Source organism: Staphylococcus sp. FSL W8-0305 (assembly GCF_037966415.1).
In the GTDB taxonomy this organism is placed as follows: domain Bacteria; phylum Bacillota; class Bacilli; order Staphylococcales; family Staphylococcaceae; genus Staphylococcus; species Staphylococcus aureus.
Window position 1 is genome coordinate 461,371 of the sequence record NZ_CP150198.1, and the last position, 57,671, is coordinate 519,041.

At 32.0% G+C, this 57,671-nt stretch carries 57 protein-coding genes, 4 pseudogenes and 1 riboswitch (1 of these 62 running past the window's edge); of the genes and pseudogenes, 50 read left to right on the forward strand and 11 right to left on the reverse strand.

The window, feature by feature from the left end; translation table 11 throughout:
* Window positions 1–1,120: the 3' portion of an aminomethyl-transferring glycine dehydrogenase subunit GcvPA gene (gene gcvPA / locus NST10_RS02465; protein WP_303661271.1), read on the forward strand. The gene continues 227 nt to the left of window position 1, outside the view; the window shows 1,120 of its 1,347 coding nt (coding positions 228–1,347); the start codon falls outside the window, past its left edge; its stop codon occupies window positions 1,118–1,120.
* A complete protein-coding gene (gcvPB, locus tag NST10_RS02470) occupies window positions 1,113–2,585 on the forward strand; it encodes an aminomethyl-transferring glycine dehydrogenase subunit GcvPB (protein ID WP_000202178.1) in 1,473 nt (490 codons plus the stop codon). The genes gcvPA and gcvPB overlap by 8 nt, the downstream gene beginning before the upstream one ends.
* Window positions 2,586–2,969: 384 nt before the next feature.
* Here the strand turns inward: gcvPB and NST10_RS02475 are convergent, their stop codons facing one another.
* On the reverse strand, window positions 2,970–3,356 hold the full coding sequence (locus NST10_RS02475) for a rhodanese-like domain-containing protein (protein WP_001276571.1): 387 nt from the start codon (window positions 3,354–3,356) through the stop codon (window positions 2,970–2,972).
* Between the two features lie 157 nt (window positions 3,357–3,513).
* Here NST10_RS02475 and NST10_RS02480 point away from each other — a divergent pair, with 157 nt between their 5' ends.
* The gene (locus tag NST10_RS02480; RefSeq protein WP_000141110.1) at window positions 3,514–4,344 is read left to right on the forward strand and encodes a biotin/lipoate A/B protein ligase family protein; all 831 of its coding nucleotides are present in this window, start codon (window positions 3,514–3,516) and stop codon (window positions 4,342–4,344) included.
* Between the two features lie 63 nt (window positions 4,345–4,407).
* On the opposite strand, the gene NST10_RS02485 is transcribed toward NST10_RS02480, so the two are convergent.
* Window positions 4,408–4,626 carry an SA1362 family protein gene (locus NST10_RS02485; RefSeq protein ID WP_001244301.1) on the reverse strand — a complete coding sequence of 73 codons (219 nt, stop codon included), beginning with the start codon at window positions 4,624–4,626 and terminating at the stop codon, window positions 4,408–4,410.
* Between the two features lie 13 nt (window positions 4,627–4,639).
* Entirely contained in the window at window positions 4,640–5,221 is a 582-nt protein-coding gene (locus tag NST10_RS02490; RefSeq protein WP_000737686.1) for a hypothetical protein, read from the reverse strand.
* 104 nt (window positions 5,222–5,325) lie between these two features.
* Here NST10_RS02490 and NST10_RS02495 point away from each other — a divergent pair, with 104 nt between their 5' ends.
* The 17 genes from NST10_RS02495 to NST10_RS02575 all read left to right on the forward strand — a co-directional run bounded on the left by NST10_RS02495 (window position 5,326) and on the right by NST10_RS02575 (window position 21,734).
* Window positions 5,326–6,387: an aminopeptidase P family protein gene (locus tag NST10_RS02495; protein ID WP_000087104.1), complete on the forward strand. Its 1,062-nt coding sequence runs from the start codon at window positions 5,326–5,328 to the stop codon at window positions 6,385–6,387.
* Between the two features lie 25 nt (window positions 6,388–6,412).
* On the forward strand, window positions 6,413–6,970 hold the full coding sequence (efp, locus tag NST10_RS02500) for an elongation factor P (RefSeq protein ID WP_000626504.1): 558 nt from the start codon (window positions 6,413–6,415) through the stop codon (window positions 6,968–6,970).
* 473 nt (window positions 6,971–7,443) lie between these two features.
* Window positions 7,444–7,908: an acetyl-CoA carboxylase biotin carboxyl carrier protein gene (gene accB, locus NST10_RS02505; protein ID WP_001009513.1), complete on the forward strand. Its 465-nt coding sequence runs from the start codon at window positions 7,444–7,446 to the stop codon at window positions 7,906–7,908.
* Window positions 7,908–9,263, forward strand: coding sequence for an acetyl-CoA carboxylase biotin carboxylase subunit (gene accC / locus NST10_RS02510; RefSeq protein WP_031807135.1), 1,356 nt, complete (start codon window positions 7,908–7,910; stop codon window positions 9,261–9,263). Before accB ends, accC begins: the two co-directional genes overlap by 1 nt.
* A gap of 14 nt (window positions 9,264–9,277) precedes the next feature.
* Window positions 9,278–9,640: an Asp23/Gls24 family envelope stress response protein gene (locus NST10_RS02515; protein ID WP_000241588.1), complete on the forward strand. Its 363-nt coding sequence runs from the start codon at window positions 9,278–9,280 to the stop codon at window positions 9,638–9,640.
* 59 nt (window positions 9,641–9,699) lie between these two features.
* A complete protein-coding gene (nusB, locus tag NST10_RS02520; protein ID WP_000087384.1) occupies window positions 9,700–10,089 on the forward strand; it encodes a transcription antitermination factor NusB in 390 nt (129 codons plus the stop codon).
* Between the two features lie 16 nt (window positions 10,090–10,105).
* Complete coding sequence (xseA, locus tag NST10_RS02525) at window positions 10,106–11,443, forward strand: exodeoxyribonuclease VII large subunit (RefSeq protein WP_001286928.1); 1,338 nt, start codon at window positions 10,106–10,108, stop codon at window positions 11,441–11,443.
* Complete coding sequence (locus tag NST10_RS02530) at window positions 11,436–11,666, forward strand: exodeoxyribonuclease VII small subunit (RefSeq protein WP_000159866.1); 231 nt, start codon at window positions 11,436–11,438, stop codon at window positions 11,664–11,666. Before xseA ends, NST10_RS02530 begins: the two co-directional genes overlap by 8 nt.
* Window positions 11,644–12,525: a polyprenyl synthetase family protein gene (locus NST10_RS02535; protein WP_000183386.1), complete on the forward strand. Its 882-nt coding sequence runs from the start codon at window positions 11,644–11,646 to the stop codon at window positions 12,523–12,525. The genes NST10_RS02530 and NST10_RS02535 overlap by 23 nt, the downstream gene beginning before the upstream one ends.
* Window positions 12,526–12,955: 430 nt before the next feature.
* Entirely contained in the window at window positions 12,956–13,408 is a 453-nt protein-coding gene (gene argR, locus NST10_RS02540; protein ID WP_001124985.1) for a transcriptional regulator ArgR, read from the forward strand.
* Window positions 13,409–13,423: 15 nt separating this feature from the next.
* Complete coding sequence (gene recN / locus NST10_RS02545; protein WP_000942216.1) at window positions 13,424–15,103, forward strand: DNA repair protein RecN; 1,680 nt, start codon at window positions 13,424–13,426, stop codon at window positions 15,101–15,103.
* 150 nt (window positions 15,104–15,253) lie between these two features.
* Window positions 15,254–16,675 carry a dihydrolipoyl dehydrogenase gene (gene lpdA, locus NST10_RS02550; RefSeq protein ID WP_001291540.1) on the forward strand — a complete coding sequence of 474 codons (1,422 nt, stop codon included), beginning with the start codon at window positions 15,254–15,256 and terminating at the stop codon, window positions 16,673–16,675.
* Between the two features lie 15 nt (window positions 16,676–16,690).
* On the forward strand, window positions 16,691–17,683 hold the full coding sequence (locus NST10_RS02555; protein ID WP_000568358.1) for a thiamine pyrophosphate-dependent dehydrogenase E1 component subunit alpha: 993 nt from the start codon (window positions 16,691–16,693) through the stop codon (window positions 17,681–17,683).
* Window positions 17,683–18,666 carry an alpha-ketoacid dehydrogenase subunit beta gene (locus tag NST10_RS02560; RefSeq protein ID WP_001096631.1) on the forward strand — a complete coding sequence of 328 codons (984 nt, stop codon included), beginning with the start codon at window positions 17,683–17,685 and terminating at the stop codon, window positions 18,664–18,666. The genes NST10_RS02555 and NST10_RS02560 overlap by 1 nt, the downstream gene beginning before the upstream one ends.
* Before the next feature lie 12 nt (window positions 18,667–18,678).
* The gene (locus tag NST10_RS02565; RefSeq protein ID WP_000406855.1) at window positions 18,679–19,953 is read left to right on the forward strand and encodes a dihydrolipoamide acetyltransferase family protein; all 1,275 of its coding nucleotides are present in this window, start codon (window positions 18,679–18,681) and stop codon (window positions 19,951–19,953) included.
* Window positions 19,954–20,302: 349 nt separating this feature from the next.
* Complete coding sequence (gene brxB, locus NST10_RS02570; RefSeq protein ID WP_000367420.1) at window positions 20,303–20,740, forward strand: bacilliredoxin BrxB; 438 nt, start codon at window positions 20,303–20,305, stop codon at window positions 20,738–20,740.
* Window positions 20,741–20,753: 13 nt separating this feature from the next.
* A complete protein-coding gene (locus NST10_RS02575) occupies window positions 20,754–21,734 on the forward strand; it encodes an aromatic acid exporter family protein (RefSeq protein WP_000916193.1) in 981 nt (326 codons plus the stop codon).
* Between the two features lie 126 nt (window positions 21,735–21,860).
* Here NST10_RS02575 and prli42 read toward each other — a convergent pair whose 3' ends face one another.
* Window positions 21,861–22,040: a stressosome-associated protein Prli42 gene (prli42, locus tag NST10_RS02580; protein WP_001794325.1), complete on the reverse strand. Its 180-nt coding sequence runs from the start codon at window positions 22,038–22,040 to the stop codon at window positions 21,861–21,863.
* A gap of 262 nt (window positions 22,041–22,302) precedes the next feature.
* Here prli42 and NST10_RS02585 point away from each other — a divergent pair, with 262 nt between their 5' ends.
* From NST10_RS02585 to NST10_RS02605, 5 genes and pseudogenes are all read left to right on the forward strand, one after another.
* Window positions 22,303–23,436 carry a tripeptidase T gene (locus tag NST10_RS02585; RefSeq protein WP_339211055.1) on the forward strand — a complete coding sequence of 378 codons (1,134 nt, stop codon included), beginning with the start codon at window positions 22,303–22,305 and terminating at the stop codon, window positions 23,434–23,436.
* Window positions 23,437–23,503: 67 nt separating this feature from the next.
* A complete protein-coding gene (gene gndA, locus NST10_RS02590) occupies window positions 23,504–24,910 on the forward strand; it encodes an NADP-dependent phosphogluconate dehydrogenase (protein WP_000193707.1) in 1,407 nt (468 codons plus the stop codon).
* 315 nt (window positions 24,911–25,225) lie between these two features.
* Window positions 25,226–26,436, forward strand: a pseudogene (locus NST10_RS02595) (MFS transporter).
* Between the two features lie 14 nt (window positions 26,437–26,450).
* Window positions 26,451–27,107 (forward strand): carbohydrate kinase family protein, encoded by a 657-nt coding sequence (locus tag NST10_RS02600; protein WP_001662873.1) that lies wholly within the window; start codon window positions 26,451–26,453, stop codon window positions 27,105–27,107.
* Window positions 27,108–27,139: 32 nt separating this feature from the next.
* Window positions 27,140–27,349, forward strand: a complete 210-nt coding sequence (locus tag NST10_RS02605; RefSeq protein WP_251360710.1) for a hypothetical protein — start codon at window positions 27,140–27,142, stop codon at window positions 27,347–27,349.
* A 71-nt stretch (window positions 27,350–27,420) separates the two neighbouring features.
* Here the strand turns inward: NST10_RS02605 and NST10_RS02610 are convergent.
* Window positions 27,421–27,582: pseudogene (locus NST10_RS02610) on the reverse strand (ISL3 family transposase); the annotation flags it as partial.
* Between the two features lie 243 nt (window positions 27,583–27,825).
* On the opposite strand from NST10_RS02610, the gene NST10_RS02615 reads away from it, so the two are divergent.
* From NST10_RS02615 to NST10_RS02630, 4 genes are read left to right on the forward strand one after another with little or no spacing between them, the layout of a single operon-like run.
* Window positions 27,826–28,197, forward strand: coding sequence for a VOC family protein (locus tag NST10_RS02615; protein WP_000413432.1), 372 nt, complete (start codon window positions 27,826–27,828; stop codon window positions 28,195–28,197).
* Complete coding sequence (locus NST10_RS02620) at window positions 28,136–28,390, forward strand: hypothetical protein (protein WP_001791204.1); 255 nt, start codon at window positions 28,136–28,138, stop codon at window positions 28,388–28,390. The genes NST10_RS02615 and NST10_RS02620 overlap by 62 nt, the downstream gene beginning before the upstream one ends.
* A complete protein-coding gene (locus tag NST10_RS02625) occupies window positions 28,391–29,410 on the forward strand; it encodes a LacI family DNA-binding transcriptional regulator (protein ID WP_000256335.1) in 1,020 nt (339 codons plus the stop codon). It begins immediately after the preceding gene.
* Window positions 29,411–29,425: 15 nt separating this feature from the next.
* On the forward strand, window positions 29,426–31,075 hold the full coding sequence (locus tag NST10_RS02630) for an alpha-glucosidase (protein WP_001041925.1): 1,650 nt from the start codon (window positions 29,426–29,428) through the stop codon (window positions 31,073–31,075).
* Window positions 31,076–31,157: 82 nt separating this feature from the next.
* Here NST10_RS02630 and NST10_RS02635 read toward each other — a convergent pair whose 3' ends face one another.
* Together NST10_RS02635 and zwf are read right to left on the reverse strand one after the other, a co-directional pair.
* A complete protein-coding gene (locus NST10_RS02635) occupies window positions 31,158–32,024 on the reverse strand; it encodes an AraC family transcriptional regulator (RefSeq protein ID WP_000382585.1) in 867 nt (288 codons plus the stop codon).
* A 229-nt stretch (window positions 32,025–32,253) separates the two neighbouring features.
* On the reverse strand, window positions 32,254–33,738 hold the full coding sequence (gene zwf / locus NST10_RS02640) for a glucose-6-phosphate dehydrogenase (protein ID WP_000105070.1): 1,485 nt from the start codon (window positions 33,736–33,738) through the stop codon (window positions 32,254–32,256).
* A gap of 312 nt (window positions 33,739–34,050) precedes the next feature.
* Between zwf and rnz the strand changes: the two genes are divergently transcribed.
* On the forward strand, window positions 34,051–34,971 hold the full coding sequence (rnz, locus tag NST10_RS02645; protein ID WP_000454059.1) for a ribonuclease Z: 921 nt from the start codon (window positions 34,051–34,053) through the stop codon (window positions 34,969–34,971).
* A gap of 104 nt (window positions 34,972–35,075) precedes the next feature.
* Here rnz and proC read toward each other — a convergent pair whose 3' ends face one another.
* Window positions 35,076–35,891, reverse strand: a complete 816-nt coding sequence (gene proC, locus NST10_RS02650; protein ID WP_000779748.1) for a pyrroline-5-carboxylate reductase — start codon at window positions 35,889–35,891, stop codon at window positions 35,076–35,078.
* A gap of 141 nt (window positions 35,892–36,032) precedes the next feature.
* On the opposite strand from proC, the gene NST10_RS02655 reads away from it, so the two are divergent.
* Both NST10_RS02655 and NST10_RS02660 read left to right on the forward strand, forming a co-directional pair.
* Complete coding sequence (locus NST10_RS02655; protein WP_000678227.1) at window positions 36,033–36,788, forward strand: SDR family oxidoreductase; 756 nt, start codon at window positions 36,033–36,035, stop codon at window positions 36,786–36,788.
* A gap of 15 nt (window positions 36,789–36,803) precedes the next feature.
* Window positions 36,804–37,052 carry a hypothetical protein gene (locus NST10_RS02660; protein ID WP_000995806.1) on the forward strand — a complete coding sequence of 83 codons (249 nt, stop codon included), beginning with the start codon at window positions 36,804–36,806 and terminating at the stop codon, window positions 37,050–37,052.
* Between the two features lie 215 nt (window positions 37,053–37,267).
* Here the strand turns inward: NST10_RS02660 and NST10_RS02665 are convergent, their stop codons facing one another.
* The gene (locus NST10_RS02665) at window positions 37,268–38,176 is read right to left on the reverse strand and encodes an aldo/keto reductase (protein WP_001171333.1); all 909 of its coding nucleotides are present in this window, start codon (window positions 38,174–38,176) and stop codon (window positions 37,268–37,270) included.
* 81 nt (window positions 38,177–38,257) lie between these two features.
* Between NST10_RS02665 and NST10_RS02670 the strand changes: the two genes are divergently transcribed.
* From NST10_RS02670 to xerD, 3 genes are all read left to right on the forward strand, one after another.
* On the forward strand, window positions 38,258–38,800 hold the full coding sequence (locus tag NST10_RS02670) for an NUDIX hydrolase (protein WP_000365236.1): 543 nt from the start codon (window positions 38,258–38,260) through the stop codon (window positions 38,798–38,800).
* 104 nt (window positions 38,801–38,904) lie between these two features.
* On the forward strand, window positions 38,905–39,354 hold the full coding sequence (locus NST10_RS02675) for a Fur family transcriptional regulator (protein ID WP_000392691.1): 450 nt from the start codon (window positions 38,905–38,907) through the stop codon (window positions 39,352–39,354).
* Window positions 39,355–39,402: 48 nt separating this feature from the next.
* Window positions 39,403–40,290: a site-specific tyrosine recombinase XerD gene (gene xerD / locus NST10_RS02680; protein WP_000447733.1), complete on the forward strand. Its 888-nt coding sequence runs from the start codon at window positions 39,403–39,405 to the stop codon at window positions 40,288–40,290.
* Between the two features lie 77 nt (window positions 40,291–40,367).
* Here the strand turns inward: xerD and NST10_RS02685 are convergent, their stop codons facing one another.
* A complete protein-coding gene (locus NST10_RS02685) occupies window positions 40,368–40,874 on the reverse strand; it encodes a DUF309 domain-containing protein (protein ID WP_001183424.1) in 507 nt (168 codons plus the stop codon).
* A 91-nt stretch (window positions 40,875–40,965) separates the two neighbouring features.
* Between NST10_RS02685 and NST10_RS02690 the strand changes: the two genes are divergently transcribed.
* The 12 genes and pseudogenes from NST10_RS02690 (at window position 40,966) to NST10_RS02745 (ending at window position 53,158) form a co-directional block, all read left to right on the forward strand.
* Entirely contained in the window at window positions 40,966–41,697 is a 732-nt protein-coding gene (locus tag NST10_RS02690; protein WP_000273366.1) for a segregation/condensation protein A, read from the forward strand.
* Window positions 41,690–42,232, forward strand: a complete 543-nt coding sequence (scpB, locus tag NST10_RS02695; RefSeq protein WP_000368652.1) for an SMC-Scp complex subunit ScpB — start codon at window positions 41,690–41,692, stop codon at window positions 42,230–42,232. Before NST10_RS02690 ends, scpB begins: the two co-directional genes overlap by 8 nt.
* Entirely contained in the window at window positions 42,225–42,962 is a 738-nt protein-coding gene (locus tag NST10_RS02700; RefSeq protein WP_000159577.1) for a pseudouridine synthase, read from the forward strand. The genes scpB and NST10_RS02700 overlap by 8 nt, the downstream gene beginning before the upstream one ends.
* Window positions 42,963–43,094: 132 nt before the next feature.
* The gene (gene srrA, locus NST10_RS02705; protein ID WP_000064078.1) at window positions 43,095–43,820 is read left to right on the forward strand and encodes a two-component system response regulator SrrA; all 726 of its coding nucleotides are present in this window, start codon (window positions 43,095–43,097) and stop codon (window positions 43,818–43,820) included.
* Window positions 43,801–45,552: a two-component system sensor histidine kinase SrrB gene (srrB, locus tag NST10_RS02710; RefSeq protein ID WP_303661318.1), complete on the forward strand. Its 1,752-nt coding sequence runs from the start codon at window positions 43,801–43,803 to the stop codon at window positions 45,550–45,552. The genes srrA and srrB overlap by 20 nt, the downstream gene beginning before the upstream one ends.
* Before the next feature lie 251 nt (window positions 45,553–45,803).
* A complete protein-coding gene (locus tag NST10_RS02715) occupies window positions 45,804–46,736 on the forward strand; it encodes a DUF1672 domain-containing protein (RefSeq protein ID WP_001574168.1) in 933 nt (310 codons plus the stop codon).
* Complete coding sequence (locus NST10_RS02720; RefSeq protein WP_000723488.1) at window positions 46,723–48,900, forward strand: hypothetical protein; 2,178 nt, start codon at window positions 46,723–46,725, stop codon at window positions 48,898–48,900. The genes NST10_RS02715 and NST10_RS02720 overlap by 14 nt, the downstream gene beginning before the upstream one ends.
* A gap of 89 nt (window positions 48,901–48,989) precedes the next feature.
* Window positions 48,990–49,895, forward strand: coding sequence for a DUF1672 domain-containing protein (locus NST10_RS02725; protein ID WP_339211087.1), 906 nt, complete (start codon window positions 48,990–48,992; stop codon window positions 49,893–49,895).
* A gap of 57 nt (window positions 49,896–49,952) precedes the next feature.
* Window positions 49,953–50,867, forward strand: a complete 915-nt coding sequence (locus NST10_RS02730) for a DUF1672 domain-containing protein (protein WP_000476887.1) — start codon at window positions 49,953–49,955, stop codon at window positions 50,865–50,867.
* Window positions 50,860–50,985: pseudogene (locus NST10_RS02735) on the forward strand (hypothetical protein); the annotation flags it as partial. The gene NST10_RS02730 and the pseudogene NST10_RS02735, both read left to right, overlap by 8 nt.
* A gap of 95 nt (window positions 50,986–51,080) precedes the next feature.
* Window positions 51,081–52,000: pseudogene (locus NST10_RS02740) on the forward strand (DUF1672 domain-containing protein).
* Between the two features lie 416 nt (window positions 52,001–52,416).
* A riboswitch (FMN riboswitch) is annotated at window positions 52,417–52,551 on the forward strand.
* Window positions 52,552–52,612: 61 nt separating this feature from the next.
* Window positions 52,613–53,158 carry an ECF transporter S component gene (locus NST10_RS02745; protein WP_001186908.1) on the forward strand — a complete coding sequence of 182 codons (546 nt, stop codon included), beginning with the start codon at window positions 52,613–52,615 and terminating at the stop codon, window positions 53,156–53,158.
* Window positions 53,159–53,263: 105 nt separating this feature from the next.
* On the opposite strand, the gene NST10_RS02750 is transcribed toward NST10_RS02745, so the two are convergent.
* Entirely contained in the window at window positions 53,264–53,512 is a 249-nt protein-coding gene (locus NST10_RS02750; protein WP_001151997.1) for a ferredoxin, read from the reverse strand.
* A 107-nt stretch (window positions 53,513–53,619) separates the two neighbouring features.
* On the opposite strand from NST10_RS02750, the gene NST10_RS02755 reads away from it, so the two are divergent.
* The 3 genes from NST10_RS02755 (at window position 53,620) to ebpS (ending at window position 57,555) form a co-directional block, all read left to right on the forward strand.
* On the forward strand, window positions 53,620–54,573 hold the full coding sequence (locus NST10_RS02755) for a helix-turn-helix domain-containing protein (protein ID WP_001163814.1): 954 nt from the start codon (window positions 53,620–53,622) through the stop codon (window positions 54,571–54,573).
* Window positions 54,563–55,942, forward strand: coding sequence for an ATP-dependent DNA helicase RecQ (locus NST10_RS02760; RefSeq protein WP_000902107.1), 1,380 nt, complete (start codon window positions 54,563–54,565; stop codon window positions 55,940–55,942). The genes NST10_RS02755 and NST10_RS02760 overlap by 11 nt, the downstream gene beginning before the upstream one ends.
* Before the next feature lie 152 nt (window positions 55,943–56,094).
* The gene (gene ebpS, locus NST10_RS02765) at window positions 56,095–57,555 is read left to right on the forward strand and encodes an elastin-binding protein EbpS (RefSeq protein WP_000069298.1); all 1,461 of its coding nucleotides are present in this window, start codon (window positions 56,095–56,097) and stop codon (window positions 57,553–57,555) included.
* The last annotated feature ends 116 nt before the right edge of the window (window positions 57,556–57,671 follow it).

Genomic DNA, 57,671 nt, shown 5'->3' on the forward strand with positions numbered 1-57,671 from the left:
TGGTGTTTATGATCATTACGCGCCATCAGTTGTGGATGCTATGATTTCAAGATCAGAATTTTACACAGCATATACGCCATATCAACCGGAAATTTCTCAAGGTGAATTACAAGCCATTTTTGAGTTCCAAACTTTAATTTGTGAATTAACAGATATGGATGTAGCAAATTCTTCTATGTATGATGGGATGACTAGCTTTGCTGAAGCATGTATTTTAGCATTTAGTCAAACAAAGAAAAATAAAATTGTAGTCTCAAAAGGTTTGCATTATCAAGCATTACAAGTACTTCATACTTATGCTAAGACGCGTAAGGAATTCGAAGTAGTGGAAATCGATTTAGATGGCACTGTTACAGATTTGAAAAAATTAGAAGCAGCAGTGGATGATGATACAGCAGCTGTTGCAGTTCAATATCCAAACTTCTATGGTTCAATTGAAGATCTTGAAAAGATTCATAGCTTTATTGAAGATAAAAAAGCATTATTTATCGTATATGCAAATCCATTAGCATTGGGATTACTTACACCTCCAGGTTCATTTGGTGCAGATATTGTTGTAGGTGATACTCAGCCATTTGGAATTCCTGCTCAATTCGGTGGGCCACATTGTGGATATTTTGCAACGACGAAAAAGTTAATGCGTAAAGTACCAGGTAGATTAGTCGGTCAAACACAAGATGATGAAGGTAATCGTGGCTTTGTATTAACATTACAAGCACGTGAACAACATATTCGACGCGATAAAGCGACATCTAATATTTGTTCTAACCAAGCATTAAATGCCCTAGCGTCATCAATTGCAATGTCAGCACTTGGTAAACAAGGTATCTATGATATTGCAGTTCAAAATATAGAACATGCTAACTATGCTAAACAACAATTTATTAAAAAAGGTTTTGAAGTATTAGATGGTACATCTTTCAATGAGTTTGTAGTCAAATTTGACAAACCAATTCAACAAGTTAACGAGGAATTAGTGAAGTACAATATTATCGGTGGTTTTGATTTAGGTGTTGTTTCAGACGACTTTAAAAATCACATGTTAATAGCTGTAACTGAATTAAGAACAAAAGATGAAATCGATACATTTGTAGAAAAGGCTGGTGAGTTAAATGACTAGTAAATCAAGTCCATTAATTTTTGAAAGATCTCGTGAAGGCAGATATGCATATTCATTACCAATAAGTGATATTAAAACAAATTCTGTTGAGTCATTGTTAGATGATAAATTTATTCGTAAAAACAAAGCGGAGTTTCCTGAAGTTGCTGAACTAGACTTAGTACGTCATTATACTGAACTTTCAAATAAAAATTTCGGTGTAGATAACGGATTTTATCCATTAGGTTCATGTACGATGAAGTATAACCCTAAAATTAATGAAAAGGTTGCTAGAATACCAGGATTCAGTGAATCACATCCATTACAAGATGAAGACCAAGTTCAAGGTTCATTAGAAATTATTTATAGTTTACAAGAAGAATTAAAAGAAATTACTGGTATGGATGAGGTAACATTACAACCAGCTGCTGGTGCACATGGTGAATGGACTGCATTGATGATATTTAAAGCTTATCATGAGAATAATGGTGAAGGTCATCGTGATGAAGTCATTGTGCCAGATTCTGCGCATGGTACGAATCCAGCCTCAGCTTCATTTGCAGGATTTAAATCAGTTACTGTAAAATCAAACGAACGTGGCGAAGTTGATATTGATGACTTGAAACGTGTTGTAAATGAAAATACAGCAGCTATTATGTTAACTAATCCAAACACTTTAGGTATTTTCGAAAAAAATATTATGGAAATCCGTGAAATCGTCCATAATGCTGGTGGTCTATTATATTATGATGGTGCGAATTTAAACGCTATTATGGACAAAGTTCGCCCAGGAGATATGGGATTTGATGCTGTTCATTTAAACTTGCATAAAACATTTACTGGTCCACATGGTGGCGGCGGTCCTGGTTCAGGTCCAGTCGGTGTAGTAAAAGAACTAGCAAGTTACTTACCAAAGCCAATGGTTATTAAAGATGGCGACAAATTTAAATATGATAATGACATTAAAAATTCTATCGGACGTGTAAAACCATTTTATGGTAACTTTGGTATTTACTTAAGAGCTTATACGTATATTCGAACTATGGGAGCAACTGGCCTTAAAGAGGTTTCCGAAGCAGCGGTTCTTAATGCGAATTATATTAAAGCACGTTTATCTGAACACTTTGAAATACCTTATAAACAATATTGTAAACACGAGTTTGTGTTAAGTGGTGTTCGTCAAAAAGAATTTGGTGTACGTACTTTAGACATGGCTAAGCGATTATTAGATTTCGGTGTACATCCACCAACAATCTACTTCCCATTAAATGTTGAAGAAGGTATGATGATTGAACCGACTGAGACAGAGTCTAAAGAAACACTTGATTATTTTATCGATACATTAATTAGTATTGCTGAAGAAGCTAAAAATGATCCTGATAAAGTGTTAGAAGCACCATATACAACTGTGATTGATCGATTAGACGAAGCTACAGCTGCTCGTAAACCAATATTAAAGTTTGAAAATCTTAAACAGGAAAAATAAGGTGTTAAACACATATTCCGAGAATTATTATTCTAACTTTGTATGAAGATTTAAGGATAATGGTTTTAAAATCAATTAAAAAAGACAATTTCTATTTGAAAAAGAAAACTAAACCGAAGTAATAACTCTTAGGGTTTGGTATTATTCTTTCATAGAAATTGTCTTTTCACTTTTTAGATTGAGGTAATTGAATCGTATTGAAAATGAGTTGAACTCTCTTTATTATGCAGAAACTAAATTTAATGATCTGTGAAGCTAGAGAAATATAGTAACAGTCTTTGTTAAAAAATTAAAATCCTTTGTTAAAAAATTAAAATCTGAGTATTGTTATTGATGATCAATTAACACTCAGATTTTATTAAATCGTATATTAAATTTACAAAACTATTTTTTAGACTTTATTTTTCCAGTCCATTTTTTATAGCCGCCTTTTAACATATAGATATCTGTATATCCATTCTTTTTCAAAATACGAGCGGCTCTATAGCTAGCAATCCCATTGGCATCACATAAGTATACCGGTTGGTCTTTTCTTAATCCTTGGAATCGTTGCCTGAACATTGTCATAGGAATATTGCGAGACCCATTAATGTGACCGTAGTCATAGTCAACTTTCTCTCTAACATCGATGACTTGAGCTTTTCTAATCCCATTATGGAATTCATTTTGATCTAATTCTTTAACAGCTCGCTTGTTAAGAATTTGTTGAACAATCATATAAGCAATAATTGCTATAACTAAAATTATTGCGATGTACAAACTAGCACTCATCTTGCATCCTCCCTAATTAAACGATAATATAATTATAAGACTGTTAGGTCAAATTATCAAAATATTTCACTAAAGAATTGCAATTATTATTCATTTAGTTAAATTGATTAATTAGCGAATCAAATATTATACATTTTGCTGATAGGAGTTCTTGAATATGACTGAAACTTGGAATTTTATTAATACAGGAAGTAAAGACCCATATTATAATATGGCAATGGATGAAGCGTTATTAAATTTTGTCTCTAGAGGTGAAATTGATCCGGTTATACGTTTTTACACATGGAATCCTGCAACATTATCAATAGGTTATTTCCAAAGGCTACAAAAAGAAATTGATATTGATAAGGTTAAAGAGAAAGGTTTTGGTCTCGTAAGGCGTCAAACTGGTGGCCGTGGGGTGCTTCATGATAAAGAGCTAACTTACAGTGTGATAGTGCCTGAATCGCATCCCAATATGCCTTCTACTGTTACAGAAGCGTACAGAGTGATTTCACAAGGATTATTAGAAGGATTTAAAAACTTAGGATTTGATACTTATTTTGCGGTACCTAAAACGCCTGAAGAGCGTCAAAAATTAAAACAACCTCGAAGTTCAGTGTGTTTTGATGCACCAAGTTGGTATGAGCTAGTTGTTGAAGGCCGTAAGATTGCTGGGAGTGCTCAAACGAGACAAAAGGGCGTAATCCTCCAACACGGTTCGATTTTACAAGATATTGATATTGACGAATTGTTTGATATGTTTATTTATAAAAATGAAAGATTAAAATTAAAAATGAAAGAGGCATTCGTTGAAAAAGCAGTTGCCATCAATGATATTTCAGATGAACACATTACTATTAGTCAAATGGAAGAAGCTTTCGAGAAAGGTTTTAAGAAAGGTTTAAATATAGAATTAAAGCCACTTGAATTAACAGAAGTTCAATTGGCAGAAGTGGAAGAATTAACTGAAAAATATCGTTCAGATGAATGGATGTTTAGAAAGTAGTTTTTAGAATAAAAAATGGAAGCACGTAGACTATTTTAACTACAAGTGCTTCCATTTTTTTATCTATTTTCTTCTTTGATTTCTTTTATACTTACGCATTGCTTTGCGATATTTGCGTTGGTCTTCAGTTAAGATGAAGAAATAATAAATCAGATAAATAATACCAGCTATTACAGCAAAGCTTACTAACATTCTGACGATTGAAAAAATAAAGGCATCTAGATTCATTACTAATCCAATCGCAGCAATTATAAGTACAAGGTAAAATATTATATTACGCATTAAAAGACTCCTATCATGATTTTGCATTTAAGTTTAATTTTGACAACGCTTGTTGTCCTTTTGTAAGTTGTTTTTTATCTTTATTTTGATAGCCATTTTTAATATCATCAAATGCATGATTCAAATCAGAGTTTAATTTATCGATATTTTTAGACGTTTTTTTATCATCATCACTAAGTGATAAACCATCGATAGCATCTTTGTATGAAGTGTGAGCACTTTGAATATCATTAGAAATTTGATTTAATTTCGATTGAACATTCTTATCGCCTTTGTTTTTACTTACATCCTTTTCAATATCGTTATAGGATTTCAAAGCTTTAGCAACTTTGTCGTAGTATGTTGATGTAACATTCATCAATTTAATTTTCGTATTATTAGATGCAGTTTTTTTACTATTTTCTTTATCCTTTTCAAGCCCTTTAATTTTAGATTTAGAATCACTAATTTGTTGATTAAGTTCTTGAATATCTAGTTTGAGTTGATGATTATCTTCTCTTAAATCTGTTGTTTTTTCTTCTAATGGTGCTAAATTTTGTGATCCACATCCAGCTAACAATAATGTTGCGCCAACAATTGAAACCAATTTTTTCATTACTATCTCCCTAAAATCAATATCTATTATTTTTTATCCTTATTATGATATTATTTTAATGTATAAAGTTGAAATGCACAAACGTTTCACTAGGAGGTAATAAGATGAGCAGAATAACACAAGTGCATCGTATTTTAGAACAAAAACATTTAGATGCGATTATCATTCTTTCGGATTACAATAGAAGATATTTATCAGGTTTTACTGGTACCAGTGGAGCACTTATCATATCTAAAGATAAACAATATTTGATAACAGACTTTAGATATATTGATCAAGCAACTAAGCAGGCGCCAAATTATGAAATTATTAATCGTAAATCTACTATCATTGGTGAGATTAAAGAATTGCTACACCAAGAGAATTTTGAAAATGTAGGCTTTGAGGGGCACCATGTGAGTTATGATACATACCTTGAATTAAATAAAAGCCGTATATCATTAATAAGCATTTCTAATACTGTAGATAAAATTAGAGACGTAAAAGATGCTGACGAAATTGCATTGATTCAAAAAGCAGCAGATATCGTTGATGAAACATATGAATACATACTAACGGTTGCAAAAGCTGGTATGACTGAAAAAGAATTAAAGGCAATATTAGAAAGTAAAATGCTAGAATTAGGAGCAGATGGACCATCATTCGATACGATTGTAGCATCTGGTCATAGAGGTGCATTACCACATGGTGTTGCAAGTGACAAAATTATTGAAAAAGGCGACATGATAACATTGGATTTTGGTGCTTATTTCAATGGATATTGTTCAGATATTACTAGAACATTTGCTATTGGAGAACCAGATCCTAAACTGAAAGAAATATATCAAATAGTACTTGAATCTCAAATGAAAGCAATTAATGAGATTAGACCTGGCATGACTGGTGCAGAAGCTGATGCCATTTCAAGAAACTATTTAGAGTCAAAAGGGTATGGAAAAGAATTTGGACATTCACTAGGACATGGTATTGGTTTAGAAATCCATGAAGGGCCAATGCTGGCTCGTACGATACAAGATAAACTTCAAGTTAACAACTGTGTTACAGTAGAACCTGGTGTTTATATAGAAGGTTTGGGCGGTATAAGAATAGAAGATGATATTTTAATTACAGAAAATGGTTGTCAAGTCTTTACTAAATGCACAAAAGACCTTATAGTTTTAACATAAGCGTGTAAAATGAGGAGGAAACTGAATGATTTCGGTTAATGATTTTAAAACAGGTTTAACAATTTCTGTTGATAACGCTATTTGGAAAGTTATAGACTTCCAACATGTAAAGCCTGGTAAAGGTTCAGCATTCGTTCGTTCAAAATTACGTAATTTAAGAACTGGTGCAATTCAAGAGAAAACGTTTAGAGCTGGTGAAAAAGTTGAACCAGCAATGATTGAAAATCGTCGCATGCAATATTTATATGCTGACGGAGATAATCATGTATTTATGGATAATGAAAGCTTTGAACAAACAGAACTTTCAAGTGATTACTTAAAAGAAGAATTGAATTACTTAAAAGAAGGTATGGAAGTACAAATTCAAACATACGAAGGTGAAACTATCGGTGTTGAATTACCTAAAACTGTTGAATTAACAGTAACTGAAACAGAACCTGGTATTAAAGGTGATACTGCAACCGGTGCTACTAAATCGGCAACTGTTGAAACAGGTTATACATTAAATGTACCTTTATTTGTAAACGAAGGTGACGTTTTAATTATCAACACTGGTGATGGAAGCTACATTTCAAGAGGATAATCTCTAATTTGTTAACAAATAGCTTGTATTCACTATACTGATTTAACGTAAGATATTCCAAATAAGTCTCATAAAGCTATTGCCTAAAATGATTATAGGTTATATGCTGATATGAGGCTTTTTATTTTTAAAATAAATTTTAAAATATAAAACGAATCGTCTAATTGGTAGTAAAAAAACATAGACATGAGTAAGGGTATATATCTACATATCATATTGTTGAGGATAAGAAATAATAGCTAATAAAAATAACATTGATATGTTTAACTGAATGCATAAAATTTTTAATCAAGAGTTAAGATGAGTCAATGTTAAGTAATAAATCCACAAGTGTTTTTAATTTGAAATGTGGTTTTATTATAACTTTGGGATAGACCTATAATGTCGCCTGCGATATGAACATGCTTGAATTGAAGAGTTGTCTCAAGTAAAATAGACGGGTAGATGAAAACAAACTGAAGGAGTCAGTAATAATGAACTTTAAAGAAATCAAAGAATTAATTGAAATTCTGGATAAATCAACTTTAACGGAAATCAATATTGAAGATACTAAAGGCAAAGTGACGCTTAAGAAAGAAAAAGAAACTGAGATTATCACGCCACAAATCTCACAAATGCCATTTGAAGCTGCGGCAATGCCTATGCCTCAAGTACAATCAACTGATAACAATAAAACTGAAGCTCCAAAGCCAACTTCAGATAATCACAAAACAATTAATGCACCTATGGTAGGTACATTTTACAAATCGCCATCTCCAGACGAAGAAGCCTATGTGCAAGTTGGGGACACTGTTTCAAATGAAACAACAGTGTGTATTTTAGAAGCAATGAAACTATTTAATGAAATTCAAGCAGAAATTTCAGGTGAAATTGTTGAGATCTTAGTAGAAGACGGACAAATGGTAGAGTATGGCCAACCGTTATTTAAGGTGAAATAATGAAAAAGGTTTTAATTGCAAACCGCGGTGAAATCGCAGTTAGGATTATTCGCGCTTGTCGTGATTTAGGCATCCAAACTGTTGCAATCTATTCTGAAGGGGATAAAGATGCGCTACATACTCAAATTGCTGATGAAGCATATTGCGTAGGTCCCACTTTGTCTAAAGATTCATATTTAAATATTCCGAACATCTTATCTATTGCAACTTCTACAGGTTGTGATGGCGTTCATCCGGGTTATGGCTTTTTAGCTGAAAATGCTGACTTTGCAGAATTATGCGAAGCATGCCAATTGAAGTTCATTGGACCAAGTTATCAATCTATCCAAAAAATGGGTATCAAAGATGTTGCTAAGGCAGAAATGATCAAAGCCAATGTTCCAGTTGTTCCTGGTAGTGACGGTTTAATGAAAGACGTCTCAGAAGCTAAGAAAATCGCTAAAAAAATTGGTTATCCGGTCATCATTAAAGCTACTGCTGGTGGTGGCGGAAAAGGTATCCGTGTTGCTCGTGATGAAAAAGAACTTGAAACTGGCTTCCGAATGACAGAACAAGAAGCACAAACTGCATTTGGTAATGGTGGACTTTATATGGAGAAATTCATCGAAAACTTCCGCCATATTGAAATCCAAATTGTTGGGGACAGCTATGGTAATGTAATTCATTTAGGAGAACGTGATTGTACAATTCAAAGACGTATGCAGAAATTAGTGGAAGAAGCACCTTCCCCAATTTTAGATGATGAAACACGTCGTGAAATGGGAAATGCAGCAGTTCGTGCAGCGAAAGCTGTAAATTATGAAAATGCGGGAACAATTGAGTTTATATATGATTTAAATGATAATAAATTTTATTTTATGGAAATGAATACACGCATTCAAGTAGAACATCCTGTAACTGAAATGGTAACAGGAATTGATTTAGTTAAATTACAATTACAAGTTGCTATGGGTGACGTGTTACCGTATAAACAAGAAGATATTAAATTAACAGGACACGCAATTGAATTTAGAATTAATGCTGAAAATCCTTACAAGAACTTTATGCCATCACCAGGTGAAATTGAGCAATATCTTGCACCAGGTGGATATGGTGTTCGAATAGAGTCAGCATGTTATACTAATTATACGATACCGCCATATTATGATTCGATGGTAGCGAAATTAATCATACATGAACCGACACGAGATGAAGCGATTATGGCTGGCATTCGTGCATTAAGTGAATTTGTGGTTCTTGGTATTGATACAACTATTCCATTCCATATTAAATTATTGAATAACGATATATTTAGAAGCGGTAAATTTAATACAAACTTTTTAGAGCAAAATAGCATTATGAATGATGAAGGTTAATAGGAGGTCAATCCATGGTCAAAGTAACTGATTATTCAAATTCAAAATTAGGTAAAGTAGAAATAGCGCCAGAAGTGCTATCTGTTATTGCAAGTATAGCTACTTCGGAAGTCGAAGGCATCACTGGCCATTTTGCTGAATTAAAAGAAACAAATTTAGAAAAAGTTAGTCGTAAAAATTTAAGCCGTGATTTAAAAATCGAGAGTAAAGAAGATGGCATATATATAGATGTATATTGTGCATTAAAACATGGTGTTAATATTTCAAAAACTGCAAACAAAATTCAAACGTCAATTTTTAATTCAATTTCTAATATGACAGCGATAGAACCTAAGCAAATTAATATTCACATTACACAAATCGTTATTGAAAAGTAATGTCATACCTAATTCAGTAATTAAATAAAGAAAAATACAAACGTTTGAAGGAGTTAAAAATGAGTCGTAAAGAATCCCGAGTGCAAGCTTTTCAAACTTTATTTCAATTAGAAATGAAGGACAGTGATTTAACGATAAATGAAGCGATAAGCTTTATTAAAGACGATAATCCAGATTTAGACTTCGAATTTATTCATTGGCTAGTTTCTGGCGTTAAAGATCACGAACCTGTATTAGACGAGACAATTAGTCCTAATTTAAAAGATTGGACTATTGCACGTTTATTAAAAACGGATCGTATTATTTTAAGAATGGCAACATATGAAATATTACACAGTGATACACCTGCTAAAGTCGTAATGAATGAAGCAGTTGAATTAACAAAACAATTCAGTGATGATGATCATTATAAATTTATAAATGGTGTATTGAGTAATATAAAAAAATAAAATTGAGTGATGTTATATGTCAGATTATTTAAGTGTTTCAGCTTTAACGAAATATATTAAATATAAATTTGATCAAGACCCACATCTCCAATCTGTATTGATTAAAGGTGAGCTTTCAAATTTCAAAAAGCATTCAAGTGGTCATTTATACTTTAATGTGAAAGATAAAGAAAGCGTTATAAGTGCCATGATGTTCAAAGGTAGTGCTTCTAAATTAAACTTCGAACCTAAAGAAGGAGATGAAGTCTTATTAGAAGCACGTGTTTCTGTTTTTGAACGTCGTGGAAACTATCAAATTTATGTAAATAAAATGCAATTAGATGGTATAGGGAACTTATATCAAAAATTAGAAGCATTAAAGAAAAAATTAACTGAAGAAGGTTGTTTTGATAAAGCGAATAAGAAATCAATACCTAAGTTTCCTAAAAAAATTGCAGTTTTAACAGCGAGTACAGGTGCCGCAATTCGAGATATCCATTCAACGATAAATAGTCGTTTTCCATTAGCTGAACAAATACAAATTAGTACTTTGGTTCAAGGTGAAAAAGCAAAAGACGACATTATTGAAAAAATTGAATATGCAGATAGTTTAGGTGTAGATACCATTATTGTAGGTCGAGGCGGTGGATCCATAGAAGATTTATGGAATTTCAACGAAGAAGCTGTCGTCCGTGCAATATATAATTGTAAGACACCGATTATATCAGCAGTAGGTCATGAAACAGACTTTACATTAAGTGATTTTGCTGCAGACATCAGAGCTGCGACTCCAACTCAAGCTGCTGTTATTGCAACACCAGACCAATATGAATTGCTGCAACAAATACAGCAATATCAGTTTACATTGACTCGTTTCATCAAGAAACATTTAGAACAACAACGTAAACATGTTGAACATTTGTCATCGTATTACAAGTTTAAACAACCAACTTTATTGTATGATCAACAGATACAACGTCGTGATGATTTAGAAAAGAGACTGAAACAACAAATTCAGGCAACTTTTGAACAACAGAGACATCGATTAATGCTGTTGCAGCAACGCTATAATTTAAAAGCGTTACTAAGTAGTGTTAATCAAGAACAACAAAATAATCTTCAATTGACAAACCAACTTGTTAAATTATTGAATTCTAAGATATTAAGTTATAAAAATGATTTGAAAAATAAAGTAGAAAACTTAAACAATTTAAGTCCAACTAATACAATGTTGCGTGGATATGCAATTGTTAATAAAAAAGACGAAGTCATTACGAGTACTAAAGATTTAACAGAAAATGATCAATTGACGTTAACAATGAAAGATGGCTTAGTAGATGCAAAAGTTACGAAAGTAAGGTGTAATAATGACTAAAGAAACGCAAAGTTTTGAAGAAATGATGCAAGAATTAGAGCGAATTGTTCAAAAATTAGATAATGAAACAGTATCTTTAGAGGAATCATTAGATTTATACCAACGTGGTATGAAACTATCAGCAGCTTGTGACACAACTTTAAAAAATGCCGAAAAAAAGGTGAATGACTTAATAAAAGAAGAAGCTGAGGATGTAAAAAATGACGAATCTACCGATGAATAAATTAATAGATGAAGTCAATAATGAATTATCGGTTGCGATAAATAAATCAGTAATGAATACTCAGCTAGAAGAAAGTATGTTGTATTCATTAAATGCTGGAGGTAAACGCATCCGACCAGTTCTGTTATTACTCACTTTAGATTCACTAAATACCGAGTATGAGTTAGGTATGAAGAGCGCAATTGCACTAGAAATGATTCATACATATTCACTTATTCATGATGACCTACCAGCGATGGATAATGATGATTATCGACGAGGGAAATTAACGAATCATAAAGTATATGGTGAGTGGACGGCGATATTAGCAGGTGATGCTTTATTAACTAAAGCATTTGAACTTATTTCAAGTGATGATAGATTAACTGATGAAGTAAAAATAAAAGTTCTACAACGGCTGTCAATAGCAAGTGGTCATGTTGGAATGGTCGGCGGTCAAATGTTAGATATGCAAAGCGAAGGCCAACCAATTGATCTTGAAACTTTGGAAATGATACACAAAACAAAAACAGGAGCACTATTAACTTTTGCGGTTATGAGTGCAGCAGATATCGCTAATGTCGATGATGCAACTAAAGAACATTTAGAAAGTTATAGTTATCATTTAGGTATGATGTTTCAGATTAAAGATGATTTATTAGACTGCTATGGTGATGAAGCGAAGTTAGGTAAAAAAGTGGGCAGCGATCTTGAAAATAATAAAAGTACGTACGTGAGTTTATTAGGAAAAGATGGCGCAGAAGATAAATTGACTTATCATAGAGACGCAGCAGTGGATGAACTAATGCAAATTGATGAACAATTCAATACAAAACACTTATTAGAAATCGTTGATTTATTTTATAGCAGGGATCACTAAAAGCAAATATATCGATTAGCAACAATTGTTAAGTTTGAAATGTCTCAAAAGGCATATTCAACTGACGTTGTTTGTTAATCGATTTTTCTCATGTTGAAACTTAAAATTATGTTAAAGACTTTCATCTAAAAATAGAATTTTCAATTTCTATACGACAATATTCGCATCTGTGATATCAATGTGATTTTAATTAAATATGTTCAAACAATTGACGCTTATTAAATCTAATAATTAGCAAGTTTATTACACATATATTCATTTTTATACATATTTTAAGCAATTGTTATGCGTAATATGAAAAATATTTATAAATAGATAATCAAGATAGATAAACCATGTTTACCCTTTTTACGTAAAGGTGTTTAGTAGTCGTAAATCAGTGCATGTGTTAAAATAAATGTATAAATATTCGTAATCAGAGGTGTTTACTGTGCCCAAAAAATCGGTTAGGCATATAAAAATTAGAGAAATTATTTCAAATGAACAGATAGAGACACAAGATGAATTAGTTAAACGATTAAACGATTATGATTTAAATGTCACTCAAGCAACTGTTTCTCGTGATATTAAAGAACTACAACTTATTAAAGTACCTATACCTTCAGGTCAATATGTTTATAGTTTACCAAATGATAGAAAATTCCATCCTTTAGAAAAATTGGGACGTTATTTAATGGATTCCTTTGTTAATATAGATGGTACTGATAATTTACTTGTTCTAAAAACATTACCTGGTAATGCACAATCTATTGGAGCTATATTAGATCAAATCAATTGGGAAGAAGTACTAGGCACAATTTGTGGTGATGATACTTGTTTAATTATTTGTCGAAGCAAAGAGGCAAGTGATGAAATCAAGTCAAGAATTTTCAATTTGTTATAAGGATGCGATGAGTTTATGTTACAAACCTTATCAATCAAGCAATTTGCTATTATTGAAGAGTTAGAAATTCAATTTTCTGATGGTTTAACTGTTTTAAGTGGTGAAACGGGTTCAGGTAAGTCAATTATTATAGATGCAATTGGACAATTAATTGGAATGAGAGCTTCATCTGATTTTGTAAGACATGGTGAAAAAAAGGCTGTCATCGAAGGTATATTTGATATTGACGAGAGTAAAGATGCTATACATATATTGAAAAATATGGATATTGATGTAGATGAAGATTTTTTATTAGTTAAACGGGAAATTTTCAGCTCTGGTAAAAGTCTTTGTAAAATTAATAATCAAACAGTTACTTTACAAGATTTACGAAAAGTTATGCAAGAATTATTAGATATTCATGGCCAACATGAAACGCAATCTTTGTTGAAACAAAAATACCATTTAACATTATTGGATAATTACGCAGAATCACGTTATCAAGATTTGTTGGATAAATATCACCAAACTTTTCAAAATTATAAAGCCAAAAAGCAAGGGTTAGAAGATTTAGAATCAGCAGACCAAGCATTGCTGCAGCGTTTAGATTTAATGAAATTCCAATTAGAAGAATTGTCTGAAGCACATCTAAAAGAAGGCGAAATAGAGCAACTTGAAATAGATATTAAACGCATTCAAAACTCTGAAAAATTAAGCTTAGCTCTTAATAACGCACATATGACATTAACGGATGAAAATGCTATCACTGATCGTTTGTATGAACTAAGCAACCATTTGTTAACAATAAACGATATAGTTCCAAACAAATATGACAAATTAAAAGAAGATATTGATCAATTTTATTACATTTTAGAAGATGCAAAACATGAGTTATATGATGAAATGGCTAATACAGAATTCGACGAACAAGTGTTAAATGAGTATGAATCTCGTATGAATTTGCTGAATAATTTAAAACGCAAATATGGAAAAGATATTTCAGAATTAATCGCATATCAAGAAAAACTTAATAATGAAATCAATAAAATTGAAAACTATGAACAAAGTACATCGCAGTTACGAGAAGAAATAAATGCATTGTATAATCAAGTTATAGAGGTTGGACAAGCGTTATCTAAGCAGCGTCGTATAGTTGCTAGGGAGTTAAGAGACCACATTGTATCGGAAATTCAAAACTTACAAATGAAAGATGCAAATCTTGAGATTTCATTTAAAAAATTAGAAGAACCGAATATTGATGGAATCGAATTTGTAGAATTTTTAATCAGTCCTAATAAAGGGGAACCATTAAAAAGCTTAAATAAAATTGCGTCAGGTGGAGAACTTTCTAGAATTATGTTAGCGTTAAAAAGTATTTTTGTTAAATCGAGAGGTCAAACTGCAATTTTATTCGATGAGGTTGACTCAGGTGTATCTGGACAAGCCGCACAAAAAATGGCAGAGAAAATGCGAGATATAGCAGAATATATACAAGTTATTTGTATATCTCACTTGCCACAAGTTGCATCGATGAGCGACCATCATTTATTAATTTCGAAATCATCAAAAGATGATCGTACAACAACACAAGTTCAAGAGTTAATTGGCGATGATAAAGTAGATGAAATTGCACGAATGATTTCAGGTGCAAGTGTTACTGATTTAACTCGTGAAAATGCAAGAGAAATGATACAACACAATCAAAGACATAGATAATTTCCAAAGTGTGTTGAATACTCATTTATGGATTTATTTATGTGCATTCAAACTAAATAGACAATCATGTAAAATAGGTAATTAATGGACATGAAAACTATGTATTAATAAATTTTCAATGGATATATATCATTAGTTAGGAGTAAGAACATGTCAGAGAAACAATATGATTTAGTCGTTCTCGGTGGAGGTACTGCAGGATATGTTGCTGCGATACGTGCGTCTCAATTAGGTAAAAAAGTGGCAATAGTAGAACGACAACTATTAGGAGGTACTTGTCTCCATAAAGGTTGTATTCCTACTAAATCGCTGCTTAAATCTGCTGAAGTATTTCAAACAGTAAAACAGGCAGCAATGTTTGGCGTTGATGTCAAAGATGCTAATGTTAATTTTGAAAATATGTTGGCACGAAAAGAAGACATTATTAATCAAATGTATCAAGGTGTAAAGCATTTAATGCAACACAATCACATTGACATTTATAATGGCACGGGACGTATTCTAGGTACATCTATATTTTCACCTCAAAGTGGCACAATATCTGTCGAATATGAAGATGGTGAATCAGACTTATTACCCAACCAATTTGTATTAATTGCAACTGGTTCTTCGCCTGCAGAGTTGCCATTCTTATCATTTGATCATGATAAAATTTTATCTAGCGATGATATATTATCATTAAAGACGTTACCATCAAGTGTTGGTATTATTGGTGGTGGTGTTATCGGAATGGAATTTGCATCATTGATGATAGATTTAGGTGTTGACGTAACAGTTATAGAAGCTGGTGAAAGAATTTTACCAACTGAAAGTAAACAAGCTTCACAACTATTAAAAAAATCATTGTCAGCACGTGGTGTTAAATTCTATGAGGGAATAAAACTTTCTGAAAATGATATCAATGTTAACGAAGATGGTGTTACATTTGAAATTTCCTCAGACATAATTAAAGTAGATAAAGTGTTGCTATCGATTGGTAGAAAACCTAACACATCAGATATTGGTTTAAACAACACTAAAATAAAACTTTCAACATCAGGACATATTTTAACGAACGAATTTCAACAAACTGAAGATAAACATATTTATGCAGCTGGTGATTGTATTGGAAAATTACAATTGGCACATGTTGGATCAAAAGAAGGTGTTGTGGCTGTCGATCATATGTTTGAAGGGAACCCAATCCCAGTAAACTATAACATGATGCCTAAGTGTATTTATTCACAACCTGAAATTGCTTCTATCGGTTTAAACATTGAGCAAGCAAAGGCAGAGGGAATGAAAGTTAAAAGTTTTAAAGTACCATTTAAAGCAATTGGTAAAGCAGTGATTGATAGCCATGACGCAAACGAAGGGTATAGCGAAATGGTGATTGATCAATCAACTGAAGAAATTGTGGGTATTAATATGATTGGTCCACATGTAACAGAATTGATTAATGAGGCATCACTGTTACAGTTCATGAATGGCTCGGCATTAGAATTAGGACTAACAACACACGCACATCCTTCCATCTCTGAAGTGTTGATGGAATTAGGATTGAAAGCAGAAAGTAGAGCTATTCACGTATAAATAGGAGGATTTAACATGATTGATTATAAATCATTAGGCCTTAGCGAAGAAGACCTAAAAGTAATATATAAATGGATGGATTTAGGTAGAAAAATAGATGAAAGACTGTGGTTATTGAACCGTGCAGGTAAAATTCCATTTGTTGTAAGTGGTCAAGGACAAGAAGCAACTCAGATTGGGATGGCATACGCATTAGAAGAAGGTGATATTACTGCGCCTTATTATAGAGATCTAGCTTTCGTTACTTATATGGGTATATCAGCGTATGATACGTTTTTATCAGCGTTTGGAAAGAAAGACGATGTTAACTCTGGTGGAAAACAAATGCCATCACACTTTAGTAGTAGAGCTAAGAATATTTTGTCACAAAGTTCACCGGTAGCAACTCAAATACCCCATGCTGTTGGTGCTGCTTTAGCTCTAAAAATGGATGGTAAGAAGAAAATTGCAACAGCAACTGTTGGTGAAGGTAGTTCAAACCAGGGTGACTTCCATGAAGGTTTAAACTTCGCGGGTGTACACAAACTTCCTTTTGTATGTGTCATTATAAATAATAAATATGCAATTTCAGTACCTGATTCATTACAATACGCAGCTGAAAAATTATCGGATAGAGCACTTGGTTACGGTTTACATGGTGAACAAGTAGATGGTAATGATCCATTAGCAATGTATAAAGCGATGAAAGAAGCAAGAGATCGAGCTATTTCTGGTCAAGGTTCAACTTTGATTGAAGCAGTAACAAGTCGTATGACAGCTCATTCATCAGATGATGACGACCAATATCGTACGAAAGAAGAGCGTGAAGCGCTTAAAAAAGCAGACTGCAATGAAAAGTTCAAAAAAGAGTTGCTTTCAGCTGGCATTATCGATGATGCTTGGTTGGCAGAAATAGAAGCGGAGCATAAAGACATCATCAATAAAGCGACAAAGGCTGCTGAAGACGCGCCATATCCAAGTGTCGAAGAAGCCTATGCATTTGTGTACGAAGAAGGGAGTCTTAACTAATGGCTAAATTATCTTATTTAGAGGCGATTCGCCAGGCACAAGACTTAGCTTTACAACAAAATAAAGATGTATTTATTCTTGGTGAAGATGTTGGTAAAAAAGGTGGCGTATTTGGTACTACTCAAGGACTGCAACAACAATATGGTGAAGATAGAGTTATCGATACGCCATTAGCTGAGTCAAATATTGTTGGAACTGCCATTGGTGCAGCTATGGTAGGTAAAAGACCAATTGCAGAAATTCAATTTGCAGATTTTATTTTACCTGCAACAAATCAAATTATTAGTGAAGCTGCGAAAATGCGTTATCGTTCAAATAATGATTGGCAATGCCCATTAACGATTCGTGCACCATTTGGTGGCGGTGTTCACGGAGGACTATATCATTCACAAAGTATTGAAAGTATATTTGCTTCATCACCAGGTTTAACAATTGTTATACCTTCAACACCGTATGATGCTAAAGGTCTATTATTATCTTCAATTGAATCAAATGATCCTGTTTTATACTTTGAACATAAAAAGGCTTATAGATTCTTAAAGGAAGAAGTGCCAGAAGAATATTACACTGTACCTTTAGGAAAAGCAGATGTTAAACGTGAAGGTGAAGATTTAACAGTATTTTGTTATGGATTAATGGTCAATTATTGTTTACAAGCCGCTGATATTTTAGCAGCAGACGGTATCAATGTTGAAGTTGTAGATTTACGAACTGTTTATCCATTAGATAAAGAAACAATTATTGATCGTGCTAAACATACAGGTAAAGTTTTACTTGTTACTGAAGATAATTTAGAAGGTAGCATTATGTCAGAAGTGTCAGCGATTATTGCAGAGCATTGCTTGTTCGATTTAGATGCACCAATCATGCGTTTAGCTGCTCCAGATGTACCATCTATGCCATTTTCACCTGTATTAGAAAATGAAATTATGATGAATCCAGAAAAAATCTTAAATAAAATGCGTGAATTAGCAGAATTCTAGGGAGGGAAAGTCATGGAAATAACAATGCCTAAGTTAGGTGAGAGTGTTCATGAAGGTACCATTGAACAATGGTTAGTTTCTGTTGGTGATCATATTGATGAATATGAACCATTATGTGAAGTTATTACAGATAAAGTGACGGCTGAAGTCCCTTCCACGATATCAGGAACAATTACAGAAATTTTAGTTGAAGCGGGGCAGACGGTAGCTATTGATACAATTATCTGTAAAATTGAAACTGCTGATGAAAAGACAAATGAAACAACTGAAGAGATACAAGCAAAAGTGGATGAGCATACTCAGAAATCTACTAAAAAAGCTAGTTCAACAGTGGAACAGACATCTACTTCTAAACAAAATCAACCACGAAATAATGGTCGCTTTTCACCTGTTGTATTTAAACTCGCTTCAGAGCATGACATTGATTTATCACAAGTTGTAGGTAGTGGATTTGAAGGTCGTGTAACTAAGAAGGATTTAATGTCAGTTATTGAAAATGGTGGTACCACAGCTCAATCTGACAAACAAGTTCAAACACAATCAACTTCAGTAGATAGATCAAGTAACCAATCATCTGAAGACGATAGTGAAAATAGCACAATACCAGTAAATGGTGTGCGTAAAGCAATTGCACAAAACATGGTTAATAGTGTAACGGAGATTCCACATGCATGGATGATGATTGAGGTTGATGCTACAAACCTTGTGAATACGAGAAACCATTATAAAAACAACTTTAAAAATAAAGAAGGATATAATTTAACGTTCTTTGCTTTCTTTGTAAAAGCTGTAGCAGATGCTTTAAAAGCATATCCATTATTAAATAGTAGCTGGCAAGGAAATGAAATTGTCTTACATAAAGACATTAATATTTCAATTGCTGTTGCTGATGAAAATAAATTATACGTACCTGTGATTAAGCATGCAGACGAAAAGTCAATCAAAGGTATAGCTAGAGAAATTAATACTTTAGCAACAAAAGCGCGTAATAAGCAATTGACAACTGAAGATATGCAAGGTGGAACATTTACAGTTAATAATACTGGTACATTTGGTTCAGTATCATCAATGGGTATTATAAATCACCCTCAAGCAGCGATTTTACAAGTAGAATCAATCGTTAAAAAGCCAGTAGTAATTAATGATATGATTGCAATTCGAAGTATGGTTAATTTATGTATTTCAATTGATCATCGTATTTTAGATGGTTTACAAACAGGTAAATTTATGAATCATATTAAACAGCGTATCGAACAGTATACTTTAGAAAATACAAATATATATTAGTGATAACATAGATGCATCTATCGACAACTTGTTTTATCTTGTTCTTGTCGATGGATGTATTTTTTTGGCAATAAAATATTTGCAATATATTCAAAAAAAGATAAAGAACAATAATCAACATGGTTGAATGCATTTTTGCAGTAAAGTCAAAATAAGACATCGTACTTGAAACATATTAAAGAAAACAGGTGAACAAATTAGTTTCCATGATTTTAAGCACAATAATGTTTGGTATATTGTTAAAATTGTGTCTAAATATAGGTGTGATTCAGATTAGTTTATTGAACAATATGTTATTAATTAGTAGAATGAGGATAGTTTAAATATAAAGGGATAGGTGATTGAACTTATGGACATGAATTTCGATTTATACATGAACGGTGTTGTAGAACAAGCAAGGAATGAAATTGAATCTGCGGGATATGAGCAATTAACTACTGCAGAAGATGTTGACAAAGTTCTTAAACAAGATGGTACAACACTAGTTATGATCAATTCTGTATGTGGTTGTGCAGGTGGTATCGCAAGACCAGCAGCATCACATGCTTTACATTATGACGTATTACCTGATCGTCTAGTGACAGTATTTGCTGGACAAGATAAAGAAGCGACACAAAGAGCGCGTGAATACTTCGAAGGTTATGCGCCTTCAAGTCCGTCATTTGCATTAGTAAAAGATGGAAATATTACAGAAATGATTGAAAGACATCAAATCGAAGGTCATGATGTGATGAACGTAATTAATCAATTACAAACATTATTCAATAAATATTGTGAAGAAAGATAAGAGGCGCTAACCCATGTTAAAGTTAAATCCTTACAAGATTGGATTTAGAACAATAAAAACAGCAGTGGGTATGACTTTAGGTGTAATTATTAGTAAGCTGTTAGGTTTAGATAATTATGCTTCAAGTGCCATATTAGTCGTATTATGTATTAAACATACAAAAGTACATTCGCTACAAGCGATTATTTCAAGATTAGTATCATGTTTTTTAGTATTGTTTTTAGGTTCAGCAATATTTAGTTTATTAGGCCAGAGTCCAATTGTACTCGGTATTATCGTATTGTTATTTATACCATTAACTGTCGTATTAAAAGTACAAGAAGGTGTCATTACGAGTTGCGTTATATTACTTCATGTTTTTAATGCAAAATCAATTGATGCACATTTAATTGTTAATGAAACATTATTACTGTTAATTGGACTAAGCATTGCATTTACAATGAATTTAATGATGCCAAGTTTAGACAAACAACTAGACGAATACAAATGTAAAATTGAGCAACAAATTGCTGATATTTTTAGTAAATATAGTTATATTTGTGAAAAATATGAAGATACCATTGCGATTGAATTTGAAGCGTTACTTTTAAATATTAAAAAGGCGAAGTCTATCGCGTTCCGAGATGTTAAAAATCATTTTGTTAGAAACGAAAATTCATACTATCATTATTTTGATATGCGAGAAGAGCAAGTGGAATTGTTAATGAGAATGAAACCGCTCATCGAAAGTATCTGTCATAAAGATCCACTTTTAAATGATGTTGCGTCACTGCTGAAAGAAATTGGTCTAAATGTGAATAGTAATGACTATACAGCAATGCGTTTACACAATTTGTATGAGACGCGTTTGAAATTGGATGAACTGCCATTGCCAACAACACACAAAGCGCTTAACTCGAGAGCAAGTATTATTCAAATATTAAATGAATTAGAAGAATATTTACAAATCAAATCGCAATTTGGTTCATTGAAAATGCATAGTGAAGTAGCTTAAAAAATAATCCATCCGTATGACCCATGTTTGAAAGTAATCGTTGCAATACGATAACTTATTAATACATGCGTTTATAACGGATGGATTTTTAATTGTATGATTTTGTATAGGTAGTTGAGATATGGTTTATAAAATTGGAATGATACTCGTTAATAACAATGCTAATACAACTGATACAAGCATAACGATAATGATAATTCTTAAAACTTTATTTTGCATTTTGTGTGCCTCCAAATGAATAACCTTTGTATTAATAATTACGACATAAGATATAAAATTTTTAACTTGAGACGATATAACTAGCAATCATCATAAAGGAATATTATAAAAAACATGAGTAAGTTTGCTTATGTCATTTTCCTCATTATACGATATCTTTGAAAAATCAATCAATATATTTTTGACAAAGCTTAGTTTGAGTTACAATAAATATATATATTAAATTGAAAATAATATGACACAATTTACAAGCCTGATAAATCTGTGTAACGTCAATTACTGTAACATTTTAATTCATCAATTTTTACCGTTTGGCGTACTTGAAAATTTTGATAAAAGGGGTTCCATTATGATTAATGAGCAAAGATTACTTAATACGTTTTTAGAACTTGTACAAATCGATTCTGAGACAGGGAATGAATCAACAATCCAACCTATTTTAAAAGAAAAATTCATATCATTAGGGTTAGATGTTAAAGAAGATGAAGCGGCTAAACATCCTAAATTAGGTGCCAATAATCTAGTGTGTACAATGAAAAGTACTATCGAAGAAGGCGAAGTACCTAAATTATATCTAACGAGCCATATGGATACTGTTGTACCCGCAATTAATGTAAAGCCAATTGTAAAAGATGACGGCTACATATACTCTGACGGTACGACTATTCTAGGTGCAGATGATAAAGCAGGATTAGCAGCTATGCTTGAAGTTTTGCAAGTGATAAAGGAACAACAAATCCCACATGGACAAATTCAATTTGTGATTACTGTTGGGGAAGAATCAGGTTTAATTGGTGCTAAAGAATTAAATTCAGAGTTGTTGGACGCGGACTTTGGTTATGCTATTGATGCAAGTGCTGATGTCGGTACTACGGTTGTAGGTGTACCGACGCAAATGTTAATTTCAGCTAAAATTTTTGGCAAAACGGCTCATGCAAGTACGCCAAAAGAGGGTGTTAGTGCTATTAATATTGCGGCGAAAGCAATTAGTCGAATGAAATTAGGACAAGTTGATGAAATCACTACTGCCAATATTGGTAAGTTTCATGGCGGTTCAGCTACGAATATTGTTGCAGATGAAGTCATTTTAGAAGCAGAGGCACGTTCTCACGATCCAGAAAGAATAAAAACACAAGTCAAACATATGACTGATGTGTTTGAAACTACTGCATCAGAATTAGGTGGGAAAGCAGTAGTTACAGTGGAGCAAAGTTATCCAGGATTTAAAATTAATGATAATGAAACGGTTGTTAAAATTGCACAAGAAAGTGCTCGTAATTTAGGATTATCTGCAAATACAATTATTTCTGGTGGTGGTTCAGACGGCAGTATTATTAATACATTTGGTATTCCTTCAGTCATTTTAGGAGTGGGTTATGAAAAAATCCATACAACAAATGAGAGAATGCCGATTAAATCATTGAACTTGCTTGCAAGTCAAGTGTTAGAAATAATCAAAATAGTTGCGCGACAATCGAAATGATTTAGTGTAGTGTATGTCTATTTTGTGATACAATACTAATGAAAAATCAACAAGTGAGGTAAGTAATATGACACAACAAATTGGAGTTATTGGTTTAGCCGTTATGGGTAAAAACCTAGCTTGGAATATTGAATCACGCGGATATAGTGTATCTGTATTTAACCGCTCAAGTGAAAAAACTGATTTAATGGTTGAAGAATCAAAAGGGAAAAATATTCATCCAACGTATTCATTGGAAGAATTTGTTAATTCTTTAGAAAAACCACGTAAAATTTTATTAATGGTTCAAGCAGGTAAAGCTACGGATGCAACGATTGATAGTTTGTTACCTTTATTAGATGATGGAGATATTTTAATTGATGGTGGTAATACAAACTATCAAGATACTATCAGACGTAATAAAGCATTAGCACAAAGTGCAATCAACTTTATTGGTATGGGCGTTTCTGGTGGTGAAATTGGAGCGTTAACTGGTCCGTCATTAATGCCGGGTGGACAAGAAGAAGCTTATAACAAAGTTGCAGATATTCTTGATGCAATTGCTGCAAAGGCAAAAGACGGTGCTTCATGTGTTACTTATATTGGACCAAATGGTGCTGGACACTATGTGAAAATGGTACACAATGGTATCGAATATGCTGACATGCAATTAATTGCAGAAAGTTATGCTATGATGAAAGAATTATTAGGCATGTCTCATGAAGACATTGCTCAAACGTTCAAAGACTGGAATGCTGGTGAATTAGAAAGTTATTTAATTGAAATCACTGGTGATATTTTCATGAAATTAGATGAAAATAAAGAAGCATTAGTTGAAAAAATTCTTGATACTGCAGGTCAAAAAGGTACAGGAAAATGGACTTCAATTAACGCATTAGAATTAGGTATTCCATTAACAATCATAACTGAATCTGTATTTGCACGTTTTATCTCTTCAATCAAAGAAGAGCGCGTAAATGCTTCTAAAGAATTAAATGGTCCAAAAGCATCATTTGATGGTGACAAGAAAGACTTTTTAGAAAAAATTCGTAAAGCATTATATATGAGTAAAATTTGTTCCTATGCACAAGGTTTCGCGCAAATGCGTAAAGCAAGTGAAGATAATGAATGGAATTTAAAACTTGGTGATTTAGCTATGATTTGGAGAGAAGGTTGCATTATCCGTGCACAATTCTTACAAAAGATCAAAGATGCTTACGATAATAATCCTGGATTACAAAACTTATTGCTAGATCCTTACTTTAAAAACATCGTTACTGAATATCAAGATGCGTTACGTGATGTTGTCGCAACTGGTGTTCAAAATGGTGTACCAACACCTGGTTTCTCATCAAGTATTAATTACTATGATAGTTACCGTGCAGCTGATTTACCTGCAAACTTAATTCAAGCACAACGTGACTACTTCGGTGCTCACACGTACGAAAGAAAAGATAAAGAAGGCGTATTCCATACACAATGGATTGAAGAATAATATTGACTATTGAGCCTGAGACCTTATGAATTTAGGTAATGTTAAAGAGACAATTTCTATTGTTTATTTGATAGAAATTGTCTCTTTCCTTATGTATTTATCGAAATTTACTACGCATGATATATTCAATGATTTTCTTTCTCTTGTCAAATTAAAATTTTTAACTTTTATAAATTAACGATATCTATCCTCATAGAATTTGTCCGTTTAAGTGTAGACGTTTTACTTACATACTATTAAGATAGCATTAGTTAATAATTTTAATATTTAGATAAATAGATTACGTTTTATTATTTGATGAAGAAGAGGGATAGAATGTCATATGCTTCTGTATTGTTTAATAAGAACTTTACTTTTTATTTAATAGGGATAGCTTTTTCTAACATAGGCAGTGCTTTTACTACGTTTGTTTTCCGTTAATGATTTTAAAGCTTACTGGCTCTGCATTTCAAGTTGGCATAGTTTCTGCACTAAGTTTTATACCTTATGCAATTTTAGGACTGCCAGCAGGTGCTTTAATTGACAGATTGAATAAGAAGACCATAATGAAATGTGCTGATATAATTAGGCTCATTTCATATTTAAGTATACCAGTATTAAGTTTTTATAATATGTTAAGCATCTTTCAAATTTATGTAGTTGCAATCATTTCAGGTATTGGATTAGTATTTCACAGTATTTCTGAGGTTTCGATAATCCCAAGTATTGTAAAAGAAGATTTGGCGAGCGCAAACAGTTATATATACGCTACTCAAAATGTTTCGGAATTTTTGGGCCCTATAATTGGAGGTTTACTTTATACATATATGGGATATTCAATATTGATTTTTATAGATTCTATGACTTTTTTACTCTCATTTTTCAGTTTGATATTAATTAAAATTGAAACAAAGAGTATATTCAATCAAGAAAAGTTGAGTGGAAAAAATTTTTTGAGCGATGTTAAAGTTGGATTTGATTATCTATTATCTAATTCAACTATTAGAGTAATGGCTGTTGTTGTAAGTTTATCCAATCTAATTATCTCACCTTATTATATTTATATAGTAATGTTTGTAAAGGAAGACATGAATCAATCATCTCAAGCATTGGGGTTAGTTTTAGGTATCTCATCATTAGGTGCGCTAATCGGTTCATTATCTGCAAGTTTTCTCTTGAAATTATTTAATTTCGGAAAACTAATTGTAATTATATTATTTTTAGATACAATTTTTAGATTAATGTTACCATTTAGTACTTATATTTTTATACTCATCCCACTTTTAGGGTTGACATATATGACACAATCCATTTTAAATATAGCGATAATCACACTGAGGCAAAAGAAATGTTCAGAACATATGTTAGGACGTGTTAATAGTGTTTTTAAAACAATGGTTTTTGCATTCAGAGCTATAGGCCTTTTTTTAGGCGGCATATTACTTGAAAATAAAGGTGGATTTTATGCACTTACGATCAGCGCTGTGTTATTTATACCATTAGTGTTATATATACTGAAAAATAGATTTTATAAAGTAGAAGAATAGTAAGGAGAAAATTAATGAAAAACAGCCAAAATATTGTTTGTATTGGTGCAGCAAATATAGATAAACAATTATATTTAAAATCTGAATTGGTTAATAAAAGTTCAAACCCTGTATCTTCGATAAGCGTATCTGGAGGTGTAGCTAGGAATTTAGCGTATAATATTGGCAAATTAAGTAATAAAAAAACTATTCTATTAACTTTATTAGGTAATGATAAAGAAGCTGATTATATTTTAAATGAAGCTAATAAGTTTATCGATTTAAAACATATAAAAATTATAGAAAATATGAACACAGGAATGTTCACTTCTGTAATAGATTATAATGGGGAAATGATATGTGGTTTTGCAGATATGGATATATATAACTTAATAAATAACAAATATTTAAATGAAAAAATAGAAGTAATAAAAAATGCAGATTGTGTGGTTGTAGACTCTAATATTCCCAAGGAAAGTATACAATATTTAATTCAGTTGTGTGGAAAGAGTAATATTCCAATAGGTATAATCCCAGCATCTATAAAGAAGGTGAGAAACATACTAAAAAACTTAGCAAAGATAGACTATTTAATATTTAATAAAAAAGAAGCTGAAGCTTTTTGGAACGTTTCTTTAAATACTAAAAGTGATTATAAAAAAATAAAAAAATTAGTAAAACTTCAGAAATAAAAAATATAGTTATCACTAATGGAAATGATGATATCTTTTATACAAATGGAGAATTAAGCATATTTAAAAATGTTCAACAGAGTTCAAATATAATTAATGACACAGGTGCAGGAGATGTTTTTTCAGCATCAGTATTTCATTATTGGCTTGAAAACTATGAAGTTGATAATTACTTAGAAATGGCATTGTTTAATGCCTGTTCTACAGTGAGCACTATATATAATACTTCCATGATTAATTAGCAACACATGTAAATGGCAACTATAAAAATGGCTGCTATGTCAAATTGGACTGATGAATTCAATATAGGAAGTTAGGCAACTAAACATTGTATAACTTTCTTTTTAGTTATTGGAGCGTAAAGTTTTGAACATAATAATATTCGATTGCGCAAATGATTGTAACTTCCATAATCAAATCATGTACGTTTAATTAATTTTATTATGTTAGTTATACATTCTAATGGACAATGTGAGCTACACCCAGTTAAGTTGACATAGAAAATACGAAAACTTTGAACGAAGTATTTCATTGATATATGTCCCAGATGACATGTTTGATTAATGAAGTTCTATGTGGCTACAACATATAAAAAATTACACAAGTATTATCTTTGACCTTAAAAGCATCCCGCCATATTTTTAAGCATTTTGTGAAGTAATAAAATATTTACTGTGTTATGATAGCATGTACTATAGAGAAATAGAGGTACTATTTTATGGAAAAGTTAAATCAAGTTATGTTATATGTTGATGATGTTGAAAAAGCGAAAGCATTTTGGACAGAAATTTTAGAATTTGTTGTTGTAAGTGAAACACCGTTAGCTGAGGACTATGTTGCAGTTGAAGTATCACCTACGAAAGATGCTGAAACGTCATTGACGATTATGGCAAAAGAATTTATTGAAAAGTATAGCCCGGAGGTGAACCTAGGAACACCATCTTTAATGTTTAAAGAGAAAAACTTTGATGCATTATACTCAAAATTAAATGATTTAGGTTTAACTGGGCATGATATAGTAGAAATGAATGGTCAACGTGTATTTAATTTCCAAGATGGCCAAGGTAATTATTTTGCAGTTAGTGACTAAACAATCGATTTTAATATTTATACAAACCTTTATATTGATTTTCGGATTGAATTTCAGTATGAAGGTTTTATTTTTATCGTTTTATGCAATCGTTTGCACAAATCTTTTGACTTTTTTAGAAAGTGTGACTAAACTGGTATTATACAAAGGTTGGAAGCGTTTTCCAGTACAGAGATTAACAGGAGGTGATTAAATGGTTACGATTAAAGATGTTGCACTAAAAGCCGGTGTTTCTCCTTCGACAGTTTCAAGAGTTATAAAAGGAAATCAACGTATAAGCGAAGCGACAATTTCAAAAGTGAAGAAAGTTATGGAAGAATTGAATTATTTTCCTAATACCGCTGCTAGAACTTTAATTACTAACCAAACATATAAAATTGGTTTAGTGTTAAAAGGGTCTGAGGAGCCTATTCGACTGAATCCATTCTACATCAATGTATTGCTAGGAATTTCTGAAACGTGTAACCAGCATGGCTATGGTACACAAACGACAGTCTCAAATAATATGAATGATTTAATGGATGAAGTTTATAAAATGATTAAACAACGAATGGTTGATGCGTTTATACTGCTCTATTCAAAAGAAAATGATCCGATTAAACAAATGTTAATTGATGAAAGTATGCCATTTATTGTGATTGGTAAGCCTACATCGGATATAGATCATCAATTTACACATATAGATAATGATAATATATTAGCTTCTGAAAATTTGACACGACATGTTATTGAACAAGGTGTAGATGAATTAATATTTATTACAGAAAAAGGCGATTTTGAAGTTTCGAAAGACAGGATTCAAGGATTTGAAACAGTTGCATCACAATTTAATCTGGATTATCAAATTATTGAGACTAGTAATGAAAGAGAAGTTATTTTTAATTACATGCAAAATCTGCATACGCGTTTGAAGGACCCAAATATTAAACAGGCAATCATTTCGTTAGATGCTATGTTACATTTAGCGATTTTAAGTGTCCTATATGAACTTAATATTGAAATTCCGAAAGATGTAATGACAGCAACGTTCAATGATTCTTATTTAACCGAAATTGCGTCACCACCTCAAACCAGTATTGACATCAAGCCTCGAATGTTAGGTCAACAGGCTGGTGCAGCAATTTTAAATATATTAAAAAATAAAGCACAGGATGTTATTGAACTCGTCATTATAGATACAGAATTAAAAATAAGAAAATCAACACAGCGATAGCAAAGGAGTTTTAAAATGAATAAGCAATGGTGGAAAGAAGCAGTAGCATATCAAGTATATCCAAGAAGTTTTAATGATAGTAATCACGATGGTATTGGGGATTTACCTGGAATGATTGATAAATTGGACTACTTAAAAGATTTAGGTATCGATGTCATTTGGCTCAGTCCAATGTTTAAATCACCTAATGATGATAATGGTTATGATATTAGTGACTACCAAGAGATTATGGATGAATTTGGAACGATGGAAGACTTTGATCGTTTATTAAAAGGTGTTCATGATAGAGGTATGAAGCTTATTTTAGATTTAGTTGTGAATCATACATCTGATGAACATCCTTGGTTTATAGAATCCAAATCTAGTAAAGACAATCCCAAACGTGATTGGTACATTTGGCAAGATCCAAAGCCAGATGGCTCTGAACCTAACAACTGGGAAAGTATATTTAATGGATCTACATGGGAATATGATGCTAATACTGAGCAATATTATTTCCATCTATTCAGTAAAAAACAACCTGATTTGAATTGGGGTAATCCGGAAGTTAGAGATGCTGTATTTGAAATGATGAACTGGTGGTTTGATAAAGGCATTGATGGATTTAGAGTAGATGCAATTACGCATATTAAGAAGACGTTTGAAGCGGGTGACTTACCTGTACCTGAGGGTAAAACATATGCCCCAGCATTTGATGTAGATATGAATCAGCCAGGTATACAAACTTGGTTACAAGAGATGAAAGATCGCTCATTAAGTAAGTATGACATTATGACTGTTGGTGAAGCGAATGGTGTAAGCCCTGATGATGCTGATGACTGGGTCGGGGAAGAAAATGGTAAATTTAATATGATATTCCAATTTGAACATTTGGGACTGTGGAATAGTGGTGATTCTCACTTTGATGTAAATTCGTATAAGTCTGTATTAAATAGATGGCAAAAACAACTTGAAAATAAAGGTTGGAATGCGTTGTTTATTGAAAATCATGACCAACCACGACGTGTATCGACGTGGGGTGACGATGACAAGTATTGGTATGAATCAGCAACAAGTCATGCAGCAGTTTATTTCTTGCAACAAGGTACGCCATTCATTTATCAAGGTCAAGAAATTGGTATGACGAATTATCCATTTGAAAGTATTGAAACATTTAACGATGTTGCTGTTAAAAATGACTATCAAATTGTGAAAGCTCAAGGTGGAGATGTAGACGCTTTACTTGCGAAATATAAAGATGAGAACCGAGATAATTCTCGCACACCAATGCAATGGGATGATACGTTAAATGGAGGATTTACAAATGGTGAACCGTGGTTCCCAGTGAATCCGAATTATAAAACTATCAATGTTGCACAACAATTAGAAGATGAGGATTCAGTATTACAATTTTATAAAGATTTAATTCAATTAAGAAAGTCTAATGATGTATACGTATATGGTCAATTTGATTTAGTAGATGCTGAAAATTCACAAGTTTTTGCGTACACGAGAACATTAAATGAAAAGCAAGTTCTTATTGTAGGTAATCTTACTAACCACGAAGCAGAATTAACTGTACCATTTGATATAAGTCATGGAGAAGTGAAGCTATTTAATTATGATGCCAAAGTTAATTTAAAACAGTTACTTCCATATGAAGCATGTGTTATCGAACTAAATTAACATATTAATATGCCCCCTAATAGAATCTAAGGCCATTTGTAGACCTATAGATTTATTAGGGGGCTTCTTTGTTTTTAATTATTTAATCTTCGTCATAAGGACTCTGTTTAACAGGAATCCAAAGCTGAATTTTAGTGAATGGGTCATTAAATGAAATATCGAGAGGGTACACTTCAACATATAAATCATTTCGTTCATATGGCAATGTTAACTGCAAACTTGATTCAATATAGTACCAAGCTTCATTAGTTGCATAATCAATTTCACCTTGTAAATTGAATTTCGCACAATGTTTGCCAGGTAAAAATCGACTTTCTAAGTGTGCAGGATAACGTTCACTTGGTACACCTACAAATATTTCTAAACCATTTTCAAGAGGACAACTAATAACAAATAGTTCAAATGGACTAACGTCATTATATCGTCGTAACTCTTTAATTTTACCATCAATGAGCAAGTCTTCTAAAAAATCCGGAACATTAAAAGGATGTGACAAATACTTAGTGTCTATAAATCGTGCATATCCAACCAATGAAATATCATCTGTCTCTTCTAATCTGTATGGATAAGGTGCTCTCTCAGTAGTTGATAATTTGATATATAATCGCTCTTGAATTTGTAATTCATCTTTTTTAGTAGAAGCTTGAATAGGTGATACGCCGTGAAAATCACTAAAATCATTTGCAAAATCATTTGAATTTGCATAGTGATATTTTTTAGCGATATCTACAAGTCGTGTAGCACCATTAATCACATCATTTGCAGCGAGTGTCATTTTACGCGCGCGTGCATAAGCTTCTGGAGATAAGCCGACAATCATTTTAAATGATTGATCAAGATGGTATGGCGAAAGACCAACGTAATCACTTAATTCTTGCAAATTGAAAGGCTCTAATAAACGATCTTCAATATAAACAATTGCCTGTTGTATTTGCTTGATAACGTCCAAAACTTTCACTCCAATTAATTCAATCATTTATTTTTATTCTACATTATTTCTATAAATTATACACCCATTTGTTCAATGATTATTAAAATAGTTTTGGGCATTGTAAAATATAATTTCATAATATAGTCTAGAAAAAAAGCGAATGATAGAACAATTGATATACTTGATTCGTAATCAATCCTTGTCATTCGCTCATTTATTTTTGTTTAACATGTGCGCTTTAATTCAATTATTGAATATCGTCCCACCAATGGTTACCATCACGAGCAAGTAATAAATCACTTTCTAATGGACCATTAGTACCTGATTCATAGTTAGGGAATTCTGGATCAACCATATTCCATTCATCTTGAATTGCATCAACAAATTTCCATGTTGATTTTAATTCTTCCCAGTGCGTAAAGTTAGTGGCATCACCTTTAAGACAATCGAATAATAGATTTTCATATGCATCTACAGTATTCATTTTATCTTGAGCGCTCATTGAATAAGACAATTGAACAGGTTCAGTTTCGATACCTTGTGTATTTTTCTTAGCATTTAGATGTAAAGATACACCTTCATTTGGTTGAATATTGATTACTAATAGGTTTGAATCTAACAGTTTATCAGTTTCATAGTATAAGTTCATTGGTACTTCTTTAAATTCAACGACAACTTGAATTGTTTTAGATTTCATACGTTTACCAGTACGGATATAGAATGGTACGCCAGCCCATCTAAAGTTATCAATTGTTAATTTACCTGAAACAAATGTAGGTGTGTTAGAGTCATCTGCAACGCGATCTTCATCACGGTATGCTTTAACTTGTTTACCATCGATATAGCCTTCGCCATATTGACCACGAACAAAGTTCTTTTTAACATCTTCAGATTGGAAATGACGCAGTGATTTAAGTACTTTTACTTTCTCAGCACGGATATCTTCACTATTTAAACTAATAGGTGCTTCCATAGCTAATAATGCAACCATTTGTAACATGTGGTTTTGCACCATATCTTTTAGCGCACCACTTGATTCATAATAACCACCACGATCTTCAACACCTAGTATTTCAGAAGATGTAACTTGGATGTTTGAAATATATTTGTTATTCCATAATGGTTCAAACATCGCATTCGCAAAACGTAATACCTCGATATTTTGAACCATGTCTTTTCCTAAATAGTGGTCAATACGATAAATTTCTTCTTCTTTAAATGATTTACGAATTTGATTGTTTAATGCTTCGGCTGATTTTAAATCACTACCGAATGGTTTTTCGATAACAAGGCGTTTAAATCCTTTTGTATCAGTAAGACCAGAAGATTTTAGATAATCAGAAATAACGCCAAAGAATTGTGGTGCCATTGCTAAATAGAATAGTCGATTACCTTTTAATTCAAATTGGCTGTCTAATTCATTACTAAAATCTAATAATTCTTGATAGCTTTCTTCATTACTAACATCATGTCTATGATAGAAGACATGTTCCATAAACGCGTCAATTTTGTTTGTATCTTTTACGTGCTTTTGAATTGATGATTTTACTTGATTACGGAAATCATCATTAGTAATGTCACGACGTCCAATACCGATGATGGCAATATGTTCATCTAAATTGTCTTGTTGGTAGAGATGGAATATTGATGGAAACAACTTACGATGGCTTAAGTCACCAGTTGCACCAAAGATTGTGATTAAACAAGGGATGTGTTTGTTTTTAGTACTCAAGATTAAAACCTCAATTCTTAATTAGATATATGATTTATTATTATAAGATAATCCATTCAGCAGGTCATTCAATATGCTCGACAGTATGCAGTGTCTTAAATGAAATATCGATTCATGTATCATGTTTAATGTGATACTTATTAATGATAAGTATAACGTAATTATCAAAATTTATATAGTTATGTCTACGTTAAAGTTAGAAAAATTAACTAGCAAAGACGAATTTTTAACAGATTTTGATTCAAGTATAAATTAAAACTAAATTGATACAAATTTTATGATAAAATGAATTGAAGAAAAGGAGGGGCATATATGGAAGTTACATTTTTTGGAACGAGTGCAGGTTTGCCTACAAAAGAGAGAAATACACAAGCAATCGCCTTAAATTTAGAACCATATTCCAATTCCATATGGCTTTTCGACGTTGGTGAAGGTACACAGCACCAAATTTTACATCATGCAATTAAATTAGGAAAAGTGACACATATATTTATTACTCATATGCATGGCGATCATATTTTTGGTTTGCCAGGATTACTTTCTAGTCGTTCTTTTCAGGGCGGTGAACAAAAGCCGCTTACATTAGTTGGACCAAAAGGAATTAAAGCATATGTGGAAATGTCTATGAATTTATCAGAGTCACATTTAAACTATCCAATTACATATATTGAAATCGATGATCATCTAACATATCATCATGATGGTTTTACTGTAGAGGCGCATTTACTTAATCATGGTATTCCATCATATGGATATAGAGTAATGGCACCTGAAACTACAGGTACAATCAATGTTGAAGCGTTAAAAAACATTGGTCTTGAACCAGGTCCTAAATATCAAGAAGTAAAATCTCATGATACATTTGAACATAATGGTCAAGTTTATCAATCAAAAGATTTTAGAGGTGAGTCCAAACAGGGTCCAATTGTAGCAATTTTTGGTGATACAAAACCATGTTCTAATGAACGTGTGATTTCTAGAGATGCTGATGTGATGGTACATGAAGCGACCTATATAGATGGTGAAAAGCATTTAGCCAACAATTATCATCATAGCCATATTGAAGACGTATTTGCATTGATAAAAGAAGCCAATGTTAAACGTACGTTGATTACACATTTGAGCAATCGCTATAATACAGAAGATATAAATGAAATTTATCAAACATTGATACAAAATGAAGATACGCCGAATTTTAATTTTGTGAAAGATTTTGATAGTTTTAAAATCTAATGACAAAGTAATAAACAATGCTTGCCAAATAGTAAAAATTTATAAAAATAACCCGTCAAACACAGTGCTTGCGATGATGCATACATGTGTTGGCGGGTTTGTTTTTATTGGTCTTCTATATTAGAAAGTTCAATACTACGGTCGACGGCAGCATTTAGACAATCTTCGAAAATAGATACTAAATCATATTGTGACAATGTATCAAGGCCAGCTTGTGTCGTACCACCTTTAGAGGTAATATTTTTTCTTAATTGAGCCATGCTCAAATCTGAACGTTCAATCATCTTACTTGTACCTATAATAAGGTTGCGTATAGATTCTTCAACTTGTTCTTTTTCTAGTCCAAGTTTCGTACCAGCTTTAACGTATTGCTCGAATACATGATATAAAAATGCTGGGCCGCTTCCGGTGATAGCTGTTACTTGATGTAAATGATCCTCTGATACTTCAATTACTGAACCAAATGCTTTAACTAAATCGTTAATTTCATCTTTAGATTTAGGGTCAAAGTTGTTTGAAAAACTAATGCCAGTAACTGAGTGTCCAACTTGCGCATTTGTGTTTGGCATAATTCTAGCAACTGGATTTTGGCATTCTAATTGCTGTTTAATATAATCAATCGGAATACCTGCCATAATTGAAATGAAGCAATTGTCTTTTGTAATATGTGGTTTGATGCGTGTTGCTAGAGCATCAAAGTCATGTGGTTTGGTACCTAAAAATACATAATCTGCATCTTTTAATAATGTCGCATCATCATAACTATAGTTAACACCTAGTTTTTCAGCGAATGCTTTTAAAGCTTGTTCATTAGATTTATTTGTTAAATATATATCATTGGCATCTAAGTTGCTTGAGTTAATAATTCCTGTAAATATAGCTTGTGCCATATTACCAGCTCCATAAAATACGAGTTTCATTAACGTCACATCCCTTTAGTTTTTGATTTGTATGTTATATTTTCTTATTATTGTATATATATTAGGAAAGATAATCAACTTGTCTCAATTATGTAAAGTTGATAAATTGCATTCTATATAATGGAAAAGGAAGGTTAATTGATGAAAGGACAACATTTTATAGTGACTGGTGGTACGAGTGGTTTAGGTTTATCGATTGTCCGAAAGTTACTAGAAAATAAAGTGCATGTAACGTTGTTGGTGCGTGATGTTGATAAAGCAACTAGAATCTTTGACCAGGAATTGGGGAAAACTATAAATGTTATTCCTTGTGACTTAAATGATTTGAAGTCGATACAGGCACTGCAATTTGAAGACAATACATTATTCGATGGATTCATTTATAGTGCAGGTTTAGGTTATTTCAAATCTATTTCAGACCATAGTTTTTCAGAAATGATCGAAACGTATCAGCTTAATTTAATTAGTTTTAATGTTTTATATACTGTGTTGAGACCATATTTAACATCTAACGCACATATTGTAGGTATTTCAAGTCAAGCTGCATTTTCTACACAAGCAAATGCTGCACATTATGGGGCATCGAAAGCAGGGTTTTATGCATTAATGAATGCTTTAAGACTAGAGTCACCAAACTTACATATCATGACAGTTAATGTTGGCCCGATTGATACACCTTTTCATCAAAAAGCCGACCCATCAATGAAGTATGCTAAAAAGATGGGGAAAATTATGCTTGATGCTAATCAGCTTGCAGAAGATATCATTTATGGCATTAAAACAAAACAATTGGAAATTAATCGGCCTAAATGGATGCATCATGCGTTGAAAATGTATCAAATTGCGCCTAGATTTTTTGAACGATGTTTCCCTAAATTATTTAAAAATAAAGCATAAATAGGTGGGATGGCAATGAACTGTCAATCGGAGAGTGTGGTAAGACTTTGTGTACGATATGCGGAACAACTATCAGTATTTGAAGAATTTACAGTGCTGGATATTTTAAGCGATATTTCTGTAGACCAAATTTCAGACAGTACATTATATTATACTTGTGAAAAATTCAAACTACTTGTGTTGCAAGGAAATGTGTTGGGTGTACAAGTAATAACTAATAATGATGAATTAACATGCGAAGTGAAATATAGAAAGATGTTTTAATAAAATTATTAAAAGATGAAGTGGCAGAAGTTTGCTTAAGGCACTGCCGCAGGGCGGAATTACTAAATACTGATGCGTAAGGACAACTCTTTAATTACTATTATAAGTGAGCAATCTTAATCATAAATTATAGCGAATTTTACATAAACAACAGCAGTAAGGCATTTTTATAATGAAACGCCTCATACTGCTGTTTTTATTACTGAAAATGACTTCTACACTAAATGATTGGTATATTCCAAATCCTTTACACGAGCTCTTGCTGTTTTAATCTGATCTAAACTAACTTTAGTATGATAGTTTTCAATATTTTCTTTTAATTGGTCGACGCTACTTGCACCTACAATGATGGAACCAAGCACGTCATGTGATGTTAAATAACTAAATGTCAATGCAGATAAATTACTTTCAATTTCTTTAATAGAGGCTATTGTTTCACCCAATTCATCATGAGAATAATCAAAAATACCATCTTTAAATTTATTGTCGAGCACATTAACACTGTTTGAAGTTAATAATCCTTTAGACACAGGTCCTCTTGCCAATACTTTAACATCATCGTTGTGAATTGCATCTAATAATGATTCTGGACGATTATCAATCAAATTGAATTGAGACATTATCGTTTCGATTTGACTATGTTTTAAATAATAATCAATTACATTTGGGCGAATAGAAGAAATACCGTAAGCACGTATAATTCCTTCTTGTTTCAATTCATCAAATGCGCTTATTGTTTCGTCTAATGGATCATCAATGGTTCCGCCATGAAGTTGATATAAATCGATATGATCAATACCTAAACGCTTTAGTGAACCTTTAACCGCCTCTTTAATATAGGATTTACTCGGATCCCATGTTGTACTGCCATCTTTTGTTAAACGATTGCCTACTTTTGTACCAATGACAATATCATCGCGTTGTTGATATTTAAAAAGTGCCTTACCAACAACTGATTCATTTATACCTTTATCGTACATGTCTGCTGTATCAAAATAAGTGATACCATTTTCAACAGCACAATCTATAATTTGTTCGGCTTTTTTTAAATCTGTACCTAAACTCATGCAACCTAGACCTAATTCAGATAATGCAATACCACTTTTTAATATATTTTTTTGCATGTCTGTTCTCCTTTCGATACACTTTAGCTAACAAGCATAGTGTATCAATATATAATATGAATTTAAAGGAACGTGATTATAATGGATTTAAATGAAAAAACAATTGATCGAACAGTTATTTATAATGGCAAAATTGTAGATGTAGAAATTCATACAGTGACATTACCAAACGGTGAAACGTCAACAAGAGAATTAGTTTATCATAATGGTGCAGTTGCTGTTTGTGCATTGACACCTAAAAAAGAAGTCGTATTAGTGAAACAGTATCGTAAACCAGTAGAAAAACCATTGTTAGAAATTCCAGCTGGTAAATTAGAAGATGATGAAGATAGAGTCGAAGCGGCTAAGCGTGAATTAGAAGAAGAAACAGGATATATTGCCAAAGAGTTAACACATGTTGTAGATATGTATGGTTCACCAGGTTTTTGTGATGAACAATTATCAATATATTTTACGGATAATGTAGAAGAAGGCACAGTTCACTTAGATGAAGATGAATTTGTCGAAGTCATTAAAGTTCCGATTGAGAATGTTAAATCGATGCTAATGAATAAAGAAATAGAAGATGCGAAGACTATCATTGCATTGCAACACCTATTATTAAATTATAATCATTCTAAATAACAAATGAGAAAAGCTTGCATTTTATTGAGAAAACTGTTAGTTTTAATTGTGAAGTTTGAAATAATTTGTAATGATTTTAATTATTAGTAGGGGAGTGGACATCGTTGGAAGAACGATTAAATCGCGTTAAGCAACAATTACAACAATCATCATATAAGCTAACGCCACAACGCGAAGCTACTGTTAGAGTTCTAATTGAAAATGAAAAAGATCATCTAAGTGCTGAAGACGTATATCTGAAAGTAAAAGACAAAGCGCCTGAAATTGGCTTGGCGACAGTATACAGAACGTTAGAGTTGTTAGCTGAACTAAAAGTTGTCGACAAAATTAACTTTGGTGATGGCGTCGCTCGTTTTGATTTAAGAAAAGAAGGCGCAAAACATTTCCACCATCATTTAGTATGTATGGAATGTGGTCGTGTAGATGAAATCGATGAAGATTTGTTACCAGAAGTTGAAAATCGAGTTGAAAATGAGTTCAATTTTAAAATTTTAGATCATCGTTTAACTTTCCATGGTGTGTGTGAAACGTGCCAAGCTAAAGGTAAAGGATAGTAAATTGCGTAGGTTAAATTAACCTTCGCTTTTTTTAGAGGTGTGGTTATGGAAACAATTATTGAAGAATATTTGCGTTTTATACAAATTGAAAAAGGACTAAGTTCTAACACAATTGGTGCTTATAGACGTGATTTGAAAAAGTATCAAGATTATATGACTGAACATCATATCTCGCATATTGATTTTATAGATCGACAATTAATTCAAGAGTGTTTGGGGCATTTAATAGACCAAGGGCAATCTGCTAAATCCATTGCGCGATTTATTTCAACAATCCGTAGTTTTCATCAATTTGCTATAAGAGAAAAATATGCGGCGAAAGATCCAACGGTATTATTAGATTCACCAAAATATGACAAAAAATTGCCTGACGTTTTAAATGTTGACGAAGTGTTGGCTTTATTAGAAACGCCGGATTTAAATAAAATTAATGGTTATCGTGATCGTACGATGTTAGAACTTCTGTACGCAACGGGAATGCGTGTATCTGAATTGATACATTTAGAGCTAGAGAACGTGAACTTAATAATGGGGTTTGTACGCGTATTTGGTAAAGGCGATAAAGAAAGAATTGTGCCATTAGGCGACGCAGTCATTGAGTACTTAACTACTTATATTGAAACGATTAGACCGCAACTTTTAAAAAAGACTGTTACTGAAGTCTTATTTTTAAATATGCATGGTAAACCTTTATCACGACAAGCAATATGGAAAATGATTAAACAAAATGGTGTAAAGGCAAACATTAAAAAGACGCTAACGCCACATACGTTGCGCCATTCTTTTGCGACACATTTATTGGAAAATGGCGCAGATTTAAGAGCAGTGCAAGAGATGTTAGGTCACTCTGACATATCTACTACCCAACTCTATACACATGTTTCAAAATCTCAAATTAGAAAAATGTATAACCAATTTCATCCTAGAGCATAAAGTGAACCATAACTCAAAAGTCACAATACACATGACTAAAAATGTCTGTGCTATTGTGGCTTTTGAGTTATGGTTGATTAATTACGTCTATGTTTTCTTAATTGAATCGCTTCTTCTTTTGCTGCAATCACTTCTGAACGATCACGCCGCATGTGATGGTCTACAATAAAAGGATCTGTTGCTGTTTCGTGATTATAATCATAATCTGGATAGTTGGCCTTGATGATGCGCTCAAAGTCTGGAGTTATTGGTAATATAACAGATGAAAAAGGCTTTGCTGCATTCAATTTTGCAATCTGTTTCTCAATTAACAACTGATAATCATTTAAATTAAGGTATAACGCATCTCTATCTTTAGCATTTTGTATTATTTCTTTAGATTTATTAAAAGACTTATAGGCGCCTTTTAAATTATTGCGGCGATAATGGTAACAAGCAGTTGCAAACAAGATTAAACTAACAACTGCATCTTGCTTACTGTAGTTATTTTCAGCTTTCCATGCATCTTCTAAAATGTCATGACATAGGAAATAATGTTGCTTAGTATGAAATTGATAATAGAAATTTATCAGTGCCTGTTGCATTTTGTTATCACCCCAATTTAAAAGTAAGTTATTTTCATGCTATAATATTTTAGAGAATTATGCACATATGACGCAATACGAGGTAGATATTATGTATGAAGTTAAATTAGATGCTTTCAATGGACCATTAGATTTATTACTGCATCTTATCCAAAAATTTGAAATAGATATTTATGATATTCCTATGCAAGCATTAACAGAGCAGTATATGCAGTACGTTCATGCAATGAAACAGCTTGAAATTAATATTGCAAGTGAATACCTAGTATTAGCGTCAGAACTCTTAATGATTAAAAGTAAGATGCTATTACCACAATCAACATCAGATATAGATGTTGATGATGACCCACGGGAAGATTTAGTTGGGCGTTTAATAGAATATCAAAATTATAAAGAATATACTGCTATTTTAAATGACATGAAAGAAGAAAGAGATTTTTATTTTACAAAAAGACCGACAGAGTTATCTCATTTGGAAACAGATGAATCTTGGGATCCAAATCATACGATTGACTTAACTGAATTAATTGTAGCTTATCAAAGAGTTAAAAATAGAGTTGAGTTAAATACACCTAAATCTGTTGAAATCCGAAAAGAGACATTTACCATTCAACAAGCTACAGAACAAGTGACATCGAGATTGAAAGATAAAGATCATTTTAACTTCTTTAGTCTGTTTACGTTTTCTGAGCCAATTGAACAAGTAGTCACTCACTTTTTAGCTATTTTAGAGATGTCAAAAGCAGGAATAATTAATATTGAGCAACAACGTAATTTTGAAGATATTAACATTATTAGAGGAGTGAACTACCATTTTGGATAATCATGGTATATTAGAGTCGCTATTATTTACAGCTGGCGATGAAGGTTTAGATGAAAAACAGCTATTAGAAATTTTGGATATATCGAAAGACCAACTCGTAGAATTAATTGAAAATTATTCATCACATGGATTAATAATACAACGATTTGGAACGACGTATGTTTTAACGACTAAAAAAGAAGCGTCAATGTATATTGAACAATTAATTGAACAAAAGTCACAAATGAAATTATCACAAGCAGCAATGGAAGTACTATCAATTATTGCTTATAACCAACCATTATCAAGAAGTGATATTGAATTAATTCGTAGTATCAATTCAGATGGTGCGGTCAAGACATTGATTGCCAAAGGACTAGTTGAGGCTAAAGTGGTCAATGAACAGCGTAGCCAACAATTAATTACTACTGATTTATTTTTAAATGTATTTGGTATTTCCAATATAGAAGATTTGCCGACAACTGAAGAAGACGATGAAGAAATGGATGCTTTTTTCAGTAATCTAGTCAATCAAAAAGGAGAAAATAATGACTAAAGAATTAGAACGATTACAAAAACGTATAGCTAATAGCGGTTATACTTCAAGACGTAAAGCAGAAACTTTAATTTCTGAAGGAAAAGTGAAAGTGAATGGTACGACTGTCACTGAATTAGGAACAAAAGTGAAGCCATCAGATACGATTGAAGTTGAAGGTATTAAAATAGAGCTAGAAGACAAAATTTACATTTTATTCCATAAACCAACTCAAGTGATAACAAGTGTATCTGATGATAGAGGACGTACAGTGGTTACAGATTACTTTAAAGATATAGAAGCGCGTATTTATCCTGTTGGTCGTTTAGACTATGATACTTCTGGATTGTTATTACTTACAAATGATGGTGAATTTACTAATTTAATGACACATCCAAGATATCAAATTAAGAAGAAATATGTAGCAAAATTAAAAGGTTACTTAATGAGAGAAGAAGTGAAAGCGCTAGAAAAAGGTATTGAATTAGAAGATGGTATGACGCAACCGGCTGAAGTGAAAGTTAAGAAACAAGATAAAGATAAAAACACAACATTGGTTGAAATTACAATAACAGAAGGTCGTAATCGTCAAGTCAGAAGAATGTTCGAACATTTTGGTCATCAAGTGACGAAACTGTCTCGTATTGAATATGGGCCTTTAAATGTTGTCGGTTTGAATGCTGGTGAAGGACGTGTATTGACGCCTCATGAAGTAAAAGTGATGCGTCATTTAGCAGAACATGGGAAATAATTAAATAAAATATGTATTTATCACAAAGTTTGAGAATTTTTTCACAAAATTTTAGGTTTTTAATAACTGTATGCGCTTTCCTGTGATATAATACTTTTGTAAAGAAAAGCATGTGTGGGAGGTATGACCTGTATGTCGAACGAAATACTTATCGTAGATGATGAGGATAGAATCAGAAGGTTACTTAAAATGTATTTAGAAAGAGAATCTTTTGAAATCCATGAGGCAAGTAATGGCCAAGAGGCTTATGAACTTGCAATGGAGAATAATTATGCTTGCATACTACTAGATTTAATGTTGCCTGAAATGGATGGTATCCAGGTGGCAACTAAATTGCGTGAACATAAACAAACACCGATTATTATGTTGACTGCTAAAGGTGAAGAAACAAACCGTGTTGAAGGTTTTGAGTCTGGTGCAGATGATTATATCGTCAAACCATTTTCACCAAGAGAAGTAGTCTTAAGAGTTAAAGCACTTCTAAGAAGAACGCAATCTACAACTGTAGAACAAAGCGAACCTCACGCACGTGATGTGATTGAATTTAAACATTTAGAAATAGATAATGATGCACATCGCGTACTTGCTGATAATCAAGAAGTTAATTTGACTCCTAAAGAGTACGAATTATTAATATATTTAGCTAAAACACCAAATAAAGTATTTGACCGTGAACAATTATTAAAAGAAGTTTGGCATTATGAATTCTATGGTGATTTAAGAACAGTTGATACTCATGTTAAACGACTTAGAGAAAAGTTAAATCGTGTGTCTAGCGAAGCTGCGCATATGATTCAAACAGTCTGGGGCGTTGGGTATAAATTTGAGGTTAAATCTAATGATGAGCCGGCTAAATAGTGTCGTAATTAAACTGTGGTTAACTATTATTTTAATAGTGACGACAGTTTTAATTTTATTAAGTATTGCTTTAATTACCTTTATGCAATACTATTTCACACAAGAAACTGAAAATGCCATAAGAGAAGATGCTAGACGTATAAGTTCACTGGTCGAACAATCACATAATAAAGAAGAAGCAATAAAATATAGTCAAACATTAATTGAAAATCCTGGTGGGTTGATGATTATAAATAATAAACATCGTCAATCAACGGCTTCGCTTTCTAATATTAAAAAGCAAATGTTGAATGAAGTAGTCAACAACGACCATTTTGACGATGTGTTTGATAAAGGTAAATCTGTTACTCGAAATGTAACGATTAAAGAAAAGGGCTCATCTCAAACATATATTTTGTTAGGCTATCCAACAAAAGCACAGAAGAATAGTCATAGCAAATATAGTGGAGTCTTTATATATAAAGACTTGAAATCAATCGAAGATACAAATAATGCTATTACGATTATCACTATAATTACGGCTGTTATTTTCTTAACAATTACAACAGTCTTTGCGTTTTTCTTATCGTCAAGAATTACAAAACCTTTAAGACGTTTAAGAGACCAAGCTACACGTGTATCTGAAGGGGATTACTCTTATAAACCTTCTGTCACAACGAAAGATGAAATTGGTCAATTATCACAGGCATTTAATCAGATGAGTACAGAAATCGAAGAGCATGTCGACGCATTATCCACATCTAAAAATATTAGAGACAGCTTAATTAACTCTATGGTAGAAGGTGTCCTAGGTATTAATGAGAGTCGACAAATTATCTTATCGAATAAGATGGCGAATGATATTATGGACAATATTGATGAAGATGCTAAAGCTTTCTTATTAAGACAAATTGAAGATACTTTTAAATCAAAACAAACGGAAATGCGTGATTTAGAAATGAATACACGATTCTTTGTTGTGACCACAAGCTATATCGACAAGATTGAACAAGGAGGTAAAAGTGGTGTTGTTGTGACAGTTCGTGATATGACTAATGAGCACAATCTAGATCAAATGAAGAAAGATTTCATTGCTAATGTATCACATGAATTACGTACACCGATATCATTACTTCAAGGTTATACTGAATCAATTGTAGATGGTATTGTTACAGAACCGGATGAAATAAAAGAATCGCTTGCCATTGTCCTTGATGAATCGAAACGTTTAAATCGTTTAGTTAATGAATTGTTAAATGTCGCTCGCATGGATGCTGAAGGGTTATCCGTAAATAAAGAAGTTCAGCCTATTGCAGCGTTACTAGATAAGATGAAAATTAAGTATCGTCAACAGGCTGATGATTTAGGTCTAAATATGACTTTTAATTATTGTGAGAAGCGTGTTTGGACTTATGATATGGATCGCATGGACCAAGTACTAACGAACTTAATTGATAATGCATCACGTTATACGAAACCTGGTGATGAAATTGCAATTACTTGTGATGAAAATGAAAGCGAAGATATTTTATACATTAAAGATACAGGTACAGGCATTGCACCAGAACATTTACAACAAGTATTTGATCGTTTTTATAAAGTTGATGCAGCGAGAACGCGAGGTAAACAAGGTACCGGTTTAGGTTTGTTCATTTGTAAAATGATTATCGAAGAGCATGGTGGTTCCATAGATGTTAAAAGCGAATTAGGGAAAGGCACAACATTTATTATTAAACTACCAAAACCAGAATAAAATTGAATATAGTTATTTCAGAACGCATGTTATTGATTAGAGACTCTAATTTATAGCATGCGTTTTTTTATTGATGTGGGGAGTTTTGTATGTGGATTAGGATTTAGGGTTTAGGGTTTTTGCGAATATCAACTATTAAATATATTACTAATTTATATAAAAATATAAAGTTTGATAAAGTTATTTATTTGATTATAAAAATAGGGTAAAATATAGATGTATTGTAATAATTAAATTATTCGAGGTGTCATATGAAAAAATTCATTGGATCAGTTTTAGCTACGACATTAATTTTAGGGGGATGTTCCACGATGGAAAATGAATCAAGTAAAGACACGAATACAGAAACAAAATCAGTACCAGAAGAAATGGAAGCTTCAAAATATGTAGGACAAGGCTTCCAACCGCCTGCAGAAAAAGATGCGATTGAATTTGCGAAGAAGCATAAAGATAAAATTGCCAAACGAGGCGAACAATTTTTTATGGATAACTTCGGTTTAAAAGTTAAAGCTACCAATGTTGTAGGTAGTGGCGACGGTGTAGAAGTATTCGTGCATTGTGATGACCACGACATCGTATTTAATGCGAGTATTCCATTTGACAAATCGATAATAGAGAGTGATAGCTCATTAAGAAGTGAGGATAAAGGCGATGATATGAGTACTTTAGTAGGTACAGTGTTGAGCGGCTTTGAATATAGAGCTCATAAGCAAGAGTTGGATAGTTTAACAGAAGTTTTGAAAGAATATAAAAGTAAATATAAATATACTGGTTATACAGAAAATGCAATTATGAAAACGCAGAATAGTGGTTTTAGAAATGAATATTATTATTTGACTGCAATTCCATATACTTTAGATGAATATAAAAAGTATTTTCAACCCTTAATCAAAGAGGATGATAAGACTTTTAGTGATGGTATGAAAAACTCAAAAAAACAACTTAAAGATAAATCTCGTCCATATGTTGTTACAACTTTATTTAGCACTAAAGACAATTACACTAAAGATAATACAATAGACGAGATGATTGATTTTTCTGAAGTACTAAAAAAGAAAAAGAATATTCCTCATGATTTGAATGTTTCTCTTCAAATTACTGATAAATATATAAATTCAGCAAGACCTAGTTACAGTAAGAAAGATTCAATAGAAGTAGGAGTATTTAATCATGAAAAAAATTAATGATAGAGATTTAGCAGAATTAAGTGGATACTGGGCATATCAAGATTTGGACAAAAGATATGTAATTAGAGTAAATAATAATAAATATAGACTAATTGAAGATTATTCAGACAATCCTAATTCTAAAAGTTTTGGTGGTACAGATGCAAAAGTTTTTGAATTGGTAAATAGCAATAATGAATTAACAGGACAACAAGCTATTATCTTCCAAGGTACAAATAATAATAAGAGTATCGGAAGCAACAATCCTTTTCGTGGGAAGGTTGCTGATGATTGGATTGAAAATATAAAGTTAATGAATGATAAAAATAAGTCAACTTCTTTATTAGAACAAAATAATGCTTATATTAAATCGTATGAACAGAAACTAAAAGATGCAGATACACTTAAAAGCTCTGATTTTTTAAGGAAATATAAGAAAAATCCGTCTACGTATAAAAACAAAACTATTAAGTCTGATGGAGGCAATTCTCAAGGGGGAGCAAGTGCTAACCACCAAGGGATGATTAACCCGAATAAAAATATAGTTTCTACAAACCCTGCCATGTTACCAAAGTCAATATGGGAAAATTTCAAATCTCAAAACTTTGAAAATATGATTAATTATCATAGTAAGTTTGATATTTTATCTTGGCTGCAGGATCCATTTGCCACTCCGACACTAGGAAAACGAGTGAATTTAGAAACTGGTGTGCCAACGATGGATGGATTAGTAAATAGTCATTTAGGTTATAAAAGAAAATTAAATCCAAGATATAATACTTATAAGGATTTAGCAGTTTATAAAATTAAATCAGTTAAAGATACTATGATTAAAAATGGTAAAAAAGTCAAAAAAACTATTGAAATCGATATAAATATGGATGATAGAATTCCAATTAATGTGTGGACAGGAGATTCAATAGCGAGAACGGGTAAAGGGACTCCTATAAAATTAAATCTAGAAAATCTTAGTGCATTAAGTAATTTGGTAACTGGTGAAACAAGTAATATGTTAACCGATTGTGTAAATTATTTGAATGAGAGCTATAATATTTCACAGGTTGAAAATGCTAATTTTGGAGAAAGAAAACATAAACTTAAACAAGATTTTAAAAAGATTGTCGAAGTTGATATCCTTGAAGGAATGAGTAGAGAATTAACTTCTTTGAAAAAGGATGCATTTAGCGCAATTGATAATGTCAAAAAAAATCTTGTTGGAATTGCTTTCATATTTTCATCAGTTGCAGTCCTTATTTTTGAATTAAATACTATTGAAGAAATGCTTGAAGATTTAGATAAAAAATTACAACGTGGCATAGAAAGTTTACATGATTCATTGGATAACGTAATTAAAGAAATGTTTAAAAATTTAGATCATGATTTTGAAGATGGCGTGACAGAGGAAATGATGAAGCATTTAAATGTTGTGAATAATAATATAAATTTTGTAAAAAAACAAAATGATGTATATGGAGAGCAGATAACCGATATTAAAAATATAATGTCTCATCAAGATGCAACGGTAATGGATGGAAACTTATCTATTAATTATAGCGGTGAACATATGATTTCGGGTCAAGTACAATCTTCTAATTATTTAACTAGAAAAATGACAATTTTAAAAAACCATATTGATAATGCAGTTAACAAAATTAGTGATTATGTTCAAGAAGCTTACAATAATTATTTTGAACCAGTATTAAACTACATTCTTGAAGTTATACATTCGGTAGAAACAGCTGTGAGACATATTTATGAAATAAGCAGTTTAATATACAAAGTAACAATGAAAATAAAGATAAAGGCTATGGGAATAAATGTCGACGAAATTGATAAAAACCTTGAAGTTTTAAAAAGTAAACTTAAAAATTTAGATGAATTTTTAAATAACTTAAAAACAGCTTCACCAATTTTAGAAAATCACTTAGATGACATTGTTAGAAATATGAAGCCATTAATTGTTAATCAAATTTTTGAACCATCTCATTATGATGATATGTTTATTTTAAACACTCAAGCTCATGCACGTCTTGATCAAATGGCACAACAGTTTGAAGTTGTTTGTAATGGCTTGAACGAAAATGAAGGGCAAGCTATTCAAACAATGGATCAATCTGCTTCGTTAATTCGTTCAAACTTAATTCAAGTTAAAGAACAATTAGAAAAACTAGCAGTATACTAATTATTTATTAAAAGCTACTTGTTTTCATTGAGAATAAGTAGCTTTTTCAAACATAAAAGTTTTACAAACACATAAATAGGTGATGAAATATGCTTAAAAAGGCAAAATTAATCTTAATAGCAACGCTACTGCTATCAGGATGTTCAACTACCAATAACGAATCTAATAAAGAAACAAAATCTGTACCAGAAGAAATGGAAGCTTCAAAATATGTAGGACAAGGCTTCCAACCACCTGCAGAAAAAGATGCGATTGAATTTGCGAAAAAGCATAAAGACAAAATTGCCAAACGAGGCGAACAATTTTTTATGGATAACTTCAGTCTAAAAGTTAAAGCTACGAATGTTGTAGGTAGTGGCGACGGCGTAGAAGTATACGTGCATTGTGATGACCACGATATCGTATTTAATGCGAGTATTCCATTTGACAAATCGATAATAGAGAGTGATAGCTCATTAAGAAGTGAGGATAAAGGCGATGATATGAGTACTTTAGTAGGTACAGTGTTGAGTGGCTTTGAATATCGAGCACAAAAAGAAAAGTATGACAATTTATATAAATTTTTCAAAGATAATGAAAAGAAATATCAATATACAGGATTTACAAAAAAGGCAATTAACAAGACACAAAATAATGGCTATGAAAATGAATATTTTTATATAGTTGCAAATATACCGACGCTCCAAGAATATAGAAAATATTACGAACCCCTAATAAAGAAGAATAATCTGAATTTTAAAAAAGGTATGAAAGAAGCAAGGAAAGGAGTAGGCTATAAAGCTGAAATAGAAGTACATACTACATTGTTTTCGAAAAGTAGTAACTTTTCAAAGGACAAAAAATTAGATGATGTTATAGATTTGTCTGAAAGTACGAAAAAGTTACACCTTAATTTTGAAAATACGGAAATATTTTTACAACTAGCAAAATCTACTATTAGTACTAATCGAGTTAATTACAGTGATAATGAGTCTATAAGGATTGAGGTCGAATGACTTGAAATCAGCTAATTTCTCTATATTCTAAACAAACACATAAATGGGTGATGAGCTATGTTTAAAAGAACTAAACTAATCTTAATAGCAACACTACTGCTATCAGGATGTTCAACTACCAATAACGAATCCAACAATGAAACAAAATCAGTACCAGAAGAAATGGAAGCTTCCAAATATGTAGGACAAGGCTTCCAACCACCTGCAGAAAAAGATGCGATTGAATTTGCGAAGAAGCATCGTAAAGAATTTGAAAAAGTAGGTGAACAATTCTTTAAAGATAACTTTGGACTAAAAGTTAAAGCTACCAATGTTGTAGGTAAAGATGATGGTGTAGAAGTTTATGTGCATTGTGAAGATCATGGCATTGTATTTAATGCAAGTCTACCTTTGTACAAAGACGCCATCCATCAAAAAGGTTCAATGCGTAGTAATGACAACGGTGATGATATGAGTATGATGGTGGGTATAGTGCTGAGTGGCTTTGAATATCGAGCGCAAAAAGAAAAGTATGATAATTTATATAAATTTTTCAAAGAAAATGAAAAGAAATATCAATATACAGGCTTTACAAAAGAGGCAATTAACAAGACACAAAACGTCGGGTATCAAAATGAATATTTTTATATCACATATTTATCAAGAAATTTAAAAGAATATCGAAAGTATTATGAACCATTGATTCATAAAAATGATAAAGAACTTAAAGAAGGAATGGAACGAGCAAGAAAAGAGCTAAATTATACTGCTAATACAAATACTGTAGCAACGTTGTTTAGTACGAATGATGAAAGGAATAGAAAAGAAAAGATAAATAATGTAATAGACTTATCTGAGAAAATTGAAAAAACAAAAGATATGCCAATCAAGAATACTATAACTACTCAATTGGGAAATAAACTAATTGGCACAAAAAAAGCTCGTTTTGATGACAAGAAAGTAGTGTCATTTGGAGCATTTGAAGATGAATAAAATTAATGATAGAGATTTAACAGAATTGAGTAGTTATAGGGTTTATCAAGACATCAATAAAGATAATGACTTTACAGTTAACGAAAAACGATTTAAGCAGGCAGATGTATTTGAAGATTTATATAGAGAGAAACTATAAGACGCAAATAAATTAAGAGAGTATAATTATTTACAAAATGAAACTTTTAAAAGCGCATAAATAGGTGATGAGATATGCTTAAAAAGGCAAAATTAATCTTAATGGCAACGATACTACTATCAGGATGTTCCGCGATGGAAAATGAATCAAGTAAAGACACGAATACAGAAACAAAATCTGTACCAGAAGAAATGGAAGCTTCCAAATATGAAGGACAAGGCTTTCAACCACCTGCAGAAAAAGATGCGATTGAATTTGCGAAGAAGCATAAAGATAAAATAGCTAAACGTGGTGAACAATTTTTTATGGATAACTTCGGTCTAAAAGTTAAAGCTACCAATGTTGTAGGTAGTGGCGACGGTGTAGAAGTATTCGTGCATTGTGATGACCACGACATCGTATTTAATGCGAGTATTCCATTTGACAAATCAATTATTGACAGTAATAGCTCATTAAGAAGTGAGGACAAAGGCGATGATATGAGTACTTTAGTTGGTACAGTGTTGAGTGGCTTTGAATATCGAGCACAAAAAGAAAAGTATGACAATTTATATAAATTTTTCAAAGATAATGAAAAGAAATATCAATATACAGGATTTACAAAAGAGGCAATTAACAAGACACAAAATAGTGGATATGAAAATGAATATTTTTATATTACGACTATACCGTATAATTTAACTGAGTATAGAGACTATTTTGAACCATTATTAAACAAAAGTGACAGTGAATTTTCAAAAGAATTGTCAAATGTTAAGAAGCAATTAAAAGATAAGTCTAAACTTTCGGTAACTACTACTCTATTTAGTAAAAAAAGAACTATACTAAAAAAAGTAACAGTGAAAATGTAATAAAAATGGCAGAAGAAATAAAAAAAGAAAAAGAGATACCAAACGGTATAGATCTTAGTATAAAATTTTCGGACAATAAAATAAATACAGTTAAACCAAATTATAACGGTAAAAGCACTTCAGAATATGGTGTGTTTGACTAAGAATAAAATAAATGATGAATATTTAGCGGAGATTAGTGTATATTGGCTAGATTAAGTATTGAAAGACAATTCTACTATTGTTGTGAAGGCAAATAAGTAGAAGGTTTTAAGTATAACTTCTGGCGATTTAAATAATAATATATATGGAAGTGCTGATACAAAACTTTTTAACCTACTAGATTCTTATAATTTGCTTTCCATTTTATGACGATTTTGACCCAATTGAGTGATAGAATCAAAAAAACCATCCCAACAACAGACAAAACCACAAACCAATCAAAACTACCCAAACAATGCTCGCAAATCACCAATGAAACATTCTCCAATTACGTAACTATGATCTAATTAAAGCATAGTTATTGAGGTTTTGTGATATATAGTATAAAATTAATGAGAATTAAATTTAATAATGTAAAATTCATCTTCGGGGTCGGGTGTAATTCCCAACCGGCAGTAAATAAAGCCTGCGACCTGCTAGTATGTATCATATTAGTGGCTGATCTAGTGAGATTCTAGAGCCGACAGTATAGTCTGGATGGGAGAAGATGGAGGTTTTTTGTTGTGCAATAATCCTCCTATTCTTACGAGATGAATGGAAGGAGAAAATTGAATATGCAACAAAATAAACGTCTTATCACAATAAGTATGTTGAGCGCGATTGCGTTTGTATTAACTTTTATCAAGTTTCCTATACCATTTTTGCCACCATACTTAACTTTAGATTTTAGTGATGTACCGTCACTACTAGCTACATTTACGTTTGGACCAGTTGCCGGTATCATAGTTGCACTGGTTAAAAATTTATTGAACTACTTATTTAGTATGGGCGATCCAGTTGGACCATTTGCTAACTTTTTAGCAGGCGCAAGTTTCTTATTAACTGCTTACGCCATCTATAAAAATAAACGTTCAACAAAATCTTTGATTACTGGATTAATCATTGCAACAATCGTTATGACTATTGTGTTGAGTATCTTGAACTATTTCGTTCTATTACCTTTATACGGTATGATATTTAACTTAGCTGATATCGCAAATAATCTTAAAGTAATCATTGTTTCAGGAATTATACCATTCAATATTATTAAAGGTATCGTCATTTCTATTGTATTTATTTTACTATATAGAAGGCTTGCGAATTTCTTGAAAAGAATTTAATCAAATTAAAGCAAAATAATATACACATAATAATAAAAAGCAGGTGACTATCAATAAACGATAGCTTGCCTGCTTTTTCTATGAAACATTTGTCTAAAAAATCAATTATTCAAATTTTAAAGCGTCCCCATCAAATGATTCGTCTGCAATTTTAATAGAATCTGTAGGGCATCCATCAATTGCATCTTCCATATCTTCATATAATTCCTCAGGTACTTCTGCGGTACCTTGGTTATCGTCAAGGATTACGAAAGCAATACCTTCGTCGTCGTAATCATATATATCTGGCGCTGCTGCACCGCATGCACCACATGCAATACAAGTATCCATATCAACGATTGTATATTTTGCCAATGTCTTCGCCTCCTTTGATAAAAATGCTAAAATAGTAATGTGACTAAAATTTTAGACAGCATCATTTTTATTTTCAAATTATCCGTTTTACAGAGTGAGGGTTAAACTTGCAACACATTATAAAAACAGCATTACAACAAACATTTAACTATAAAACAAATAAAAGTATTTACAATATCTTAGTTGGTAAGAAATCTCACCAAACCTTTTTTGACGCTTGTAGTCAACAACAGTTGTCATTATATCACAGTTTACCACTATTAAAATATCCGTCTTTTGAGCTATTTTTAGAAAATATAACTGAATTTAATGCTGAAATGGAAATCATGTTGCATCCTAGATATACATTTGAAAGTATGGGGCAAACATTTCAAGCAATTCAACTATTAGTGCAAACCATGTCTAATACTATGCAGCAAGATTTTCGTTTCGTACCAATCTCTCAAAATAATAAGATACAAGAAACTGTAAAAATTGTCTATAACTATATTAAAGAAAACCAATTACAAATTGACTTTGAAAATGAACTACATAACTTGTTTAAAGCAATAACTTTAAAAGGGCCATGTTACTTACATTATTATTTGCAAGGCTATGATGAACCAATGTATACGAGACAGCAAGTTAGTTTAATAGAAAAACTATCTCAACAGCAATTGTTTGAATTCGAAATGAATAATTTAGTGACAATGATGTTTGAATTAGAAAGTGGAGAATATACTATTTTATCAAAAATAATAATGAAACCTACATTATTAAATCAAACCTATATTACTTATACAAGATTGCTTGAACAATTCACGATAGAAGATATAGCGGCTCAACAACAAGTTAAAATCAATACTATCGAAGATCATGTACTTGAAATCTTAATCAAAGGTTATATGTCTAATTACGATGATTATGTTGAACAAGAAGATCAACTGCAATTTTTGAATTTTTATCAACAACATCGTGGTGAACGATTAAAATTTTACAAAGAACAATTTGACACGTTATCATATTTTCAATTAAAAGTATTAATCGTTGGTTTTGAAAGAGGTGATCTGAATGTTGCATGATATTTTACGAAACAAATTTGGCTTCGAGAATTTTAAACCGGGACAACAGGAAATTATAGAAAGTATAATGTCTCAACAACACACTCTAGGTATTCTTCCAACTGGAAGTGGAAAGAGTTTGTGTTATCAAATACCTACGTATTTATCAGGTAAGCCGACATTAATTATCTCACCGTTAATATCTTTAATGGATGACCAAGTTATGCAGTTGAAAATAAATGGAGAAAAACGTGTAACATGTATTCACTCTGGTATGGATGAAATTGAGAAAAAGCATAATATTAAATGTTTACGACATAGCCGCTTCATCTTTCTAAGTCCAGAATTTCTCCTGCAGCCGTCAAATTTTAAATTAATATCTATGATAGACTTTGGCATGATTGTTCTAGATGAAGCACATTGTCTATCTGAATGGGGATATGATTTCAGACCACATTATGCTCTAATTGGAAAAGTAACAAAGCATTTTAAAGAAGCGGTTGTCTTAGCATTGACAGCAACTGCACCACCGCATTTGCAAGATGATTTGACGGAAATGCTAGAGATTCAATTCAACGTTATTAAAACTACAATGAATCGCCCAAACATAAGCTTTAAGCATCTTAATTTTCATGATGATGAAGATAAAATTGAGTGGTTGCTGCCGTTTCTACAACAGTCGGGACCAACGATTATTTATGTCTCATCGAAAAAGATGTGTCTGAATTTAGCGCAACTTATTTATGATTCAGGTTTTCTTACTGGCATTTATCATGGTGATATGAATTATCAAGAGCGACACACAGTTCAACAACAATTTTTAAATAATGATATTCCGATTATAGTCGCAACGAGTGCTTTTGGTATGGGAATTAATAAAAAAGATATTCGCACAATCATTCACTTTCATCTTTCAACAAGTCCTTCTAACTACATTCAAGAAATTGGACGTGCGGGTCGCGATGGTGAACTAAGTCAGGCAATTAGTTTATTTCAACCGGACGATAAATATATTTTAGAAACGTTATTATTTGCAGATATGATAACAGAAGAAGATGTACAAAATTTCGAAATAGGAGAATTTTTAGCACCCGATAAACAAGACGTTTTGACAACGTTGCATTCATTCTATAGTATCGGCGCCTTGAAACAGGTATTTAAGAAATCATTTAAACGAAAGCAATTAGGATTCTTTCGTATGATTGGCTATTGCAAATTGGATCAATGTAGACGGAAGTATTTATTAGAATTTTTCGGTGAATATCCACCGGCACAAGATCGATGTTGTGACAATGATTCTAATATAACTGATATCGCAATTTTAAATAAGAAGAAGGTAATTAGAAGTATTGGATTTGATGAAAAGTTGCAAAATTTATTTCTCAGATAGTATTACTTTACTAAAAGAAAATTGACAAGCTATAATTAGTGTATACACAATTGAAAAATGATTGAAATAATTTTGAAAAATATACATAAACATATGTCATGTGGGTATATTTTATGTAAAATCATTGTAATAGAATAGAAAGGAAGATGGCTATGTCTAATAATTTTAAAGATGACTTTGAAAAAAATCGTCAATCGATAGACACAAATTCACATCAAGACCATACGGAAGATGTTGAAAAAGACCAATCAGAATTAGAACATCAGGATACAATAGAGAATACGGAGCAACAGTTTCCGCCAAGAAATGCCCAAAGAAGAAAAAGACGCCGTGATTTAGCAACGAATCATAATAAACAAGTTCACAATGAATCACAAACATCTGAAGACAATGTTCAAAATGAGGCTGGCACAATAGATGATCGTCAAGTCGAATCATCACACAGTACTGAAAGTCAAGAACCTAGCCATCAAGACAGTACACCTCAACATGAAGAGGGATATTATAATAAGAATGCTTTTGCAATGGATAAATCACATCCAGAACCAATCGAAGACAATGATAAACACGAGACTATTAAAGAAGCAGAAAATAACACTGAGCATTCAACAGTTTCTGATAAGAGTGAAGCTGAACAATCTCAGCAACCTAAACCATATTTTGCAACAGGTGCTAACCAAGCAAATACATCAAAAGATAAACATGATGATGTAACTGTTAAGCAAGACAAAGATGAATCTAAAGATCATCATAGTGGTAAAAAAGGCGCAGCAATTGGTGCTGGAACAGCGGGTGTTGCAGGTGCAGCTGGTGCAATGGGTGTTTCTAAAGCTAAGAAACATTCAAATGACGCTCAAAACAAAAGTAATTCTGGCAAGGTGAATAACTCGACTGAGGATAAAGCGTCTGAAGACAAGTCAAAAGAACATCATAATGGTAAAAAAGGTGCAGCAATCGGTGCTGGAACAGCAGGTTTGGCTGGAGGCGCAGCAAGTAATAGTGCTTCTGCCGCTTCAAAACCACATGCCTCTAATAATGCAAGTCAAAACAATGATGAACATGACCATCATGACAGAGATAAAGAACGTAAAAAAGGTGGCATGGCCAAAGTATTGTTACCATTAATTGCAGCTGTACTAATTATCGGTGCATTAGCGATATTTGGAGGCATGGCATTAAACAATCATAATAATGGTACAAAAGAAAATAAAATCGCGAATACAAATAAAAATAATGCTGATGAAAGTAAAGATAAAGACACATCTAAAGACGCTTCTAAAGATAAATCAAAATCTACAGACAGTGATAAATCAAAAGATGATCAAGACAAAGCGACTAAAGATGAATCTGATAATGATCAAAACAACGCTAATCAAGCGAACAATCAAGCACAAAATAATCAAAATCAACAACAAGCTAATCAAAATCAACAACAGCAACAACAACGTCAAGGTGGTGGCCAAAGACATACAGTGAATGGTCAAGAAAACTTATACCGTATCGCAATTCAATACTACGGTTCAGGTTCACCGGAAAATGTTGAAAAAATTAGACGTGCCAATGGTTTAAGTGGTAACAATATTAGAAACGGTCAACAAATCGTTATTCCATAATATAACTATATAAATTGTAACTGAACTGCTATATACGAACGTGCATATTATAAAGTTTCTCTAAATATTATTGAAAACTTAAATTGCGCTTATAAGTATGTAGCAGTTTTTTTATT

Excerpts from the sequence above, each read along its gene's own strand:
- gcvPB (WP_000202178.1), top strand. The coding sequence starts at position 1,113 with ATGACTAGTAAATCAAGTCCATTAATTTTTGAAAGATCTCGTGAAGGC.
- NST10_RS02475 (WP_001276571.1), bottom strand. The coding sequence starts at position 3,356 with ATGAGTGCTAGTTTGTACATCGCAATAATTTTAGTTATAGCAATTATT.
- NST10_RS02480 (WP_000141110.1), top strand. The coding sequence starts at position 3,514 with ATGACTGAAACTTGGAATTTTATTAATACAGGAAGTAAAGACCCATAT.
- NST10_RS02485 (WP_001244301.1), bottom strand. The coding sequence starts at position 4,626 with ATGCGTAATATAATATTTTACCTTGTACTTATAATTGCTGCGATTGGA.
- NST10_RS02490 (WP_000737686.1), bottom strand. The coding sequence starts at position 5,221 with ATGAAAAAATTGGTTTCAATTGTTGGCGCAACATTATTGTTAGCTGGA.
- NST10_RS02495 (WP_000087104.1), top strand. The coding sequence starts at position 5,326 with ATGAGCAGAATAACACAAGTGCATCGTATTTTAGAACAAAAACATTTA.
- efp (WP_000626504.1), top strand. The coding sequence starts at position 6,413 with ATGATTTCGGTTAATGATTTTAAAACAGGTTTAACAATTTCTGTTGAT.
- accB (WP_001009513.1), top strand. The coding sequence starts at position 7,444 with ATGAACTTTAAAGAAATCAAAGAATTAATTGAAATTCTGGATAAATCA.
- accC (WP_031807135.1), top strand. The coding sequence starts at position 7,908 with ATGAAAAAGGTTTTAATTGCAAACCGCGGTGAAATCGCAGTTAGGATT.
- NST10_RS02515 (WP_000241588.1), top strand. The coding sequence starts at position 9,278 with ATGGTCAAAGTAACTGATTATTCAAATTCAAAATTAGGTAAAGTAGAA.
- nusB (WP_000087384.1), top strand. The coding sequence starts at position 9,700 with ATGAGTCGTAAAGAATCCCGAGTGCAAGCTTTTCAAACTTTATTTCAA.
- xseA (WP_001286928.1), top strand. The coding sequence starts at position 10,106 with ATGTCAGATTATTTAAGTGTTTCAGCTTTAACGAAATATATTAAATAT.
- NST10_RS02530 (WP_000159866.1), top strand. The coding sequence starts at position 11,436 with ATGACTAAAGAAACGCAAAGTTTTGAAGAAATGATGCAAGAATTAGAG.
- NST10_RS02535 (WP_000183386.1), top strand. The coding sequence starts at position 11,644 with ATGACGAATCTACCGATGAATAAATTAATAGATGAAGTCAATAATGAA.
- recN (WP_000942216.1), top strand. The coding sequence starts at position 13,424 with ATGTTACAAACCTTATCAATCAAGCAATTTGCTATTATTGAAGAGTTA.
- lpdA (WP_001291540.1), top strand. The coding sequence starts at position 15,254 with ATGTCAGAGAAACAATATGATTTAGTCGTTCTCGGTGGAGGTACTGCA.
- NST10_RS02555 (WP_000568358.1), top strand. The coding sequence starts at position 16,691 with ATGATTGATTATAAATCATTAGGCCTTAGCGAAGAAGACCTAAAAGTA.
- NST10_RS02560 (WP_001096631.1), top strand. The coding sequence starts at position 17,683 with ATGGCTAAATTATCTTATTTAGAGGCGATTCGCCAGGCACAAGACTTA.
- NST10_RS02565 (WP_000406855.1), top strand. The coding sequence starts at position 18,679 with ATGGAAATAACAATGCCTAAGTTAGGTGAGAGTGTTCATGAAGGTACC.
- brxB (WP_000367420.1), top strand. The coding sequence starts at position 20,303 with ATGGACATGAATTTCGATTTATACATGAACGGTGTTGTAGAACAAGCA.
- NST10_RS02575 (WP_000916193.1), top strand. The coding sequence starts at position 20,754 with ATGTTAAAGTTAAATCCTTACAAGATTGGATTTAGAACAATAAAAACA.
- NST10_RS02585 (WP_339211055.1), top strand. The coding sequence starts at position 22,303 with ATGATTAATGAGCAAAGATTACTTAATACGTTTTTAGAACTTGTACAA.
- gndA (WP_000193707.1), top strand. The coding sequence starts at position 23,504 with ATGACACAACAAATTGGAGTTATTGGTTTAGCCGTTATGGGTAAAAAC.
- NST10_RS02600 (WP_001662873.1), top strand. The coding sequence starts at position 26,451 with ATGAAAAACAGCCAAAATATTGTTTGTATTGGTGCAGCAAATATAGAT.
- NST10_RS02615 (WP_000413432.1), top strand. The coding sequence starts at position 27,826 with ATGGAAAAGTTAAATCAAGTTATGTTATATGTTGATGATGTTGAAAAA.
- NST10_RS02620 (WP_001791204.1), top strand. The coding sequence starts at position 28,136 with ATGGTCAACGTGTATTTAATTTCCAAGATGGCCAAGGTAATTATTTTG.
- NST10_RS02625 (WP_000256335.1), top strand. The coding sequence starts at position 28,391 with ATGGTTACGATTAAAGATGTTGCACTAAAAGCCGGTGTTTCTCCTTCG.
- NST10_RS02630 (WP_001041925.1), top strand. The coding sequence starts at position 29,426 with ATGAATAAGCAATGGTGGAAAGAAGCAGTAGCATATCAAGTATATCCA.
- rnz (WP_000454059.1), top strand. The coding sequence starts at position 34,051 with ATGGAAGTTACATTTTTTGGAACGAGTGCAGGTTTGCCTACAAAAGAG.
- proC (WP_000779748.1), bottom strand. The coding sequence starts at position 35,891 with ATGAAACTCGTATTTTATGGAGCTGGTAATATGGCACAAGCTATATTT.
- NST10_RS02655 (WP_000678227.1), top strand. The coding sequence starts at position 36,033 with ATGAAAGGACAACATTTTATAGTGACTGGTGGTACGAGTGGTTTAGGT.
- NST10_RS02660 (WP_000995806.1), top strand. The coding sequence starts at position 36,804 with ATGAACTGTCAATCGGAGAGTGTGGTAAGACTTTGTGTACGATATGCG.
- NST10_RS02665 (WP_001171333.1), bottom strand. The coding sequence starts at position 38,176 with ATGCAAAAAAATATATTAAAAAGTGGTATTGCATTATCTGAATTAGGT.
- NST10_RS02670 (WP_000365236.1), top strand. The coding sequence starts at position 38,258 with ATGGATTTAAATGAAAAAACAATTGATCGAACAGTTATTTATAATGGC.
- xerD (WP_000447733.1), top strand. The coding sequence starts at position 39,403 with ATGGAAACAATTATTGAAGAATATTTGCGTTTTATACAAATTGAAAAA.
- NST10_RS02685 (WP_001183424.1), bottom strand. The coding sequence starts at position 40,874 with ATGCAACAGGCACTGATAAATTTCTATTATCAATTTCATACTAAGCAA.
- NST10_RS02690 (WP_000273366.1), top strand. The coding sequence starts at position 40,966 with ATGTATGAAGTTAAATTAGATGCTTTCAATGGACCATTAGATTTATTA.
- NST10_RS02700 (WP_000159577.1), top strand. The coding sequence starts at position 42,225 with ATGACTAAAGAATTAGAACGATTACAAAAACGTATAGCTAATAGCGGT.
- srrA (WP_000064078.1), top strand. The coding sequence starts at position 43,095 with ATGTCGAACGAAATACTTATCGTAGATGATGAGGATAGAATCAGAAGG.
- srrB (WP_303661318.1), top strand. The coding sequence starts at position 43,801 with ATGATGAGCCGGCTAAATAGTGTCGTAATTAAACTGTGGTTAACTATT.
- NST10_RS02715 (WP_001574168.1), top strand. The coding sequence starts at position 45,804 with ATGAAAAAATTCATTGGATCAGTTTTAGCTACGACATTAATTTTAGGG.
- NST10_RS02720 (WP_000723488.1), top strand. The coding sequence starts at position 46,723 with ATGAAAAAAATTAATGATAGAGATTTAGCAGAATTAAGTGGATACTGG.
- NST10_RS02725 (WP_339211087.1), top strand. The coding sequence starts at position 48,990 with ATGCTTAAAAAGGCAAAATTAATCTTAATAGCAACGCTACTGCTATCA.
- NST10_RS02730 (WP_000476887.1), top strand. The coding sequence starts at position 49,953 with ATGTTTAAAAGAACTAAACTAATCTTAATAGCAACACTACTGCTATCA.
- NST10_RS02745 (WP_001186908.1), top strand. The coding sequence starts at position 52,613 with ATGCAACAAAATAAACGTCTTATCACAATAAGTATGTTGAGCGCGATT.
- NST10_RS02760 (WP_000902107.1), top strand. The coding sequence starts at position 54,563 with ATGTTGCATGATATTTTACGAAACAAATTTGGCTTCGAGAATTTTAAA.
- ebpS (WP_000069298.1), top strand. The coding sequence starts at position 56,095 with ATGTCTAATAATTTTAAAGATGACTTTGAAAAAAATCGTCAATCGATA.